Source organism: Ruegeria marisrubri (genome assembly GCF_001507595.1).
Lineage (GTDB): Bacteria > Pseudomonadota > Alphaproteobacteria > Rhodobacterales > Rhodobacteraceae > Ruegeria > Ruegeria marisrubri.
Genome location: NZ_LQBQ01000034.1, coordinates 1 through 55252, shown reverse-complemented (window position 1 = coordinate 55252; position 55252 = coordinate 1). Strand labels below are relative to the sequence as shown.

The window sequence follows — 55252 nt, the reverse complement described above, 5'->3', positions numbered from 1 at the left end:
GGTTTGCGTGGCACGCCGGGCCTGACCGTCATCGAACGGCCTGCGGCCGAGACCTATGTGGGGTCGTCGGTCCAGTTCTTGCTGCTCGACTGGTCAGAAGAACGCGTGGCCGAAGTCATCCGGCGCTGCGCGGAGCGCGGTGTCGAGTTGAAGTGGTTCGGCGGGGCCGAGCCTGTCGGCTTCACCTCGCGCTATGACAGCTGGCGCTACGCCGAAAGCGAGCCGATGCCGGAAAGCGACCGCATATTGGCCGGCATCATCGACATGCGGGTGCCGTTGACCTTTTCGCTGGAGGATTGCCGCCTGATAGCCCGCATCATCCGGGCCGAGGTCGGCGCCGTCCATCAATCCTGATCCGGCCGGCTGGCCGACACGCTTTCAAACTCCTGTCTCGCGCGCTTCTTTCATGAGGCGGCGTGTTTCGCGCCTTGGCGTCGCCGGGGCGCGAAAGCAATCGTTGACCGAAGCGGGATTCGCTGGTATTCGTTTATTGAACAGTTGTTCATTAACGCGAAAGAGGGAGAGCGCAGATGTTCACTGCGACTATGCAATTCGATCTGGGCGACGATGTGAACGCACTGCGTGAAATGGTGCATCGCTGGGCCCAGGAGCGGGTCAAGCCGATGGCGGCCGAGATCGACGCGAGCAACGAGTTTCCGAACCATCTGTGGAAGGAAATGGGCGATCTGGGCCTGCTCGGCATCACCGTCCCCGAAGAATACGGCGGGGCAGGCATGTCCTATCTGGCGCATGTCGTCGCTGTCGAGGAAATCGCGCGGGCCTCGGCCTCGGTTTCGCTGTCCTACGGTGCGCATTCCAACCTGTGTGTGAACCAGATCAAGCTGAACGGCAACGACGAGCAGAAGAAGAAATACCTGCCGCGCCTGATCTCGGGAGACCATGTGGGCGCGCTGGCCATGTCCGAGGCGGGCGCCGGTTCGGACGTGGTGTCGATGAAGCTGCGCGCCGAAAAGCGCAATGACCACTACCGCCTGAACGGCAACAAGTACTGGATCACCAACGGTCCCGACGCCGACACGCTGGTGGTCTATGCCAAGACCGACCCGGAGGCCGGGTCCAAGGGCATCACGGCCTTCCTCATCGAGAAAGAGATGAAAGGGTTCTCGACCTCGCCCCATTTCGACAAGCTGGGTATGCGGGGGTCGAACACGGCCGAACTGATCTTTGAAGACGTCGAAGTTCCCTTCGAAAACGTTCTGGGCGAAGAGGGCAAGGGCGTCGCCGTGTTGATGTCGGGCCTCGACTACGAGCGTGTGGTTCTGGCCGGGATCGGCACCGGCATCATGGCGGCCTGTCTGGACGAGATCATGCCCTACCTGGCCGAGCGCAAGCAGTTCGGCAAGCCGATAGGCACCTTCCAGTTGATGCAGGGCAAGATCGCCGACATGTACACCGCGATGAACTCGGCGCGGGCCTATATCTACGAGGTCGCCAAGGCCTGTGACCGGGGAGACGTGACCCGCCAGGATGCGGCGGCGTGCTGTCTCTACGCGTCCGAGCAGGCGATGGTTCAGGCCCACCAGGCCGTGCAGGCCATGGGTGGGGCCGGGTTCCTGTCGGATGCGGCGGTCAGCCGTATCTTCCGCGATGCCAAGCTGATGGAGATTGGCGCGGGCACCAGCGAAATCCGCCGGATGCTGATCGGGCGCGAGCTGATGAGCGAGATGCTCTGAATGAATAAACGCCCCGCGGCCGAGGGGCCCGCGGGGCGTTGTCGATCAAGGGATCAGAAGCGATGCACGTAGGACGCGGCGAACACCCACGGGTCGATTTCGACTGTGCCGATATCGGTACCGTTCAGCGAGACGTCCGAGTCGATGTCGATCCAGCGCACGTTCAGGCGCACGGCGCCGGCGTCCGAAACCATGTAGTCCAGACCTGCCTGCAGCGCGACACCAAACGAGTCGTCAACCTTGAGGTCACCCAGCGGCGACTCTTCGTCGAAGAAGGTGGTGTAGTTCAGACCGGCACCAACATAGGGTTTCCAAGCGCTGTTGGTCGGGAAGTGATAGTTCAGCGACAGGGTGGGCGGCAGGTGCTTGACGCTGCCCGCGTCGACGCTGCCGCCGAGGGTCACGTCATGTTCAAAGGGCGTCGCGGCCAGCAGCTCGATGCCCAGATTGTCCCGGATGAAGTATTCGACGGTAAAGATCGGGCGCACGTCCGAGTCGACCTCGGCGCTGAATCCGGCCAGCGTGCCGTTGTCGGATTTCGGATCCACATAGCCGACACCGACGCCGACGGTCCAGTCACCTTGCGATTGGGCGAAGGCAGGGGCGGACAGGGCGACCAGCGCGGTGGAGAGTGTCAAAATGGCGAATTTCTTGTTCATTCTCATGCCTTTGGGGTTGTTGACGCGGACAAATTAACTGCCGTGTCATGCCCTGACTCTGATCTGCATCAACTTCATGCGAATGGTCGGCGAGTTTCTGGCCGTGCAAGCCCCTGCAAAGAAAGGGGAAAACGCTTTGCGTCCCGCTGAGGTCATACCCGGTTTGCGCCCGGATGGTGGCTGGGACATCCCAGCACGCTTGAACATGGCGCGCCAGTGCCTGGCGCGCCCGGACGGGCAAACCGCGATCGTGGACCTGACAGGCGGGTCAAAGGGCATTGTGACCTTTGGTGCGCTGTCCGCCATGACCAATGGAATCGCCCGGGCGTTGCAGCGCCGAGTCCGGCCCGGCGACCGGGTGGGTGTTCTGCTCAGCCAGTCGCCCTGGTGCGCTGCCGCGCATCTGGCCATCTGGAAGATCGGCGCGATCTCGGTTCCCCTGTTCAAGCTCTTCGAGCGTGACGCACTGCGAACCCGCATCTCGGATGCCGGGCTGCAGATCGTTCTGACCGACGCCGACGGGGCGGGGCTGTTGGGCGATCTTGCGACCCCGCTGATCGCCGCCGAAATGGGGGAAGAGGGAGACCCGCTGCCCTTCGCCGACACCGGCCCCGAAGATCCGGCGGTGCTGATCTATACCTCCGGCACCACGGGCAGCCCCAAGGGCGCCCTGCATGGCCACCGCGTTCTGACCGGCCATCTGCCGGGAGTGTCCATCAGCCACAATCACTTGCGTAAGGGCGACTGCCTGTGGACGCCCGCCGACTGGGCATGGATCGGCGGGTTGTTCGATGTGCTCATGCCGGGGCTGGCACTGGGCATTCCGGTTGTCGCCGCGCGGCTGGACAAGTTCACCCCCGAAGCCTGCGCCGAGGTGATCTCGCGCGGTTGCGTGCGCAACGTGTTCTTTCCGCCGACCGCGCTGAGGATGCTCAAGGCGGCGGATCAGTCCATTCCGGGCCTGCGCTCGGTCGCCTCGGGCGGCGAACCGCTGGGTGCCGAGATGCTGGCCTGGGGAGAGAAAGCCTTTGGCCTGACGATCAACGAATTCTATGGTCAGACCGAATGCAACATGGTGGTGTCTTCCTGCGCGGAGGACTTCCCGGTTCGCCCGGGCTGCATCGGCAAGCCGGTGCCGGGGCACGAGGTTGCAGTGCTCGACCAGGCTGGCAACCCGACCGATGAAGAGGGCGATGTGGCCATCCGGCGCGGCTCGGCCTCGATGTTGCTGGAATACTGGCGCAACCCGCAGGCCACGGCCGAGAAGTTTCGCGGCGACTGGCTGATCACCGGCGACCGCGGCGTGTGGGAGGGCGACTATCTGCGCTTTGTCGGCCGCGAGGATGACGTGATCACTTCGGCTGGTTACCGTATCGGCCCGGCCGAGATCGAGGATTGCCTGCTGACCCACCCGGCCGTGGCCACGGTGGGCGTGGTCGGCAAGCCCGACCCGCTGCGGACCGAGATCGTCAAGGCCTATGTGGTTCTGAAACCTAGGGCCGAGGTCGGGGAACGCGAGCTTCAGGATTGGGTCAAGGACCGGCTTGCACATTATTCCTACCCAAGGGAAATCGCGTTTCTCGATGCGTTGCCGATGACGGTGACCGGCAAGGTGATACGCAAGGAACTGAAACGTCGCGCCGCGGCGGAACTGGAGGTTGAAAAGTGAAACTCACATCCAAGGCGATGCCCGCGTCCGAGGGCTTCAAGGCAAACCGCGCCGCGCATCTCGAGGCGCTGGCCCAGATCTCCGCCGCCGCCGAAGCCGCCCGCATGGGCGGGGGCGAGAAATCGCGCGCCCGGCACGAGGCGCGGGGCAAGATGTTGCCGCGCCGGCGGGTGGCGAACCTGCTGGATCCGGGTTCGCCCTTCCTCGAAATCGGCGCAACGGCGGCACATGACATGTATGACAATGCTGCCCCCTGTGCCGGCGTCATCGCGGGCATCGGCCGGGTGCAGGGGCAAGAGGTCATGGTGGTCTGCAACGACGCCACCGTGAAGGGCGGCACCTATTACCCGATGACGGTCAAAAAGCACCTGCGCGCGCAGGAGATCGCCGAGGAAAACCATCTGCCCTGCATCTATCTGGTGGACAGCGGCGGCGCGAACCTGCCCAACCAGGACGAGGTCTTTCCCGACCGCGACCACTTTGGCCGCATCTTCTACAACCAGGCGCGGATGTCGGCCCGCGGCATCCCGCAGATCGCCGTGGTCATGGGGTCGTGCACCGCAGGCGGCGCTTATGTGCCGGCCATGTCCGACGTGACCATCATCGTCAAGGAACAGGGCACGATCTTCCTGGCCGGCCCCCCTCTGGTCAAGGCGGCGACGGGCGAGGTCGTCAGCGCCGAAGACCTGGGCGGCGGCGACGTGCACACGCGCCTGTCTGGCGTGGCCGACTATCTGGCCGAGGATGATGCCCACGCGCTGGCGCTGGCGCGCCGGGCGGTGAAATCGCTAAACCGCCGCAAGCCTCAGACGGTGGACTGGGCCAGCCCCGAGGACCCGGCCTATGACCCCGAAGAAATCCTGGGCGTCGTGCCGGCCGATCTGCGCACTCCCTATGACATCCGCGAGGTGATCGCGCGCCTGGTCGATGGCTCGCGCTTCGACGAGTTCAAGCCGCGCTTCGGCGAGACGCTGGTGACCGGGTTTGCCCATGTCAAAGGCTGTCCCGTCGGGATCATCGCCAACAACGGCGTGCTGTTCTCCGAGGCCGCCCAGAAAGGCGCGCATTTCGTCGAGCTGTGCAGCCAGCGCAAGATCCCGCTGGTCTTCCTGCAAAACATCACCGGCTTCATGGTGGGCCGCAAATACGAGAACGAAGGCATCGCGCGGCACGGGGCCAAGATGGTGACGGCGGTCGCCACCACCAGCGTGCCCAAGATCACCATGCTGGTGGGCGGCTCCTTCGGGGCAGGCAATTACGGCATGGCCGGCCGCGCCTATCAGCCCCGCTTCCTGTGGACCTGGCCCAATTCCCGCATCTCGGTCATGGGCGGCGAACAGGCTGCGGGTGTTCTTGCCACCGTCAAACGCGACGGGATCGAACGCGCCGGGGGTACCTGGTCGGCCGAGGAAGAGGCCGAGTTCAAGCGCCCCACGCTCGAGATGTTCGAACGCCAGTCCCACCCGCTCTACGCCTCGGCGCGGCTGTGGGATGACGGCATCATCGACCCGCGCAAGAGCCGCGACGTGCTGGCCTTGTCGCTCAGCGCCGCGCTGAACGCACCCATCAAGGACACGCGCTTTGGCGTGTTCCGGATGTAGGCCCGTGCTTCATCTTTTGAAAAATACTCCGGGGGTCCGGGGGCAGAGCCCCCGGTCCGACGTCTGAAACAAAGGACCAACCCCATGTTCGACAAGATCCTGATTGCAAACCGCGGAGAGATTGCCTGCCGCGTCATGGAAACGGCCCAGTCCATGGGCGTCGCCTGCGTCGCCGTCTATTCCGATGCGGACGCAGCCGCCAAACATGTGAAGATGGCCGACGAGGCGGTGCATATCGGCGGCGCGGCTCCGGCTGACAGTTATCTGAAGGGCGACGTGATCATCCAGGCCGCGCTGGAGACCGGCGCGCAGGCCATCCACCCCGGCTATGGCTTTCTCTCGGAAAACCCCGATTTCGTCGAGGCGGTCGAGGCCGCCGGCCTTGTCTTCATTGGCCCGTCGGCCGACGCGATCCGCAAGATGGGCCTCAAGGACGCGGCCAAGGCGCTGATGGAAAAGGCAGGCGTGCCGGTCGTCCCCGGCTATCACGGCGACAACCAGGATCCCGAACACCTCTCGGGCGCGGCCGATGCCATCGGCTATCCGGTTCTGATCAAGGCCGTCGCCGGTGGCGGCGGCAAGGGGATGCGGCTGGTCGAGAAACCGGCGGATTTCGCCGCGGCACTGGACAGCGCCCGGGGCGAGGCCAGAACCGCCTTCGGCAATGATGCCGTGCTGGTCGAGAAATTCGTGGCCAAGCCCCGCCATATCGAGGTGCAGATCTTTGGCGACGGAACCCACGCCGTGCATCTTTTCGAGCGCGACTGCTCGTTGCAGCGTCGCCACCAGAAGGTGATCGAGGAAGCGCCGGCCCCCGGCATGACCCCCGAGATGCGCGAGGCGATGGGGCAGGCGGGCGTGCGCGCGGCCGAGGCCATCGGCTACAAGGGCGCGGGCACCGTGGAATTCATCGTCGATGCCTCCGAAGGGCTGCGCCCCGACCGCTTCTGGTTCATGGAGATGAACACCCGCCTGCAGGTCGAACATCCCGTGACCGAGGCGATCACCGGCGTCGACCTGGTGGAATGGCAGTTGCGGGTGGCAGCCGGGGAAAGCCTGCCCAAGCGGCAGGACGAGTTGGCGATCAATGGCCACGCCTTCGAAGCGCGACTTTACGCCGAGGACGTGCCAAAAGGATTCCTGCCCGCAACCGGCACCCTGACGCATCTTCAGTTCCCGGCGATCTGCCGCGCCGACAGCGGCGTCCGCGCGGGCGACACGATCAGCCCTTGGTATGACCCGATGATCGCCAAGGTCATCGTGCACGGGCCGACTCGCGAAGTGGCGCTGGCGACGATGAACCGCGCTCTGAACGAAACGCAGGTGGGCGGCACCGTCACCAACCTGGCCTTCCTGGGCGCACTGACCCGGCACAAGGGGTTTGCGGCAGGGGACGTCGATACCGGCCTCATCGGCCGCGATCTCGATGCGCTGGTGCAAGCGCCCATCGCAGAACCTCGCCATGTCGTGGCCGCAGCGATGACCGCGCTGGGGCTTACTGAGCCGAGCGATGACACCGGCTTTACCCTGTGGGTTCCGCTGCACCGCGCCGTGCATGTGGAGTGGCAGGACGAAGCAGTTGACCTCGATGTGCAGGTCGAGGGGCCGGATCGGCAGCTCTGGCAGGTCGGAGAGGCTCAGGTCGTCGCCGAGCGGCGCGACGGGCGATGGATGGTCGGCGGGCGGCCCATGCCCGACGTGGCGGTGTCGGGCTCGACCGTCACGGTGTTCGATGCTTACGGCTTGGCGTTCGAGGTGGTGGACCCGCTGGATCGCGACATCGGCGCGGCCGGGGATACCAATGTGATCGAGGCCCCGATGCCGGGGCTGGTCAAGGCGGTCTTCGCCGAGGCCGGGCAGGCGGTGAAAGAGGGCGACAGGCTGGCGACCCTCGAAGCGATGAAGATGGAGCACTCGCTGCTGGCCGCGCGCGATGGCGTGGTGGCCGAGGTTCTGGCCGCCGCCGGCAGCCAGGTCGAGGCCGGCGCCGCGCTGGTGCGTCTGGAAGAAGAATAGCGCAAGCCCGGATTGGGCTTGCCAAGTGGCCGCCGCCCGGGTTCCGTATCCGAACCGGGCAAATACAGGGAGTGGCAGAATGGACGAACGGGTCGAAATCTTTGAAGTGGGTCCGCGCGACGGCCTGCAGAATGAAAAGCGAGAGATTCCGGTCTCGGAAAAGATCGCCCTGGTCGATTGCCTCAGCCGGGCCGGGTTCAGCAGGATCGAGGTGGCCAGCTTCGTTTCGCCCAAATGGGTGCCGCAGATGGCCGGCAGCGCCGAGGTTCTGGCCGGTATCAGGCGCGCGCCTGGCGTCCGCTACGCCGCCCTGACACCGAACATGCGCGGCTACGAGGACGCGTTGGCCGCCAAGGCGGATGAGATCGCTGTCTTTGCATCGGCCTCGGAAGGGTTCTCCAAGGCCAACATCAACGCCACGATCGAGGAATCGATCGAGCGTTTCGTGCCGATCCTCGAGGCCGCGCGCCATATCGACCTGCCGGTGCGTGGCTATGTCTCGTGCGTCACCGACTGCCCCTATGACGGGCCGACGCCGCCCGAGAAGGTGGCCGAGGTGGCGGATCGGCTGTTCTCGCTGGGCTGTTATGAGATCTCGCTGGGCGACACGATCGGGCAGGGCACGCCCGACACGATCGCGCGCATGTTGCTGGCGGTGCGCGAGCGGGTGCCGGTGACCCGTCTGGCGGGCCACTACCACGACACGGCGGGCCGTGCGATCGACAACATCGACGCCTCTTTGTCTCTGGGCGTGCGGGTGTTCGACGCGGCCGTCGGCGGGCTGGGGGGATGCCCCTATGCACCCGGCGCGGCGGGCAATGTCGCGACCGAGAAGGTGGCGGCGCATCTGGAGCGGCTGGGCTACCAGACCGGGCTGGACGCCTCGGTCTTGCAGGAAGCAGCTGATATGGCCCGCGCCATGCGGGCGGGATGAGGAATGGACATGTTTGAAACGGTTGCCATCGAAACCGACGCCCGTGGCGTCGCGACCCTGACACTCAACCGGCCCGAAAAGCACAATGCGATGTCGGCGCAGATGCTGGCGGACCTGACCGCCGCGGCAATGCAGCTGGGCGAGGATGACGCCGTTCGCGTGGTGATCCTGACAGGCGCCGGCAAGACCTTCTGTGCCGGAGGCGATCTGGGCTGGATGCAGGACCAGATGGCGGCCGACCCGGAAACCCGCTTTGTCGAGGCCCGCAAGCTGGCCGAGATGCTGCAGGCGATCAATACGCTGCCCAAGCCGGTGATCGGCGCGCTGCAGGGCAATGCCTTTGGCGGGGGTGTCGGCATGGCCTCGGTCTGTGACATCGCGATCGGGGTGGACAGCCTGAAGATGGGCCTGACCGAAACGCGCCTTGGGCTGATTCCGGCAACCATCGGACCCTATGTCGTAGCCCGCATGGGCGAGGCGCGGGCGCGGCGGGTGTTCATGTCGGCGCGCCTGTTCGACGCGGCCGAGGCAGTCGAGCTGGGGCTGCTGGCCAAAGCGGTGCCCGCCGATCAACTGGCCGATGCGGTCGAGGCCGAGGTTCTGCCCTATCTCTCCTGCGCGCCCGGCGCCGTGGCCTCGGCCAAGCAGCTGGTGCGCGATCTGGGGCCAAGGGTGGATGACGCGGTGATCGACCACACGATCCGGGCGCTTGTCGACCGCTGGGAGACGGAAGAGGCCCGCGAGGGAATCAGTGCCTTTTTCGACAAGCGAAAACCTGCATGGAACAAACAGGTTTGACGCTTGTTGCCCGGCGGTAGCCGTTTGCGAAAATTTCTGAAAATCCGGGCCACTGGTGCGCTGATTTAACCACCCTCAGGCGCGTGTGCTTGGTTGACCCTCTGGGCCTGCGCGGCTAGAGAATGGCCAGTCAACACGCCAATTGACGGCGCGTCCCGGTCGGGATGCGCAGGAAAGGAGCCACTCGTGGAAGAGCTGTTGCGGGAATATCTCCCGATCCTGGTGTTTCTGGCCGTAGCCGTCGGCCTTGGTATCGTCCTGATTCTCGCGGCTGTCGTTCTCGCCGTCCGCAATCCCGACCCCGAAAAGGTCAGCGCCTATGAATGCGGCTTCAACGCATTCGATGACGCCCGGATGAAATTCGATGTCCGGTTCTATCTGGTCTCGATCCTCTTCATCATCTTCGACCTCGAAATCGCCATGCTGTTTCCCTGGGCCGTGGGCTTCAAGGATCTCAGCGACGTGAGCTTCTGGTCGATGATGGTATTCCTGGCGGTGCTGACCATCGGCTTTGCCTATGAATGGAAGAAAGGGGCCCTGGAATGGGAGTGATGACCGGGGCCAACACGGCCGGAGTGGACAAGGAAGTCGCCACCCAGGCTCTGAATGCCGAGTTGCAGGACAAGGGTTTCCTGCTGACCTCGACCGAGGACATCATCAACTGGGCGCGCACCGGCTCGCTGCACTGGATGACCTTCGGCCTCGCCTGCTGCGCGGTCGAGATGATGCATACCTCGATGCCGCGCTATGACGCCGAGCGGTTTGGTATTGCGCCGCGTGCATCCCCGCGCCAGTCGGACGTGATGATCGTGGCAGGCACCCTGACCAACAAGATGGCCCCCGCTCTGCGCAAGGTCTACGACCAGATGCCCGAGCCGCGCTATGTGGTCTCGATGGGCTCCTGCGCCAATGGTGGCGGGTATTATCACTATTCCTATTCGGTGGTGCGCGGCTGCGACCGCATCGTTCCGGTGGACATCTACGTTCCCGGCTGCCCGCCGACCGCCGAGGCGCTGCTCTATGGTCTGTTGCAACTGCAACGCAAGATCCGCCGCACCGGCACCATCGTGCGCTGAGGAGGGACCCCGATGAGCGAAGCACTCAAGGAACTTGGCGCGCTGATCGAGATCAAGCGGCCCGACTGCGTTCTGTCATGGGACGTGAGCTTTGGTGAACTGAACGTCGATGTGGCCCCGTCAAACCTGGTCGAATTCGTCGAGTATCTGAAGTCTGATCAGAACTGCAAGTTTTCGACCCTCGTGGACATCACTGCAGTGGACTATCCCGAGCGGGCCAAGCGGTTCGACGTCGTCTATCACTTTCTCTCGATGTATCAGAACCATCGCATCCGGCTGCGGGTCTCGATCCGTGAGGACGAGATGGTGCCCTCGATCGTCGATGTGCACCCTTCGGCCAACTGGTTCGAGCGCGAAGTGTTCGACATGTTCGGCATCCTGTTCTCGGGCCACCCTGACCTGCGGCGCATCCTGACCGACTATGGGTTCCGAGGATATCCGCTGCGCAAGGATTTCCCGACCACCGGTTACACCGAGGTGCGCTATGACGAAGCGCAGAAGCGCGTTGTCTATGAGCCGGTCTCGCTGGTTCAGGAATACCGCCAGTTCGACTTCATGAGCCCGTGGGAGGGTGCAAACTACATTCTGCCGGGGGATGAAAAGCAGGAGACCAAGTAAATGGGCGGCATCTGGTGGCTGATCCTTTCGGCGCTGACAATCATCCCGATGGTAAAGCTGTTGCCGTTCTTCGGGATCAACAAATACTGGGCGCTGGCCTGTCTGGTTCCCTTCGGCACGATCGCCCTTTTGTGGTGGATGGGCTTGAAGCTGCAGGAACTGGAGCGCCGCTGAGATGCTGACGTTGCTTGGAGAACTGGTTGTCATTGGGGCTCTGGGCGCGTTGTTGGCCGGGGCGGCGGTGAAAGCGGCAGAAGCCGAAAGGGTCCGTGTCCGGGCCGAGGCAAAAAAGAAAAACCGGGGGCGGCGCTTAGGCCCTCGCTTGCCGGACCGGTCCGGCGCGAATGGAACAGCCGGGGGTGATCCCCGGACAGGAGAGACACGATGATGGATGGCGGCAAGGGCTTCGAAGACGCTCTGACGGGCGAGCAGAAGATCCGCAACTTCAACATCAACTTCGGCCCGCAGCACCCTGCGGCCCACGGCGTGTTGCGTCTGGTGCTGGAACTGGACGGCGAGATCGTCGAACGCTGCGACCCGCATATCGGCCTGCTGCACCGCGGCACCGAGAAGCTGATGGAAAGCCGCACCTACCTGCAGAACCTGCCGTATTTCGACCGTCTCGACTATGTCGCGCCGATGAACCAGGAACACGCCTGGTGTCTGGCCATCGAGAAGCTGACCGGGGTCGAGGTGCCGCGCCGCGCCTCGCTGATCCGGGTTCTGTATTCGGAAATCGGCCGCATTCTGAACCATTTGCTGAACGTGACCACGCAGGCGATGGACGTGGGCGCGCTGACCCCGCCGCTCTGGGGTTTTGAAGAGCGTGAAAAGCTGATGGTGTTCTATGAGCGGGCCTGCGGCGCGCGCCTGCACGCGGCCTATTTCCGCCCCGGTGGTGTGCATCAGGACCTGCCGCCGGAACTGTTGGACGATATCGAGGCCTGGAGCCACGAATTCCCGAACGTTCTGGACGATATCGACGGCCTGCTGTCGGAAAACCGCATTTTCAAGCAGCGCAACTGCGATATCGGTGTGGTGACCGAGGACGATATCCAGAAATACGGGTTTTCGGGTGTGATGGTGCGCGGCTCGGGCCTGGCTTGGGACCTGCGCCGGGCCCAGCCCTATGAATGCTACGATGAGTTCGAGTTCCAGATCCCCGTCGGCAAGAACGGCGACTGCTATGATCGCTATCTCGTCCGCATGGAGGAGATGCGCCAGTCGATCTCGATCATCCGTCAGGCCATCGCCAAGCTGCGCGACTGCCCCGGTGACGTTCTGGCCCGTGGCAAGATCACGCCGCCGAAACGGTCGGACATGAAGACCTCGATGGAAAGCCTGATCCATCACTTCAAGCTGTATACCGAAGGGTTCCACGTGCCCGCGGGCGAGGTCTATGCCGCCGTCGAAGCGCCCAAGGGCGAGTTCGGGGTCTATCTTGTCGCCGACGGCACCAACAAGCCGTATCGCGCCAAGCTGCGCGCGCCCGGATACCTGCACCTGCAAGCCATGGATCACGTCGCCAAGGGCCATCAACTGGCCGACGTCGCGGCCATCATCGGAACCATGGACGTCGTTTTTGGAGAGATTGACCGCTAATGCTCCGCCGCCTGCATCACGAACAACCCGAAAGTTTCGCCTTTACGCCCGCCAATCAGGCCTGGGCCGAGGCGCAGATCACCAAGTATCCCGAAGGCCGCCAGGCCAGCGCGATCATTCCGCTGCTCTGGCGTGCGCAGGAGCAGGAAGGCTGGCTGTCGCGCCCGGCGATCGAATATGTGGCCGACATGCTGGACATGGCCTATATCCGGGCGCTCGAGGTGGCCTCGTTCTACTTCATGTTCCAGCTGCAGCCAGTTGGTTCCATTGCGCATATTCAGGTTTGCGGCACGACCTCGTGCATGATCTGCGGCGCCGAGGACCTGATCGCCGTCTGCAAGGAAAAGATCGCCGAAAAGCCGCATACTGTTTCGGCGGACGGCAAGTTTTCGTGGGAAGAGGTGGAATGCCTCGGTTCGTGCACGAACGCGCCCATGGCCCAGATCGGCAAGGACTACTACGAAGACCTGACCGCTGAAAAGTTCGCGCAGATCATCGATGATCTGGCCGCCGGCAAGGTTCCGGTGCCGGGTCCGCAGAACGGCCGCTACGGGGCAGAGCCGCTCAAGGGGCTGACCAGTCTGACGGAGTATGAAAGCGGCAAGACCCAGTACAACGCCAGCGTCCAGCTTGCGGTGGAACTCGGCGATACCGTCAAGCGGATCGACGGGACCGAGGTGCCGTTGCTGACACCGTGGCTCAAGGACAAGCCCAAGCCTGCGGCCAAGGCGAAACCCAAGGCCGCGCCGAAAAAGGAGCCCGCGCCGGCGGCCAAGGTCGAAGCGCCCAAGGTCAAGCCGTCTGCGCCGCTGCCGGGGCAGGAGGAACTGGCCGCCCGCAAGGGAACCTGGCGCTACGAAGGCACTACGACCACTGAAGCCGAAGAAGGCCAGCCGCCGCTGTTGAAAGCGGCCCGCGAGGGCGGAGCTGACGATCTGAAGCTTTTGAAGGGCGTTGGCCCCAAGCTGGAGGAGAAGCTGAACGATCTGGGAATTTTCCATTTCGACCAGATCGCGGCCTGGACTCCTGATCAAGTAGCCTGGGTGGACGAGCGGCTGAGCTTCAAGGGCCGGATCGAACGGGACAATTGGATAGAACAGGCAGCCAGCCTGGCGGCGGGTGAAGAAACCGAGTTCGCCAAACGGGCCAAGAAGGAAGGGATCTACGACGAGTAGACCTTGGACACTGGAAACTAGGGACGCTTCCTTTCCGGGGGCGTCGGGATGAGCCGGAAGCGATGAGCACGGACAGGGAACACGCCATAGCCCGCAAGGGCCGCCACATCGGACTGGTCATTGCCGTGACCATGGTGGCTTGGCTTGCGCTGACCCTTTTCATCGGCCCCGCGCTGGAATTGCCGGGCCGCTTTGCGCTGCTGTTCGATTTTGCCGCGCTGGCCGGTCTCATCTATGCGGTGATCAACATTTTTCAACTCTGGCGCATGCGTCAGGACAGCCAAAGGTAGGCAAGCATGCTGAAGGATCAGGACAGGATCTTTACCAATATCTACGGGATGCATGAGCGCAGCCTGAAGGGCGCGCAGGCCCGTGGTCATTGGGACGGCACCGCCGACATCATCGCCAAGGGGCGCGACTGGATCATCCAGACGATGAAGGACAGCGGTCTGCGCGGCCGCGGCGGCGCGGGCTTTCCGACGGGTCTGAAATGGTCTTTCATGCCCAAGGAAAGCGATGGCCGGCCGGCTTACCTGGTGGTGAACGCCGACGAGTCGGAGCCCGGCACCTGCAAGGACCGCGAGATCATGCGCCACGATCCGCACACGCTGATCGAGGGCTGCCTGATCGCGTCTTTCGCGATGAATGCGCATACCTGCTACATCTACATCCGTGGCGAGTACATCCGCGAACGCGAAGCCCTGCAGGCCGCGATCGACGAAGCCTATGACGCGGGACTGCTGGGCAAGAACGCAGCTGGTTCGGGCTGGGATTTCGACCTTTATCTGCATCATGGCGCAGGCGCCTATATCTGCGGCGAGGAAACCGCCCTGATCGAAAGCCTTGAAGGCAAGAAGGGCATGCCGCGCATGAAGCCGCCGTTCCCGGCGGGCGCGGGCCTGTATGGCTGTCCGACCACCGTGAACAACGTGGAATCCATCGCCGTCGTGCCCACCATCCTGCGTCGTGGCGCCGAGTGGTTCGCCGGTTTCGGCCGCGCCAACAACTCGGGCACCAAGCTGTTCGCCATCTCGGGTCACGTCAACAACCCCTGCGTCGTCGAAGAGGCGATGTCGATTTCCTTCGAGGAACTGATCGAAAAGCATTGCGGCGGCGTTCGCGGCGGCTGGGACAATCTGCTGGCGGTGATCCCCGGTGGTTCGTCCGTGCCCTGCGTGCGCGGCGAGAACATGCGCGATGCGATCATGGATTTCGACTATCTTCGGAACGAACTGGGCTCGGGCCTCGGCACCGCCGCAGTGATCGTGATGGACAAGCAGACCGACATCATCAAGGCGATCTGGCGTCTGTCCAAATTCTACAAGCACGAAAGCTGTGGTCAATGCACGCCGTGCCGCGAGGGCACCGGCTGGATGATGCGGGTGATGGACCGCCTGGTGCGCGGCGAGGCCGAGTTGGAAGAGATCGACATGCTGTTCGACGTGACCAAACAGGTCGAAGGCCACACGATCTGCGCCCTCGGTGACGCGGCGGCCTGGCCGATCCAGGGCCTGATCCGCAACTTCCGCGAAGAGATCGAGGATCGCATCAAGGCCCAGAAATCGGGCCGCATGGGCGCGATGGCTGCGGAGTAACCCGAATGCAGTTGGTTGCCGAATATACCCACGCGATCGCCTCACTGGTGATCTTTGCCTTGCTGGTTCTGGCCCTGTCGCCGTTTTCGGCACTGGCCAAGCAGGGCAGGGGGCTGGCGCCCGGCGCCACGCCCGAGCAGGATTATTCGGACAAGGCCTATCGCCTGAACCGCGCCTATCTGAACGGCACCGAAACGCTGCCGGCCTTTCTGGCCGTGACGCTGGCGGCGATCCTGTTGGGTGCGAACCCGTTCTGGGTCAATCTGCTGGCCTCACTGGCGTTGGTGGCCCGTGTCGCGATGCTGATCGTGCACCTGCGCGGCATCGGCAAACCGCATAGCGGCCTTCGTTCGGTTTTCTATGTGGCCGGGTGGGCCTGCATGGTCGGTCTGGCAATTCTGGCATTGGTGGCTGCGTTTTGATCGGATGTGAAACATATCGCAGGCTCTGGTCAGCGAGGGCGGTGGGGGCGCTTGCCGTACTCGCGCTTGTCGCGGGATGCGGGCAGAGCAAGGAGGACCGGATCCTGTTCGATGGCCACTACTTCAAGACCAAGGCCAAGGTGGTGGACAAGCGGGTCACTCTTGCGGACTTCACCGTCCGGGTCGATGACGTATCCGCCTCGCTCGACGGTGCGCGCGAAGCCGGCCGCTATGCCGGGACGCGTTACTGCATCGAGAATTACGGCACCTCCCGCATCAAGTGGAAGGTCGGGCCGGACACCGAGCCCCAGCAACTGCGGGTCGTCGATGATACTCTGACCTTCGCGGGAACCTGCCAGAGACCATGATCCGCCGCGCCGCATATCCTTGCCACCGGGCAGCTGCGCTGACTGCAGGCTGTGCCGTCAAGGCTGTGCTGCTGGCCGCGATGCTGCTTGGGCCGGCGGCGGCTCAGGCCAAGCCGCCCTTGCGCGAAGTCAAGGAGATCGATGACGAGCTCTACTACATCGCGGTCGCAAAAGAGATTTCGGACCTGTGCGGCGACATCAGCGGGCGCCGGATGAAGGCGATCGGGGTGATGTGGAACTTGCGGTCCAAGGCGAACAGGCTGGGCTACTCGGACGCTGAAATTCGGGCCTATGTCGAATCCGACGCGGAAAAGGCGCGGATGCGGGCCAAGGGTGAGGCGTTTCTTGCCCGGCACGGCGTCTCTTACGAAAAACCGGAAACATTCTGTGCGCTGGGGCGTGCGGAAATCGAAAGAAACAGCGCGATCGGCGTGTATTTGAGGGCGAATTGAAAGCCATGTCTGACCTTCGCAAGATCAACATCGACGGCATAGAGATCGAAGTGGATGGGGCGATGACCCTGATCCAGGCCTGTGAACAGGCCGGCGTCGAGGTGCCGCGCTTCTGCTATCACGAGCGTCTGTCGATCGCGGGCAACTGCCGCATGTGCCTTGTCGAGGTCGTGGGCGGCCCGCCGAAACCGGCGGCCTCGTGCGCGATGCAGGTGCGCGACCTGCGCCCCGGCCCGGAAGGCCAGCCGCCCGTGGTCAAGACCAACTCTCCCATGGTCAAGAAGGCCCGCGAGGGGGTGATGGAGTTCATGCTCATCAACCACCCGCTGGACTGCCCGATCTGCGACCAGGGCGGCGAATGCGACCTGCAGGATCAGGCGATGGCCTATGGTCTGTCCGGAACCCGCTTCAAGGAAGCCAAGCGCGCGGTTGACGACCTGGATCTCGGGCCTCTGGTTTCGACCGCGATGACCCGCTGCATCTCGTGCACACGCTGTGTGCGCTTCACCACCGAGGTGGCAGGGATCAACCAGATGGGCCAGACCGGCCGTGGCGAGGATGCCGAGATCACGTCCTACCTGAACCAGACGCTGGATTCGAACCTGCAGGGCAACATCATCGACCTGTGCCCGGTGGGGGCGCTGACGTCCAAGCCCTATGCCTTCACCGCGCGTCCGTGGGAACTGACCAAGACCGAGACCATCGACGTGATGGATGCGCTGGGCTCGAACATCCGCGTCGATACCAAGGGCCGCGAGGTCAAGCGCATCCTGCCGCGCAACCATGATGGCGTGAACGAGGAATGGATTTCCGACAAGACCCGTTTCGTCTGGGACGGCCTGCGCCGTCAGCGTCTGGACAGCCCCTACATCCGCGAGAATGGCAAGCTGCGCAAGGCCAGCTGGTCCGAGGCGCTGTCGGCTGCCGCCGCGGCGATGAAGGGCAAGAAGGTCGCCGGCCTGATCGGTGATCTGGCCCCGGTCGAGGCCGCTTTTGCCCTCAAGCAGTTGATCGAGGGGCTGGGCGGCCAGGTGGAATGCCGCACCGACAACGCGCGTCTGCCGATCGGCAACCGCTCGGGCTATGTCGGCAATGTGGCGATCGAAGAGATTGACACCGCCAAGGAAATCATCCTGATCGGCTCGAACCCGCGCGACGAAGCGCCGGTTCTGAACGCCCGCATTCGCAAGGCATGGCTGGCTGGTGCTACCGTCAAGGTGATCGGCCCGGCCGCCGACCTGACCTATGAATACGAGCATCTCGGCGATGACCGCGAGGCGCTGGCCAAGGCGACGGCCTCGGAAGGGGCCATCGTGATCGTCGGGCAGGGTGCAGTGCGCGAAGCTGATGGCCTGGCCGTTCTGGCCGCCGCGCAGGCGCTGTCGGGTCGGATGCTGGTGCTGCACACCGCCGCGTCGCGCGTCGGCGCCATGGACGTTGGCGCTGTCACCGAAGGTGGCATGGAGGCCGCGATCGAGGGTGCCGAGGTGATCTACAGCCTGGGCGCGGACGAGGTCGAAATCGACGCCGGACCCTTCGTCATCTACCAGGGCAGCCACGGCGACCGGGGCGCACACCGCGCAGACGTGATCCTGCCGGGTGCGGCCTATACCGAGGAAAACGGTCTGTTCGTGAACACCGAAGGCCGCCCGCAACTGGCGATGCGTGCCGGGTTCGCTCCGGGCGAAGCCAAGGAGAACTGGGCCATTCTGCGCGCCCTGTCGGCTGAACTGGACGCGACGCTGCCCTATGACACGTTGGCACAGCTGCGCCGCAAACTGGTCGAGGCAGTTCCGCACCTGGCCAATATCGACGAAGTTCCCGCCAACGAGGTCCAGCCGCTTGAAAAAGGACCGCTGGGTCAGGCGACCTTCCGTCATGCGATCAAGGATTTCTACCTGACCAACCCGATTGCGCGGGCCTCGCAGCTGATGGCCGAACTGTCGGCGCTGGCAAAGGCGCGCAACAACCAGAAGATCGCGGCGGAATGACCCTGCAGACCGTCATATCGCCTTCTGCCGGCAACGCGCCGGTGGCGTGCCTGCCGATGGCGGGCCGCGCGCGGGCAGGCGTGCCCGGGACGGCGCGGATTTTGAACAAAGAGGGTGGCGCAAGGGCGGCGGATGCTGTTTACACCGACGCGCCATCCAAGCCGCAAGAATTGCGGGCCGGCGGTCTCGGACCCGGTCGCGAGAGGCGCGGAAAACGGAATACCCACGGTGTGAGGACCAATGGCTGAATTCTTTAACACCCCAGTCGGCATCGCCGCGATCATACTGGCACAAGTGCTTGCAGTTGTTGCCTTCGTGATGATCTCGCTCCTTTTCCTGGTCTATGGCGACCGCAAGATCTGGGCTGCGGTCCAGATGCGCCGCGGCCCGAACGTGGTGGGCGTCTATGGCCTGCTGCAATCGGTAGCCGACGCGCTGAAATACGTGGTCAAGGAGGTGGTCATTCCCGCCGGCGCCGACCGCACCGTGTTCATCCTTGCGCCGCTGACCTCCTTTGTGCTGGCGATGATCGCCTGGGCGGTGATCCCGTTCAACGATGGCTGGGTTCTGTCGGATATCAACGTGGCCATCCTCTATGTCTTCGCCGTCTCGTCGCTTGAGGTTTACGGCGTGATCATGGGGGGATGGGCGTCGAACTCGAAATACCCGTTCCTGGGGAGCCTGCGTTCAGCCGCCCAGATGATCTCTTACGAGGTGTCCATCGGCCTGATCATCATCGGCGTGATCATCTCGACCGGTTCGATGAACTTTGGCGACATCGTGCGCGCTCAGGACACCGGCTGGGGCTTCTTCGGCTGGTACTGGCTGCCGCATTTCCCGATGGTGTTCCTGTTCTTCATCTCGGCCCTGGCCGAAACCAACCGCCCCCCGTTCGACCTGCCCGAGGCTGAATCGGAACTGGTGGCCGGCTATCAGGTCGAATATTCGGCCACGCCCTTCCTGCTGTTCATGGCGGGCGAATACATCGCCATCTTCCTGATGTGCGCGCTGACCTCGCTGCTGTTCTTTGGCGGCTGGCTGTCGCCGATCCCGGGCCTGCCCGATGGCGTGCTGTGGATGGTCGGCAAGATGGCGTTCTTCTTCTTCCTCTTCGCGATGGTCAAGGCGATCACGCCCCGCTACCGCTATGACCAGCTGATGCGGCTGGGCTGGAAGGTCTTCCTGCCGTTCAGCCTGGTGTGGGTGGTCTTCGTCTCCTTCGCGGCGAAATTCGACTGGTTCTGGGGCATCTTCGCCCGCTGGAGCGTTGGAGGCTGACAATGGCAAACATCGACTATACCCGCGCGGCCAAATACTTCCTGCTCCAGGATTTCTGGGTCGGCATGAAGCTGGGGTTGAAGTACTTCTTCGCCCCCAAGGCCACGGTGAACTATCCGCACGAAAAGGGCCCTCTGTCCCCGCGTTTCCGGGGTGAGCACGCGCTGCGCCGCTATCCCAACGGCGAGGAACGCTGCATCGCCTGCAAACTGTGCGAGGCGATCTGCCCGGCGCAGGCCATCACGATTGACGCCGAGCCGCGCGAGGACGGCAGCCGCCGCACCACGCGCTATGACATCGACATGACCAAGTGCATCTATTGCGGTTTCTGTCAGGAAGCCTGCCCGGTAGATGCGATCGTCGAGGGGCCGAATTTCGAATTCGCCACCGAAACCCGCGAAGAGCTGTTCTATGACAAGGAGAAACTCCTCTCGAACGGTGAACGCTGGGAGGCCGAGATCGCCCGCAACCTTGAACTGGATGCGCCCTACCGATGACCGACGCGCCGAAAAACCCGTTCGAGCTGATGATGCAGCAGGCTCATGACATGGCCAAGGCGTTCAACCCGGCCTTGGAAAGCTTCTCACCCAAGGAGTTCGAAGCGCTGTGGCCGACCATGCCCAAAGAGGCGATGGAGATGATGTTCGGCAACACCGTCAACAAGGATGGGCTGGATGCCAAGACCCGGTTGCTGCTGACGCTGGCCGGGCTGACGATGCAGGGCGCGCAGGCCGATACGGCGGTGCGCCAGACCGTGCGCCACGCCCTCGAGGCGGGCGCCAAGAAACAAGAGATCGTGGAAGCGATCGGTCAGATGTCGGTGTTTGCCGGCATCCCGGCCATGACCCGCGCGCTGGAACTGGCGCAGGAGGCCATGGGCGAAAAAGGGGACGATGACCAATGAGCGTATTTGCCTTTTACCTCTTTGCCATCAGTGCCATCACCGGGGGGCTGTTCACCGTGATCAGCCGTCAGCCGGTGCATTCGGTGCTGTGGCTGATCCTGGCCTTCATCTCGTCGGCAGGGCTGTTCGTTCTGCTGGGCGCGGAATTCGTCGCGATGCTGCTGGTCATCGTCTATGTCGGTGCGGTCGCGGTGCTGTTCCTGTTCGTGGTGATGATGCTGGACGTGGACTTTGCCGAGCTCAAGGCCGAGATGGCGCGCTACATGCCGCTGGCCCTGCTGATCGGTCTGGTGATCCTGATGCAGTTCGTCATGGCCTATGGCGCGTGGGAAAGCGCGCATGGCGCGGCCGGGCAGCTGGCGCAGCCGGTTCCGGCGGATCGCCACAACACCGAGGCGCTGGGCCTCATCATTTACGACCAATATTTCCTTCTGTTCCAGTTGGCGGGCCTGATCCTGCTGGTTGCGATGATCGGTGCGATCGTGTTGTCCATGCGTCACCGCAAGGACATCAAGCGTCAGGACGTCGTCGCCCAGATGATGCGCGACCCGGCCAAGGCGATGGAACTCAAGGACGTGAAACCGGGGCAGGGGCTGTGAGACGATGATCGGACTTGAACATTACCTAACCGTCGCGGCGACATTGTTCGTCATCGGCATCTTCGGTCTCTTCCTGAACCGCAAGAACGTCATCATCCTGCTGATGAGCATCGAATTGATGCTGTTGGCGGTCAACATCAACCTCGTGGCCTTCTCGTCCTTCCTGGGCGATCTCGTGGGGCAGGTCTTTACGCTGTTCGTGCTGACCGTCGCCGCCGCCGAGGCCGCCATCGGCCTGGCCATCCTGGTCTGCTTCTTCCGCAACCGCGGTACCATCGCGGTGGAAGACGTCAACATGATGAAGGGGTAAGGGATCATGGAAACGACCATCCTGTTTGCCCCTCTGGTGGGCGCCATCCTCTGCGGGTTCGGCTGGAAGTTCATCGGCGAGAAAGCCGCGCTGTGGACGGCCACCGGCCTGCTGTTCCTGGCCTGTATCCTCAGCTGGATCGTGTTCTTCAGCTTTGACGGGCACACCCAGCAGATCGAGATCATGCGCTGGATCGAAAGCGGCTCGCTCTCGACCTCGTGGGCCATCCGCCTCGACCGGTTGACCGCGATCATGCTGATCGTGGTGACCACGGTGTCAGCGCTCGTGCATCTCTACAGCTTCGGCTACATGGATCACGACCCGCAATGGCGCGAGGGCGAAAGCTACAAGCCGCGTTTCTTCGCCTATCTCAGCTTCTTCACCTTCGCCATGCTGATGCTGGTGACCTCGGACAACCTGGTGCAGATGTTCTTTGGCTGGGAAGGCGTGGGCGTCGCATCCTACCTGCTGATCGGCTTCTATTATCGCAAGCCCTCGGCAAATGCGGCGGCGATGAAAGCGTTCATCGTCAACCGAGTGGGCGACTTCGGCTTTGCGCTGGGGATCTTCGCGCTGTTCTTCCTGACCGACAGCATCAACTTCTCGGACATCTTCGCCGCCGCGCCTGCGCTGGCCGAAAGCAAGCTGACCTTCCTGTGGGGTGAGTGGACCTCGGTCGAGGTGGTCTGCGTTCTGCTGTTCATCGGCGCGATGGGCAAATCGGCACAGCTGATCCTGCACACCTGGTTGCCGGACGCGATGGAAGGCCCGACACCGGTTTCGGCGCTGATCCACGCCGCGACCATGGTGACCGCCGGTGTGTTCCTGGTCTGCCGCATGTCGCCGCTTTACGAATTCGCGCCGGGCGCCGCGGCCTTCGTGACGGTGCTGGGGGCCAGCACGGCCTTCTTCGCTGCGACCGTGGGTCTGGTTCAGACCGACATCAAGCGCGTGATCGCCTATTCGACCTGTTCGCAGCTGGGCTACATGTTCGTGGCTGCGGGTGTGGGCATGTATTCGGCGGCCATGTTCCACCTGTTCACGCACGCCTTCTTCAAGGCGCTGCTGTTCCTTGGTGCAGGTTCGGTAATCCACGCCATGCATCACGAGCAGGACATGATGAACTATGGCAACCTGCGCAAGAAGATCCCCTATACCTTCTGGGCGATGATGATCGGCACGCTGGCCATCACCGGCGTCGGCATCCCGCTGACCCACATCGGTTTCGCCGGTTTCCTCAGCAAGGACGCCATCATCGAGAGCGCCTATGCGGGCGGATCGTCCTACGGCTTCTGGCTGCTGGTGATCGCCGCCGCCATGACCTCGTTCTACAGCTGGCGCCTGATCTTCCTGACCTTCTACGGCGAAGAGCGGGGCGACAAGCATACGCATGAACATGCGCATGAAAGCCCGATGACCATGCTGGTGCCGCTGGGTGCCCTGTCGCTTGGGGCAATCTTTGCTGGCATGATCTGGTACGGCCAGTTCTTCGGTCACGCCGATCAGGTCGGCAAGTTCTACGGCATCCCGATGTCGGGCGCCGAGGTTCACGCCGAGGCAAACGATCACGGCTCCGAGGCCGAAGCCGGCCACGGCGAGGACACCGCGCATGCGGCGACCTCGGATGAGGGCCATGGCGAGGCCGCAGGTGAGCATCATGCCTCCTTTGCCGGCAAGCCGGGTGAAGGCGCGATCTATATCGGCGAGGACAACCATGTGCTCGAGGACGCGCACGCGGCACCGAAATGGGTCAAGGTCTCGCCCTTCATCGCGATGGTGCTCGGGTTCGGCCTGGCCTACCTGTTCTATATCGTGAACCCGTCGCTTCCCGGCCGCCTGGCCGAGAACCAGCGCCCGCTGTACCTGTTCCTCAAGAACAAGTGGTATTTCGACGAGATCTATGACGCGATCTTCGTCAAGCCCACCCTGGCGCTGGGCCGGTTCCTGTGGAAGCGCGGAGACGGCAAGACAATCGACGGCTTCCTGAATGGAGTAGCAATGGGCGTCGTTCCCTATTTCACCCGCCTCGCAGGCAAGGCGCAGACGGGCTACATCTTCACTTACGCCTTCTGGATGGTCCTGGGCATAGCCGCCCTGATCACCTGGATGTCGATCGGCGGAGGCACGCACTGATGGACAACATCCTTTCCATAGTCACCTTCATCCCCGCGATCGCGGCGCTGATCCTGGCGCTGTTCCTGCGAGGAGAGGACGCGGCCGCGCAGCGCAACGCCAAATGGGTGGCGCTGGTGGCGACCACCGTGACCTTCCTGGTCTCGATCGGCATTTACACGGGCTTTGACCCCTCGGACACCGGCTTCCAGATGGTGGAAGAGGGCGAGTGGCTGATGGGCCTGAAATACAAGATGGGCGTGGATGGCATCAGTGTTCTGTTCGTCCTTCTGACCACCTTCATCATGCCGCTGACCATTCTGGCCAGCTGGAATGTGACCGATCGGGTCAAGGAATACATGATCGCCTTCCTTCTGCTGGAAACGCTGATGCTGGGCGTCTTCATGGCGCTGGACCTGGTACTGTTCTACCTGTTCTTCGAGGCGGGCCTGATCCCGATGTTCCTGATCATCGGCGTCTGGGGCGGCAAGGACCGGATCTATGCCAGCTTCAAGTTCTTCCTCTACACCTTCCTCGGCTCGGTGCTGATGCTGGTGGCGATGGTCGCCATGTATGCCGACGCGGGCACCACCGACATCGAGGCGCTGATGAGCCATCAGTTCTCGTCCGAAGGCTTCAGCGTGATGGGCTTCTACATCGTCGGCGGCATGCAGACGCTGATGTTCCTGGCGTTCTTCGCCTCGTTCGCGGTGAAGATGCCGATGTGGCCCGTGCACACCTGGTTGCCTGACGCGCACGTTCAGGCACCCACCGCCGGTTCGGTCGTGCTGGCCGCGATCCTGCTGAAGATGGGCGGCTATGGCTTCCTGCGCTTCAGCCTGCCGATGTTCCCGGTGGGCTCGGCGGTGATGACCGATGTGGTCCTATGGATGTCGGCGATTGCGGTCGTCTATACCTCGCTGGTGGCGCTGGTGCAGGAGGACATGAAAAAGCTGATCGCCTATTCCTCGGTCGCGCATATGGGGTTCGTGACCATGGGCATCTTTGCGGCCAACCAGCAGGGCGTGGACGGGGCGATCTTCCAGATGCTGAGCCACGGTTTCATCTCGGCGGCGCTCTTCCTTGTCGTCGGCGTGATCTACGACCGGATGCATACCCGCGACATCGACGCCTATGGCGGTCTGGTGATCCGGATGCCCGCCTATGCGCTGGTGTTCATGCTGTTCACCATGGCCAACGTGGGCCTGCCGGGCACCTCGGGCTTCATCGGCGAATTCCTGACGCTGATGGGTGCCTTCCAGGTCAATACCTGGGTGACCGCAGTGGCCGCATCGGGCGTGATCTTCTCGGCGGCCTATGCGCTGTGGCTGTATCGCCGCGTGGTCTTTGGCGATCTGATCAAGGAAAGCCTCAAGTCGATCACCGACATGAGCGCGCGCGAGCGTCTGATCTTTGCGCCGCTGGTCATCATGACCATCCTGCTGGGTGTGTATCCGTCGCTGGTCACCGACGTGATCGGCAACTCGACCGCCGCGCTGATTTCGAACTATGACACGGCCCTGGCCGCGGCTGAGGCCGCGACCCAGGTCGCCTCGCACTAAGGGAGCTTTGGAGAGATGATCCAGGCTGATCTGACTGTAATCCTGCCGGAAATCGTTCTGGCGCTCTATGCGATGGCGGCGCTGATCGGGGCGGTCTACACCTCGAAGGACGCGCTTGGGCCGCTTCTGGTCTGGTCCACCGCCGGGTTGATGGCCGTTCTGGCCATCTGGATCGCCTCGAACGGCGAAGGCACCAACATCGCCTTCAACGGCATGTTCGTGGATGATGGCTTTGCCCGTTTTGCCAAGGTGGCGATCCTGCTGGCCGCGGCGGTGGTTCTGTTGATGAGCCAGGACTATATGGCGCGCCGCGACCTGCTGCGTTTCGAGTATCCTCTGCTGGTGGCACTGGCTGCCGTTGGCATGATGATGATGGTCAGCGCGGGCGATCTGATGGCGCTGTACATGGGGCTCGAACTTCAGTCCCTGGCGCTCTATGTCGTCGCCGCGCTGCGTCGTGACAGTGTGAAATCGACCGAAGCCGGCCTGAAATACTTCGTCCTCGGGGCCCTCAGCTCGGGTTTGCTGCTTTACGGGGCCTCGCTGGTCTACGGCTACACAGGCACCACGCTGTTCTCGGGCATCATCACGACTGCACAACATGGAGAAGTCTCGCTGGGGCTGCTGTTCGGCCTGATCTTCCTGATCTCGGGTCTGGCCTTCAAGGTCTCGGCCGTGCCGTTCCACATGTGGACGCCGGACGTTTACGAAGGCTCGCCCACGCCGATCACCGCCTTCTTCGCGACCGCGCCCAAGGTGGCGGCCATGGCGCTGTTCGCACGGGTGCTGCATGACGCCTTCGGCGGGGTCGTAGCAGACTGGCAGCAGGTGATCGTGCTGCTTTCGGTCCTGTCGATGTTCCTTGGTGCGATCGCCGCGATCGGTCAGCGCGACATCAAGCGGCTGATGGCGTACTCGTCGATCGCTCACATGGGCTATGGCCTGATCGGCCTTGCCGCCGGAACCGAGTTGGGCATCAAGGCGATGCTGATGTACCTGGCGATCTATGTCACCATGAACGTCGGCACCTTTGCCTTCATCCTGATGATGGAGCGCGACGGCAAGCCGGTCACGGATATCGACGCGCTGCGCCAGTATTCGCGCCGTGATCCCGGCAAGGCACTGGCGGTTCTGATTCTGATGTTCAGCCTTGCGGGGGTTCCGCCGATGCTGGGCTTCTTCGCCAAGTTCGGTGTCTGGCAGGCGGGTGTCGATGCGGGGCTGACCGGGCTGGTCATCGCTTCGGCCATCGCCTCGGTGATCGGTGCGTTCTATTACCTGCGGATCGTGTTCTACATGTATTTCGGGGAAGAGAATGAGGATCCGATCGAGACCCGTTCCTCGCCCATCCTGTGGGGCGCGTTGATGGGGTCGGCAGCGCTGATGATTGTTGGCGTGTTCTACCAGTTCGGCATCGAAGGCGCGGCAGCGGCCGCAGCGGCGACGCTTGTCAACTGATCTGATCCCGAGAAGACGAAAGGAGGCTCGGTCGCAGGACCGGGCCTTTTTGCAATGAGCGATTGGCCCCAGGGATATGGCCTGCACATTCTGCAGGAAGTGGACAGCACCCTGAACGAAGCGGCGCGGATCGCGCCGGCGGCGCAGGGGCCGGTCTGGATCATGGCGCATCACCAGACGGCGGCGCGGGGACGGCGCGGTCGCGCCTGGGCGAACCCCAAGGGGAACCTTGCCGCAACCCTGCTGCTGCGCCCCGAAGGCCCGCCGGAACAGGCGGCGCTGCGCAGTTTCGTGGCCGCGCTGGCGCTGTTCGACGCCTGTGTCGCGGTGACCGGGCGGGCGGCGGGGCTGGCGCTGAAATGGCCCAATGACGTGCTGCTGAACGGTGGAAAGCTGGCGGGTATTCTGCTGGAAAGCACCGGGCAAGGGCGGGGGGTGTCGCATCTTGCCATCGGAATAGGCGTCAATCTTGTCGAGGCGCCTCGGCCCGAAAGCGTCGAGCCCGGAGCCGTGCGGCCCGTGTCCCTGCTGTCGGAAACCGGCGCGCAGGTCGAGGCCGAGGATTTCCTGACCGAATTGGCCGCTGCTTACGCACGCTATGAGACGCAGTTTGCCACCTATGGCTTCGAACCGATCCGTACCGCCTGGCTGGCGCGCGCGGCGCGGCTGGGCGAGGTGATCACGGCCCGCACGGGGGCGACTGAGACCGTCGGCACCTTCGAAACGGTGGACGCGGAGGGCAACCTTGTCCTAAACACCGCCAAGGGCCGCGTCGCCATTCCCGCGGCGGACGTGTATTTCTGAGGGGAGTTCAGATGCTTCTGGCTATCGACTGCGGCAATACCAATACCGTGTTCTCGATCTGGGACGGCGAGAAATTCCTGTGCACCCTGCGCACCTCGACCCACCATGCCCGCACGGCAGACGCCTATTTCACCTGGTATTCGACGCTGGTGAAACATTACGGGATCGAGGCGGACATCACCGATGTGATCATCTCTTCGACCGTGCCGCGGGTGGTGTTCAACCTGCGTGTCTTTGCGGACCGGTTCTTTGGCTGCCGCCCGCTGGTCGTGGGCAAGCCCGAGACGCTTCTGCCCTTCAAGCCGCGTGTTGACGAGGGCACCCAGGTCGGCCCCGATCGTCTGGTCAATACCGCCGGGGCCTATGACCGCCATGGCGGCGACCTGATCGTGGTGGATTTCGGAACCGCCACCACATTCGATGTGGTCGCCCATGACGGTGCCTATGTCGGCGGTGTCATCGCGCCGGGCGTGAACCTCAGCCTCGAGGCGCTGCACCTCGCCGCAGCGGCCCTGCCGCATGTGGATATCTCGAAGCCGCAGAAAGTGATCGGCACGAATACAGTGGAGTGCATCCAGTCCGGCGTTTTCTGGGGCTATGTCGGGTTGGTCCGCGAAATCTGCGAGAAGATCAAAGAGGAATACGGCGCCCCGATGCGGGTGATTTCGACCGGCGGATTGGCGCCGCTGTTCCATCAGAGCGCCGACCTGTTCGACGCATTCGAAGAAGATCTGACGATGCACGGGCTGACCGTGATTCATCGCTACAACAAGGAAAATGGCTCGGCATGAGCAGTGAAAGATTGATTTACCTGCCTCTCGGTGGGGCGGGCGAGATTGGCATGAACGCCTATGTTTACGGTTACGGCAAGCCCGGTAAGGAGCGGCTGATCCTGGTTGATCTGGGCGTGGCCTTTCCGGATATGGACAGTTCACCGGGCGTGGACCTGATCTTTGCGGATATCAGCTGGCTCCGGGAACGGGCCGACCGGCTGGAGGCGGTCTTCGTCACCCACGCGCATGAGGATCATGTGGGCGCGGTCGCCCTTTGCTACGAGGCGTTGGGCGCTCCGGTCTATGCGCGTGCTTTCACGGCCAACATCGCGCGTGCCAAGATGGAGGAACGTGGCCAGTCGCCCGATGTGGTGAGAACCGTTTCCGCCTGGCCGGAACAGGTGGAGGCGGGGCCGTTCACGGTGGGATTCCTGCCGGTGTCGCATTCGATCCCGGAAAGCGCGGGTCTGGTGATCGACACGCCCGCGGGCCGTGTCGTTCACTCGGGCGATTTCAAGCTGGACCCCGATCCGGTGGTGGGTGAACCTTTCGACCCGGACCTCTGGGCCGAGGTAGGCAAGCCGGGCGTCAAGGCGCTGGTCTGCGACAGCACCAACGTGTTTTCCAGCCATCCGGGGCGTTCGGAATCCGAGGTCGGGCCCGAGATCACCAAGCTGGTGGCCAATGCCACGGGAATGGTGGTCGCCACGACCTTTGCCTCGAACGTGGCGCGGGTGAAAACCCTTGCCGAGGCAGGCCATCGGGCAGGGCGCTCGGTCGTGCTGCTTGGCCGCGCCATGCGGCGGATGATCGAGGCCGCGACGGAAACGGGGATTCTCGACGGCTTCCCTAGGGTGATCAGCGCCGAAGAAGCCGCCGACATGCCGCGCGAACGGCTGATGCTGATCGTGACCGGCAGCCAGGGGGAACGCCGCGCGGCCAGCGCGCAACTTGCCCGAGGAAAATACCGGGGACTCGAGGTGAAGGAGGGCGATCTGTTCCTGTTCTCCTCCAAGACGATCCCGGGCAACGAGCGCGGTGTGATCCGCGTCATCAACCAGTTCAGCGAAAAGGGCGTTGACGTGGTCGATGACAGCTCGGGTCTCTACCATGTGTCGGGGCACGCCAACCGCCCCGATTTGGAGCGGGTTCACGCGCTGATCGACCCGCAGATGGTGATCCCGATGCATGGCGAACACCGCCACCTGCGCGAACATGCCAAGCTGGCCGAAGCAGGCGGGCGGGCTTCGATCGTTGCGGTCAACGGCATGATGCTGGACCTGACCGGCAAAGCGCCAACAGTGGTGGATTACATCGAATCCGGCCGCACCTATCTGGACGGGACGGTAAAAATCGGCGCGCTGGACGGCATCGTGCGCGACCGGATCCGCATGGCTCTCAACGGCCATGTCACGGTTACGGTCATCCTGGACGAAGAGGACGAACCGCTGGGCGAGCCGTGGTGCGACACCATCGGCCTGCCCGAGATCGGCAGTTCACGCGCCGCGCTGGTCGATATTCTGGAAGAGGATCTGAACCAGTTCCTCATGCGCGCCGAGGCCAAGACCTTGCGCGACGACGACAAGATCGAAGAGGCGCTGCGCCGCATCGTGCGCCAGACCTCGCAGAACGAGATTGGCAAGAAGCCCGAAGTCACCGTCGTCGTCAGCCGGATGCGTTGAAATCTTGTCAGGCGGCGGTTTTCGCGAGCCGCCGCCGGGTCAGTCCAACTGCGGCATGGGATAGCCACGCAGGCGCAGGAACAGGCTGGCTTCTTCGTTGTTGAGGAAAAAGGGCACCGTTTCGGGTGGGTTCCGATCCGCCACCCGGCCGGCCACCTCGGCCAGGACGACCTCGGTAATGAACGGCAGGTCGAACTTGCGCGCATCGCTCAGCTTGATCCACTGCAGATGCGACAGCTCGTCCGAGGCGTGGGTGAAGTCGTCAAGATCGCCCTGAATCTCGTCGGCATCCACCAGGAAGAACCGTGCATCAAAACGGCGGGGGCGGCCCGGCGGTGTGAGGGCGCGGAACACGAACTGCAAGGCGTCGGCAGCCGGGACATGACCGGTTGCGGCAAAGCTCTGCCAGTCTTCGGGGATGTCCCCCGTCCAGGTGCCGGGTTTCCCAAGGATCAGGCCGGTTTCTTCCCACAATTCCCGCACCGCCGCGACGGCCAAGGCATTCTGCAACCCTTCCGGTGCCTTTTCGCCCAAACGGTCAAAGCAGACCTTGGGCAGCGGCGTCGCCAACGGCACCTGCGCGTCTGCTGCATCCACGGCGCCACCGGGGAAAACGAACTTGTTGGGCATGAACGCCGCCTTGGAGCCGCGCTGCCCCATCAGGATCGACGGATCGCCCATGCGGTCACGCAGAACGATCACGGTCGCGGCATTGCGGATTGCGGTCTTGTCTGTGCTCATGCTCCTGCCTCGCCGAAGGGTCAGTTGGCCGTGCCGAAACCGTGCATCCGGCGTGCCCATTGATAGGCGATGATTACGCCCTTCAGCCTGGGCAGAAGGTAAAGCGAGAGTGCAAGACAGCCAATAGCAAAGATGGCAAACAGGGTCAGAGGCTCGGGGCGAAACTGCACGAAGGCAACATGCATCGACGGCGCCATCAAGTGACCCACGAGCAGGATGGTCAAATAGGCCGGACCGTCATCGGCACGATGGTGAAACAGCTCCTGCCCGCAATTCGAGCAGGTGTCATTCACCTTGAGATAGCTGTGCAGCAGCTTGCCCTTGCCGCAATTGGGGCATCTGCAGCGAAAGCCCTTGGTCACGGCGGGCCAAGTTGGGCGCTCCTCTTGCCCGGTCGTCTCGATGGTCTGATCGCTCATGATGCCCTCGTACTGGTATGCCAGCCATTCCTGCGCCTTTCGAAACCGGGGCGAAAGGTGCCAAAACGTCCGTGCGTCGGGATGCCGCAAAAATAGGCGTTTTGGAGTCAGATTCAACGAAATCCTCGCAAATGGAAAAAACGGAAAAGTTGCGACGGAAAGTTTGCCGGTGCCCGTTTGAAGCACATGGTCGGCAGCATGGTGTTGCCGGACAACAAGGGAAAACCGATATGAAACACACTGGCTTTATTTCGGCGGTCGTGCTGGCGGCGATTGCGGTGACTGCAACGCCGACCTTTGCGATGGGACCTCGCAGCGGAAATCCCGTAACCTTCGAGGAACTGGATGCGGACGGAAACGGCGAGGTGAGCAAGGCGGAAATGGAAGCCCACCGCACGGCGCGTTTCGACAAGGCCGACACTGACGGTGACGGAAAGCTGAGCGTTGACGAGATTCAGACGGCCGCGCAGGAACGTGCAAAGCAGATGGCCTCGGCGATGTTCGAGCGACGCGATGCCAACCAGGACGGGTTCCTGACGGAAGACGAGTTGCCGAAGCCGCAGCGGCAAGGCAAGATGTTTGATCGCATCGATGCGGATGGAAATGGCTCCATCTCGGCCGAGGAATTCGCCAATGTGCAGGACCGGATGGAAAAGCACCGCAAGAAACGCGGTCATGGCTGGTTCGACAAGAACTGACGCGGGATGGAGGATTTGACCTCCATACCATCCCCGGCCCGCGGCGGTTCTGCCGTCGCGGGCGAGGTCAGCGACGACGCGTTGCTGGTCCTGTTCGCCAATGGTGACCAGGCGGCGGCGCGGGATCTGACCAGCAGGTTGGGGCCGCGCTGCTATTCCGTCGCGATGCGCATGCTGGGCAACCCGGCCGAAGCCGAGGATGTGGCGCAGGAGGCAATGATGCGGTTGTGGCGCATCGCTCCTGACTGGCGCTCCGGGCAGGCCAAGGTCTCAACCTGGCTGTACCGGGTCACGTTGAACCTGTGCATGGACATCAAGCGCAGGAAGCCGCACGCGGCGCTGGACGCCGTCCCGGAACCAAGGGATCAGGCGATGACGGCACCGGAACGTATGCAGGAAGAGGCCAGGGTCGACGCGTTGCAATCGGCTTTGATGCAGTTGCCCGACCGCCAGAGGCAGGCTGTGGTGCTGCGCCATATCGAGGAACTGTCCAACCCCGAAATCGCCGGGATCATGGGCATCAGTGTGGAAGCGGTCGAAAGTCTGACCGCCCGGGGGAAACGGGCGTTGGCCAAGGCTCTGGCGGGCCGGCGCGAAGAACTGGGATATGACGATGGTTGATCACGACACCGAACTGGACGAACTGTTTGCAGTCGCGCGTCGGCAGCGAGACCACCTGCCGGAGGGCCTGGCCGGGCGGATGATGGCTGACGCCGCACAAGTGCACTCCGAGCAGTCCTTGCCGGAGCAGCCGCGTCAGCGTCCTGTCTGGCTTCAGGTGTTCGATTTCCTTGGCGGCTGGCGCGGCGTGGGCGGGCTGGCGACGGCTTGCGCGGCAGGAATATGGATTGGGCTGGCCCCGCCCAGCTTCCTGCCTGATCCGCTGGACCTGCTGTTGCAGCAGGACGAGACCGAGTTGATTTCGGACCTGACCCTGTCCGAACTGTATATGGAGTAAGGGCTTATGAGCGACGAAAAACCCAAAAAGCGCAGATGGGTGCCGATATTGCTGGGGGTTTCTCTGGCCCTGAATCTTGTCGTGGTCGGCGTGATCGTCGGAGCCGCGCTACGGTTTCATGGTGGCGAGCGCGTGAGGCACACGCCGGGGTTCGGGCCCGTTCTGTATCGCGCCCTGCCCGAAGAAGACCGACAGGCACTGCGATCCCGTTTGCACCGGGAACACGGTGAGGGCTCCAAGGAACACGAGGAGGATTTCAGGGCGTTGACCGAGGCCTTGCGGGCGGTTCCATTCGACGCAGGTTCCGTGCAGGCCCTGATCGACCAACAGGCCGACGAGAGGGCTGCCGCGCATCTGGCTTTGAACCGGGCATGGCTGGACCGCGTCAGCCGGATGACCGACGACGAGCGCCGCGAATATGCCGACAGGATTGAAGAGGTGATCGAGCGCGGTAAACACCGCAAACGATACCGGGACCATTGAGGGTCAAGCTGCGCTTGGCAGAAGTTCTACCCGGTTTCGCCCCGCAGCCTTGGCCGAATAAAGTGCCTTGTCGGCTTGCTCGATCAATGTCTGGATCTCAGCCCCCCGCGACCGCCGCGGCGGCGTGCAGTTGTCGCATATTTTCAGACCGATGCTCATCGTGACCGCGACGGTTCGATCCTGCCCAGGCAACGGAAAGCCATGGCTGGAAATCTCGTTGCAAAGGCGATCTGCGACCGACAGGGCTCGGCCACGGTCGGTGCGGGGAAGAGCAATCAGAAACTCTTCGCCCCCGATCCGGGCCAACAGATCCTGCGGCCGAAGCGCGGCCTGCAAACGCCGGGCGGTTTCGATGAGAACGCTGTCGCCGGCGACATGGCCATAGAGGTCATTGACACGCTTGAAGTGATCCAGATCTCCAAGCATCAGGGCGAAGCTGGTTCCGCTGTCCTGAGCTGTCCGGACGATTTGTTGCAGCGCTGGCAGGGCATAGTGGCGGTTGTGAAGCCCCGTCAACGAGTCTGTCACAGCGGCCAACAACCCATTGCGTACGGACGCACGCATACGATCATGCCGGACCTTTCTGGCGATCTGGTTTTCCAGGCGCAAAGCCAGTTCCTTGGGGCAGAAAGCGCCCATCATGACTGCATCGGCCCCCAAATCGAATGCTGCGGTGGCAAGGTGCGTGGTTTCATGGTCCAGCAAGGCGATCAACACGGCGTGCCGGGTGGTGTTTCGGGCGCGAAGGTCTGCGATCAGATCAAGTTCCGTGCCAGAAGGCCTCAGTTCGACGACGACCGCGTCGGGGGCAGGATTGGAAAGCACCGCCTGCATATCGTTGAACCTGCGGTCGATCACCCGGTGCCGTGTCCGCGGCTGTAGTGCTGTGCGCCAGGATGTCCCGGTTTCGATCCCATGCGTGAGCAGCGCAATCATGGCCGGGGGAGCAAGGGCCGGTGCAGGCGTTGAACCTTCGGCGAAACCAAGCGGCTGCGACCCGCCCTGCAGGGGCAATGCCTCTGAACCGGAACGCGTCCGAAGGAAGTTTCGAATGCGTGCCAGCAGCAGGGTGTCGTTGTAGGGCTTCACCAGAACGTCATCCACCCCGGCAGCAAGCGCGCGCAGACGCGCAGCCTTGTCGTTGCGCGGCGCGATGGCCAGGACCGGCACATCGGCAAGCGCCTCGTCTTGCTGCAACAGGTTTTTCACGTCCATTGCCGTGCCGTCGGGCAGTGTCATGGCGGTCAGCACGAGGTCCGGGCGGGTATGCCGAAGCAGAGGTTTCAGCCCCTCTAACCGCTCGCCCTGCGCGACGTGATACCAGGCTGCCGACAATTGCACCTTCAGCATGATGCGGTTTGTCGACACTCCGTCGAGGACAAGTATCGTTCCCTGCACCGGTCCGGCCCTTCGCAGTTGTTTCCAACCATTGACCAAGTGTTTATGACTTGGGTTAACAAACCCTTGCTGAAACCCGATTCAGGAGACGTCATGGCGATTTCCACCGAAGCCGCGGAGACGCTGGCGCTGCAGGCCCTGACGTGGCTGGTTGCGAATGACGAGTTGCTGCCGGTTTTTCTGGGCTCGACCGGCGCATCCGAGGCGGATTTGCGGATCCGGGCCGAGGATGCCGAGTTCCTGGCCTCCGTTCTGGATTTCCTGATGCTTGACGATGACTGGGTGGTGGCGTTTTGTGATGCCTGTGCGGTTCCCTACGACCTCCCTCAACAGGCGCGCGCCATGTTGCCGGGAGGGGACGAGATGCACTGGACCTAGAGTTGCCCGCGGCAAGCCGGAGATATTTCATGAACATAGAGGCCCTTTTGTTCGACAAGGATGGCACGCTGTTTGATTTCGCGGCCACCTGGGGCGCGTTCGGGCGGTCTTTCCTGATCCGAATCGCCGACAACGATGCCGAACGCGCCGCCTATCTGGGTGGGTTGATCGGGTTCGACATCGAGACAGGTCGTTACGCCGCTGACAGCGTGGTGATCGCCGGTACACCGGGAGAGATTGCCGATGCGCTGTCAGAAGAGTTCCCGAATGTGGCGCTCGCGGAAATGGTCGCATTGATCAACGAGGAATCAGCGCGCGCCCCACAGGTGCCGGCGGTTCCCCTGGTTCCGTTCTTTGACGGTTTGAGGGAAAAGGGGCTCAAGCTGGGTGTCGCCACCAATGACGGTGAGGCCCCCGCGCAATCTCATCTGGCCTCGGTCGGCATTCGCGAGCATTTCGATTTCATCGCTGGGTTCGACAGCGGCCACGGGGCCAAGCCGGGGCCGGGGCAACTGTTGGCCTTTGCGGATCACGTCGGCGTCGCGCCGATGCGCGTCGCGATGGTGGGCGACAGCACCCATGACCTCGAGGCGGGGCGGGCTGCGGGAATGACGACGATTGGCGTTCTGACGGGTCTGGCAGACGTGGAAGAGCTCTCGCCTCTGGCCGATGTCGTGCTGCCGAATATCGGCCATATTCCCGGCTGGTTGGCTGCCTGACGCTCAGTTCCCTCGGATTCGGCGGTTTGCTGGCGAAAAGCGACACACGCTGTCGCAGACAGAGCGGCCATTCTCGCCTGCTTTGGGCCTTGCTTGTCGGGAAACAAGCAAAAGAGGACCGTCATGGCCGATAGTGCGACCCGTAGACGCCGTGGTGGCGGCCGCGCAGGTGCCGCTGCTCGTCGAGGCGCTGCCGTCATCGAGCAGATGCCCTGGAATCCCCCGATCAATATCGACAGGCCGACAGAGCCGCTGGACCAGGAGGGGGTCGAGGCCATTCATGACGGCGCCATGCGCATTCTGGAAGAGATTGGCGTCGCCTTCTACAACGAAGAGGCGCTGGGCATCTTGCGCGAGGCGGGCTGCACCATCGAAGGCGAGAACGTGCGCATGGGCCGCGATTTCGTGATGGAGATGGTGGGCAAGGCGCCCAGCCGATTCACGATCACTCCGCGCAACCCGGAGCGGACCATCGAGATCGGCGGCAAGACGATGCTGTTCGGCAACGTGTCGTCGCCGCCGAACTACTGGGATCTCGAAATCGGCAAGAAGGTGCCCGGCAATCGCGAGATGTGCCGGAACCTGCTGAAGCTGACCCAATACTTCAACTGCATCCATTTCGCGGGCGGATACCCGGTAGAGCCGGTCGACATCCATGCCAGCATCCGGCATCTGGACGTGCTCTATGACAAGCTGACTCTGACGGACAAGGCGATGCACGCCTACTCGCTGGGCAAGGAGCGGGTCGAGGATGTGATGGAGATGGTCCGTATCGCCGGAGGGCTGAGCCGCGAGGAATTCGAGGCGTCGCCCCGGATGTATACCAACATCAACTCGACCTCTCCGCTGAAGCACGACCATCCGATGATCGACGGCTGTCTGCGGCTTGCGCGGCGGGGGCAGGCGATTGTTGTTACGCCCTTTACGCTTGCCGGTGCGATGGCACCGGTGACCATGGCCGGGGCGGTGGCGCAATCGCTGGCCGAGGCGCTGTGTGCCATTGCGCTCTTCCAATATGTGAGGCCGGGCATACCCTGCGTCATCGGTACCTTTACCTCGAACGTGGACATGAAATCCGGTGCGCCCGCTTTCGGAACGCCGGAATACATGCGCTCGACGCAGATGACGGGGCAGATGGCCCGGTTCTACGGGCTGCCGATGCGCTCGTCGGGTGTGTGCGCGGCCAACGTGCCGGACGGGCAAGCCATGTGGGAGACGTCGAACTCGCTCTGGGCCGCCGTGCAGTCGGGCACCAACATGGTCTATCATGCGGCGGGCTGGCTTGAGGGCGGACTGATCGCAAGCCCCGAGAAGTTCATCATGGACTGCGAGTTGCTGCAGCAGATCCAACGCTACATGCAACCGGAAATCTCGGCCACCGGCCCGGACGAAATCGCGCTGGACGCGATCAGGGCCGTAGGCAATGACGGGCACTTCTTTGGGATCGAGCACACGCAGAAGCGCTATTCGACAGCGTTCTATCAGCCGTTTCTGAGCGACTGGAAGAACTATGAAGGGTGGGAAGCCGCTGGCGGCATCTGGACTGCCGAGCGCGCGCATCACATGTTCAAGGAAATCATCGGCAGTTTCGAAGCGCCCCCCATGGATGACGCTGTCAGAGAGGAGTTGGCCGAATTTGTCGAACGCCGGAAATCCGAGGGCGGGGCGCCGACCGATTTCTGACGGTTGGTCGCCGGTGTTCCTGCGCAAGGCTTGATCTCGCAAGGCAGCGAGAGGCGGCCAGCACCGGCCGCCTATTTCTCGACGTTTGAAAGCAATAGAATTTGTTGGTCTTTTGTTAAGTTTCGACAGTGAAAATGTGTATGGGTTTGAGGGGAACTCCATGCACGGGCTGATCAACAGGGCTATCCAATCCTTTGTTTGCGCCACCTACGGGCGACCTCTATGGCTCCGGGTGGTGGAGTCGGCCGAATTGGGCTTCACCGAGTTCGAGGCAATGCTGGTCTATGATCGCGAAACCTGTCTGCGGGCGGTTGAGGCGCTTTGTTCCGAACTCGGCCGCAGCCGCAACGAAGTGCTTGAGGACATGGGGACCTATCTGGTGTCACACCCAAACATGGAAGGGCTGCGCCGTCTGCTGCGTTTCGGGGGTTCCAGCTATGTCGAGTTTCTGCATTCGCTCGATGATCTTGCCGACCGGGCCCGGTTGGCGGTTTCCGATCTGAATTTACCCGGGCTGGAGTTGCACGAGCATTCCCCCTCGGAATTTACACTGGTCTGCGAACCGGGCTTGCCCGGGTTTGCCAGCGTCCTGGTAGGCGTGTTGCGAGCGATGGCGGACGATTACGGCGCCTTGGTAATGCTGGCGCATGAAGGCCAAAGGGAGCAGACCGAACTGATCTCAATAAAGCTTGTGGAAAGCGCCTTTTCTCAAGGCCGGCATTTCGATCTCGGGGGGCGGACGTGACGTTGAGGACCAGCGATCTGACGCAACTGTTGGCACGGCTCTGTCCCATGTTCGTCCTGTTGGACGAGGCCGGTCGAATTTGCAGGGTGGGGGACACCCTGCAAAAACTGCGCCCCATGCAGGATATGCAAGGGCTGTTCTTTCAGGATCTGTTCGAGCTGCTTCGTCCGCACGGGCTGACAACGATGTCAGAGCTTCTGGCTTCGGCCGACGCGAAGCTCCGGCTGCGTTTCCGGGACGAGCCGAGAACGGCCCTCAAGGGCGTGGTCGCGCCCTTGCCGCGCGGACAGGGGGCAGTTGTGAACCTTTCTTTCGGCATTTCGATATTGGATGCGGTGCGTGACTATGCCCTGACCAGTGCGGATTTCTCCGGCACGGATCTCGCGATCGAATTGCTCTATCTGGTCGAGGCGAAATCGGCGGCGATGGAGGCGTCCTGCTCGCTCAATCAGCGATTGCAGGGCGCAATGCTTGCTGCTGAGGAACAGGCCTATACCGACATGCTGACGGGCTTGGGAAACCGCAGAGCCATGGATCATTTGTTGGGCCATCTCGTGGCTTCCGGAACGCCATTCGCCTTGATGCATCTGGATCTGGATTTCTTCAAATCGGTCAACGACCGGTTGGGCCATGCTGCCGGTGATGTCGTGTTGCAGCATTCCGCGCACATCATGCGCGAAGCGACACGCGGAGACGACATTGTCGCTCGGATAGGCGGCGACGAATTCGTCTTGCTCGTCAAACATCTACAGGACAGGGCTCAGCTGGGGGGGATGGCCGCGCGGCTGATCGAACGGCTGCAACAGCCGATCCCGTTTGAAAAAGAATTCTGCCAGATTTCGGCAAGCATCGGCATCGCCTTGTCGTCCCAGTTCGCCGATCCTCAACCGAACGAGATCCTTCGCGCGGCCGATGAAGCCCTATATGCGGCCAAACGCGCTGGCCGCGCCAAGCATCGCTTTTTCGACGCAAGTGGCGAACGGGAAACTGACGTCTCACGCACATGTCAGCATGAAACGGGGGCAACAGGGCCTCACGCCCCGCCCCGGATGGAGCCTGACCAACTCTCTTGACCTTGTATCGGCGCAGGTGGCCGGATCCGCCGATATGCGAATGACTGTCGGGTCTTTTCGAACTTTCGTGCTATATTCCTTTCATACGGCCATTCTGGGTCCGGCCGGATTTCGGACCCGGGAAACAGAGAGGTATTCCAAATGGTTGCAAAGAACCTCTGCACGACCTTGGTCGCGGCCAGCCTGTTTCTTGCCCCGGCGGCGAGAACGGCCGCTGACGAAGCCGCTGCATTTATCGGTGGGGCGCTTCTGGGGGGACTGGTGGTCAATGAAGTGCACAAGAACAAGCAGCGCAAGCAACAGACCACGCGGCAGTCGACTTCCAGATCAACGGGCTATTCCAGTGCGCAGCGCCAGCAGAACCGCGAGGTACAGACGGCGCTGAACTACTTCGGCTACAATGTCGGGGTCGTGGATGGCAAGCTGGGCCGAATGAGCCGGGCCGGGATTTCCCGCTATCAGGCCGACATGGGGTATCCCGCTGACGGGTATCTTGACGACCACGAGCGGAGCTTTTTGCTGACCTCATATCAACGCGCTCTGGCGAGCGCCCATGTCCCGCCCTACAACCAGATCGTTGCGACGCAGGGTCAGGCCGGGCTGTTGCGCACCTATCGCAACGAACAGCTGGGGATCGCGACGCCCCAGACGGGGCAACCCCAAGGGCAGTTGGCGGCCTTGCCGCAAAACGATCAGCAAAGCACGACCGCACGCGCCGATACCGGCGGACAGCTCCCGTCCTTCGCCTTCGCCCCGGCGGGAAAGTCCGCCAATGATCTGTGCAATGACACGAATGTCCTGACGGTTTCGAATGGCGGCCCGGTTCTGGCCTCGGCGATGACCAACCCGAGTTTGGCGCTGAACGAGCAGTTCTGTCAGGCTAGGGCTCAGGCGATCGCGGATGCAAACCGCCTTGAGGAAACGGTGCCCGACATGACCGCGCCGCAGATCGAAGAGCAGTGCGAACAGTTGAACACGGCCCTTGCGCCTTACGTCAGCGGCATCGACACGACGGCTGCCCAAGACGTGATTTCGGCGACCTCTGCTTTCCTGACCCAATCGGGTCATTCGATGGACCAGCTGGTCTCGGGGGGGCAGATCTGTCTGGGCGTCGGCTATCGGACAGATAATGGCCCGATGGCGCTGGCCTCGGCGGTTCTTCTGACCGCTGCCGGGCGACAGGGATATGGCGAGATGGTCGGCCACCAGTTGCGGGAAGGCGTGGGCACGGCAAAGGCGACCGGCGGACAAGATGCGGAATGGATGCGCATCGCACTGGAAGCTGCGCAAAGTGGCAAGACGGTACTGAACCAAACACCGGAACGCCTTGCGGTGCTGAACGCCGCGATGACTCAGGGTGGTGCAAAGACCGGCTTGCCGGTGTTTCAGACTTCGACCGGGAACTGAGCCAGGAGCGATTGACCGATAGGTTTCCGGGTATTCGACGGAAACCGACCCTTGTGATCGGTTTCCGCTGAAACGGTCAGAGTGACCGGGTGGACGAAGGTGCTTTTCGGACCCGTTCGGAAAAATGCTCCGAGAGCCGTTTTCCGATGTGGTCGGCAATGCCCGGCAGGTTCCCGAGAACCGGCAGAACGTGCCCGGAAAACCCTGCGGCCGCCAATGCACTTGGGACGTCCTCCAGAGCGTGCCCGCCCTCGCAGGCGAAGAACGGCAGGCAGAGCGATTGCGCTCTGCTGCCCCGGGCGGCGTCGGTGATCGTCGGATCCTCTTCGACAAAACCGATGCGAATGCTTGCGAATTCAAGCAACTTGCCGACGGCGTCGGCAAACGCTCGGGCAGAGGCTGCCGGTATCCGGCTGCGCCCCGAGCCGTGAGCCGCCAGGACGAGATCGGTTTCCGCGACGGCCCATCCCAGGTTGTCTGCATGGGCCTTCAACTCGTCGGCGACCAAGGCCGGAAGGGCGGGATCGATGCCCAAAGGGTCCAGAATCCGAAAGCCGGGAACACGTTTGGGCAGCGCCGATGTCACGAATGGGCTGTTGGCCATGAACAACGGGTAAATCACCGTGTCCGGGGGCAGGCCGTCCAGCACGGTTTCCAGCCGTTTGGGGGCGGCGAGAGTGGCGGAGTGCATGGTTACGCCGCCCGCAGTTGCGCCAACGCGCTGGGCATAGTTTCGCAATGCGGCCTCGGCCGGCTCAGGGTCCGAGGGTTGCCCGTGGGCGACGATCACGGCGTGCGGCATTGCTGGCTCCTTTTCGTGGCTCGCAGGAAACGTGGTTCGCGGAACGGTAAAGTCAAATGCCCGGGGGGTAAATCCGGCGGCTAGCCCAGAATTGCCAGCCAGATCCAGACGGTGAAGATCGAAGCGCCGGTGGCAATAAGCACCGACGACGCGGCGACCCTCTTGGCGCGTCCGTAGATGTTGGCGAATATGTAGGCGTTGAAACCGGGCGCCATGGCCGCATTCAGCACGCCCGAGCGGAACAGGTCCTGCGGCAGCGAAAGGGACTTTCCGAACAGCCAGACCAGCGACGGGTGCAGCAGGAGCGATACCGCGCAGACAAAGGCAATGGTGCGCAGATCGCCTTCGGGGCGATACTGGACCAGCACGCCACCCAGCGCGAAAAGCGCGCCGGGAAGGGCGGCCCGGGTGATCAGGCCAAGCGCGTCATCCACCACCCCGGGCACGACCAGCCCGGACAGGTTGACCACGAATCCCAGGGCGATACCGAGGATCAGGGCATTCTTGAACATGGCGGCCAGCACCGACCGGATCATGCGCCGGCGGCTGCCGCCGCGATTGCGGATGATTTCCATCACGGTGATGCCAACGCCGTAACAGAAGGGCGAGTGGAAGGCGATGATGGCGTAGTTGCCGGTCAAATTGTCGGCTCCATAGGCGCGCTCGGTAATGGGCAGGCCCAGCAGGACCGAGTTGGAGAACAGGCAGCAGAACCCGATGGCCACGCAATCTTCCCAGTCACGTTTGAAGATGTACCGTGCCCCGCCCATGCCGGCGGCAAAACAGAGGGCTGCCCCGGTATAGAAGCTCGCAAGCAATCGCGGGTCGAAGCTGCTTTCCAGGTCAAGATTGGCGATGGCGCGGAAAAGAAGGCAGGGAATAGCGAAGCTCTGGGTGAACCGCATCAGGCCGTCGATGTGGTCGGTGCGGAAATAACCGGCGCGCGTGGCCGTATAGCCCGCTGCGATCACCAGAAATACCGGAAGAATGACGTCGATCAGGCTCTGGAACATGACCGGCGCCGCCTTTGGTCAGGCCGGGATGCCCGGCGCGGGGATATCTTTGGCGGGCCGAACAGGGCGCCGCCTAGATCGGATAGCTGATCACCATGCCATCATAGGCAGGGGTGACGTGATCAGGGGTTTCCGCCTCGACCGTCGCATAATCGAGATCAATATGCATGTTGGTCAGGACCGCACGTTTGGGCTGTACCCGCTCGATCCATTCCAGCGACTTTTCCAGATGCGCGTGGGTGGGATGCGGGCTGCGGCGCAGGGCATCGAGAACCCAAATGTCGAGCCCCTTCAGCTCGGCCCAGGCCTCGTCATACATTTCGACCACGTCGGGCATGTAGACCAGATTGTGGATGCGAAACCCCAGCGAGTCGATCGAGCCGTGGCTGACCCGTATCGGGCGGAACGGGATCGGTCCGCCGGGGCCGTCGATTTCGAACGGACCGTCGATGGTCCGCAGATCAAGGATCGGCGGGTAGGGAGAGCCCTCGGGCTGCACGAAGGCATACCCGAAACGGCTGAGCAGCGCGTTCTGCGTGTCGCCATCGGCCCAGACCGGGACGCGCGTACGCATGTTGAAGACGATCATGCGCAGGTCGTCGATGCCGTGCACATGGTCGGCATGGGAATGGGTATAGACCACCCCGTCAAGTCGGCCGGTGCCAGTGTCCAGCAGCTGGCTGCGCATGTCCGGCGTGGTGTCGATCAGAACGCTGGTCGTGCCGTCCGGCCCGTCCCGTTCCACCAGAAGCGAACAACGCCTCCGGATGTTCCTGGGGTTTTCGGGGTCGCAGTCGCCCCAATGCCCGCCCAGACGGGGAACGCCGCCCGACGAACCGCAGCCGAGTATGGTGAAGCGCATCTGACCCGTCATGCGGCATCCCTGTAGGCAGCGGCCTTGGTAAAGAGCCGGTTGAAATTGGCCTGGGTCTGCGCGGCAAAGTCGGCGTAGTCCATGCCAAAGATCTCGGCGCCCTTCCGGGCTGTGTGGGCGGTGAAGGCGGGTTCGTTCCGCTTTCCCCGATGCGGCGGGGGGGCGAGATAGGGTGCGTCGGTTTCCACCAGAATTCGGTCAACGGGCGCAGCGGCGAAGATATCGCGCAATTCCTGGCTCTTGGGGAAGGCTGCAATACCCGACATCGACAGGTAGAAGCCCAGATCCAAGGCCGCTTTCGCCAGTTCAGCCGAAGACGAGAAGCAGTGCATCACGCAGCTATAGGGCGCGTTGCGGTGCTCCACGGCCAGAATCCTCGCCATGTCGTCATCGGCGGCGCGGGAATGGATGATCAGCGGCAGCCCGGTGCGCTGGGCGGCCTCGACATGGATGCGCAGCGATTGCTTTTGCGCCTCGGCGCTGTCGGCCGTGTAGTAGTAGTCCAGCCCGCTTTCGCCAATGCCTACGAATTTCGGGTGGCGCGACAGGGCGACCAGTTCATCAACGGTTGCCATCGGCTCTTCGGCCGCGCTCATTGGATGGGTGCCGGCGGCATAGAAAACCGGGGTATGCGCTTCGGCGATGGCCCGGACCGCAGGTTCGTTCCGCAGGCGGGTGCAGATCGTGACCATCCGGGTCACGCCGGCCTCGGCCGCGCGCGCCACGATCTGGTCCAGTTGCCCTTCGAAATCCGGAAAGTCGAGGTGGCAATGGCTGTCTGTGATTTCCGGGGTGATCGTGCTGTCGCTCATCTGCTCTGACCGGCGGTTTGCTGCATCTTGAACACCGTATCTAGGACCAGCGCCGCAGGGTCAAGGTTCACCGCCTGCCCGTGGCGGGCGCGGGCCGTGATCGTGGCCGCGGCTTCAGCCCAGAGCCGTCCCTGATGCGGGTTTGCGGACAGGCGCGCAAGCGTTTCCGCCTCGCCGGGTGCGGCTTCGGGTTGCGGAGGCCCACCTTTGGATCCGGTCAGGGCAAGGCGCGACAGGGCGATGTCCATCAGGGTCAGCAACATCTCGAAGCGTTCGGCGGCTCCCTTTTGCGCAGCCGCCTCGGCCAGCCGCAGGGCGCGCTGGCGGTCCAGCCGGGGCAGGGTGCCCAGAATGCCGATCAGTTCCGCATAGATTTCCAGACCGCCGAGGCTAATCAGGCGGATTGCATCGCCAACCGAGCCCGCGGCAAGCGCCGCCAGATGATCGGGATTTTCGGAAACCCCGACGCCACTTTGTTCCAGCGCCGATTGCATGTCTTTTGCGTTCAGAGGCGACAGGCGCAAGGTCCGGCAGCGTGAACGAATGGTGGGCAGAAGCCGCGAGGGCTGGTGCGAGATCAACAGAAGGGTCGTGCGTGCCGGCGGTTCCTCGAGCATCTTCAGCAGCGCATTTGCGGCGCTGACATTCATCTCGTCGGCGCAGTCCACGATGACCACGCGCCGGCCACCATCGGCCGCGGACAGGCCAAAGAAACGGCCCAGCTTGCGAATATCCTCAACAACGATCTCGTTGCGCAACTTGTCCTTGTCGTTCAGCGAGCGGGTGACCACCGCCAGACCGGGATCAGCCCCGGCAAGGATGCGGCGTGAAACCGGATTCTCGGGATCGACGTCCAGTGAGGCAGGGGGCGGGGGAGCCCCGAACAAGCCGTCTTCTTCGGCGGGGGGCGCGGCCAGAAGGAACCTCGCGATGCGCCAGGCCAAGGTCGCCTTGCCCACGCCGCGCGGGCCGGTCAGCAGCCATCCGTGGTGCAACCGGTCGGAGTTGTAGGCCGTCAGAAACGCCTGTTCTGCCGCGTCCTGCCCGAACAGGCGCAGGGTTTCGCGCGGGTGCGGGGCGCCCGGGACCTGATCCGGTGTGGGGTGTTCGTCGCTCATTCGTGCCTATCGCAATGCCTGCATCACGACATCTGTCACATCGGCAGCAACGCTGTCCATGTCCCGATTGCCATTGATGACCCGGAAGCGTTCCGGAAACTCCTTGGCCAACCCAAGGAACCCCTCCCGCATCCGGCGTTGCAGGTCCGGGCCAAAGTCCTCAAACCGCTCTTCGCTGCCCTGACGGCCCTTGGCGCGGGACAGTCCGGTTTCCGGATCCATGTCGATCAGCAAAGTCAGGTCCGGTTCGCGCTTGATCATCAGTTCGTGGAGTTGATCGACCAGCCCGCGAAGGTCTCCGCGCGACAGACCCTGATACATGCGCGTGCTGTCGGCAAATCGGTCGCAGATGACGATCTTTCCCGCGTCCAGCGCCGGTTGGATCGTCCGTTCCAGATGGTCCCGGCGTGCTGCCGTGAACAGCAGGATCTCGGTTTCGGCCGACCAGCGGTCCGGGTCGCCCTCGAGAACCAGTCGGCGTATTTCCTCGGCGCCGGGCGAGCCGCCGGGCTCGCGGGTCAGGACGACTTCACGCCCCTGCGTGCGGAGAAATTCGGCCAGCCGCCGCGCCTGAGTGGACTTGCCCGACCCATCAATTCCCTCGAACGTCAGAAACAGCCCGCCGCCTGTCACATCGCCTCCAGCGAGCCGTCGAGCAGATCGTTCAGCACGATGCCCGCAACCGTCATGATCCGGACGAAGAAACCGCCCTCTCTCACGTCTTCCGCAGCCACTAGTGGGCGTCGAATTTCCGGTAGGCCCTCGGGTTTGATGACAAGTTCGGCAAGCTGCTGGCCTGCCTTGACCGGAGCGTTGATCGGCCCTTGGTAGACGACTTCGGCCGGGGCGGTCTTGCCGCCGAGAACCGGGAACAAAAGCGTCAGGTCTTCGGCAGGCACAAGCCCTACCGATTGTTTCTCTCCCATCCAGATTTCGGCTTCGGCGATCGGGGTTCCGGCCGTGGCGACGGTTCTCTCGACAAAATTGCGAAAGGACCAGTTAACGACGGCCTCGGCCTCCTCTGCCCGCTGCGCGACGCTGTCGAGCCCGCTCAATACGAAGATCACGCGCCGATCACCTTGCTTGGCAGAGCCGACGAGGCCATAGCCGGCGTCCGAGGTGTGCCCGGTCTTGAGGCCATCAGCGCCAATGTCGAGCTTGAGCAACGGGTTGCGGTTGCGTGTGTTGGAGGGCGCGCGGCCGTCAAAGGCGAATTCCTCTTCGGCAAACAGGGGGTAATATTCCGGGAAATCCGTAATCAGCCGGTCTGCAAGGATCGCAAGATCATGCACCGACATCATGTGCCCGGCGGCAGGCCAGCCATTGGAATTCACGAAGTTCGAATTCTCCATGCCCAACTGCTTTGCCCGTTGCGTCATGTAACGGGCAAAGCCGGCTTCGGTTCCGTCGGGGCTGAGCGCCTCGGCGATGACCACACAGGCATCATTGCCGGAAAGCACGATGATGCCGCGCAGCAGGTCTTCGACGGTGACCCTGTCCTGGGTGTTGAGGAACATGGTCGAGCCACCATAGCTCATGGCGTGTTCCGACACCGGCAGTTTCTCGTTCAGATCCAGCCTGCCGTCGCGCAATGCCTCGAAGGCAACGTAGAGTGTCATGAGCTTGGACATCGACGCTGGCGGCAGCGGGGTGTCGGCTTCTTTGGCCAGCAGCACCGTTCCCGTCGTCTGGTCGAGCACGTAGGCCGCCCGGGCCGAGGTTTCGAATGCCTGCGCCGGAAGCGCCATGAGCGCAAGCACCAGTGCAAGAACGGCTGATCGCAGCGAAGCCAACATGGCAGTCTTCTCCTCAGTCCTTGACGATGTAGGCGTCGGTAAAGCCAAGGCTCTCGACCTGCGCCAGAATTTCATTGCGCTCGGCCCGGTTCTCTGCGGGGCCGACGACCACGCGCCAGACAGTCTTGTCGTTCTTCGAAACCGACCTCACCTCGGCGCTCAGACCGCCTCGGCGGACCTTCTCGGCTGCAACCTTGGCATTTTCCTCGACCTTGAAGGTTCCAATCTGAACGAAGGGTTTGGTGATCGAACGCCCCTCAGGCGGCTTGGACGAAGCCGCGGCCGCCTTTGATTTCGAAGGGGTTTCTGCCGCGTCGATGGCCGCAGCGGCCCCAGCGATCGGATCAAGCCTGGTTTCGGTGATCTCGCCGTCTTTCGGTTTTTTCTGCCACCATTTCCTTTTCTTGTTCGTCTGAGCGTTTTCCGAATTGGCCGTTTCGGTTGGCTTGTCCGACTTTTGGTCGGCTGCCGCCGGCTCCGTGGAGGTGGTGGTGGGCTCCTTTGGTTTTTCGGTCGTTTCGTTTTTCTTCTGGTCTGGCTTTTCGACTGGTTCTTCCGACTTTTCCGCGGCAGCCGGCTTGGCCTTCGGCGGCTCTTCGACCGTTTCCCGACGCAATGCGATAACGTGAAGCTGGGTTGGCGCCCCAGCCAGCATACCCAGTTTGGCTGCCGCATCCGACGACACCTGGACCTTGGGACCCGGAAGCGCCCGCTCCCGGCGGAAAAGGGCGCCGACCGTCGATTTGTCGTTGGTGGTGTTTACGATTTTTACCCTTTGAGGCTGCGTAACATCCGGATGCGCGACCCAAATGCCGCCCAAGGAGGGGCGCCCATCCCAAAGCCCTGCCTCCTTCGCCTCGAATACTTCGGGAGCTTCTACGTCCCGCTGCTTTGCCTTGCTGCTGGGCTTTGGTGATTGGGCCGCGCTCTGGTCGCCTGGCTGGGTCAATGAGGAGCCCGCTCCCTCCTCGCAAGCCGCCAATGCACCCATTGCCAATGCCAGAAGCGCAAGCCGAAACAGGCTCGTGCGTTTCTCGGTCACTCGCTTCATCTTTTCGTCCCTTGCCTGACTGCGGACCCGGTCGCCGGACCCGGCCGCTGGTTTGCCCACCTCGCCTGTGCGGGCCTCCAACGATCCTTCGCACGGATCATAACCCGCACGTCTGGCTATGGAAAGCCCACCGCCCCTGGCTCGGCGGGTTTTCCCTCTTTTGGCTTGCCTCTTGTTTCACTTGGCCTTAGACCCGGCCTGCGCCGGGGAGGTGGCAGAGTGGTCGAATGCGGCGGTCTTGAAAACCGTTGAACGTGAGAGCGTTCCCAGGGTTCGAATCCCTGTCTCCCCGCCACCCAGTCCCGTCTCACTCCAGTGATATTTTCTGTCCCGGATTTCTGGCGAGATTTCCGCAGGTTACCATACCCGTTTTCTATCAGAGACGATCTAGCAAGCACAACTAGGGCACGGTTCTGACGCCAGTCTCAGTTCCGTATTTTCGCGGGGTCGCTTTGGACAGATTTTCCCTGAAAACAGGGAGTTTACAGGGAATTTCGGCATTTTTGGCGGAAATTCCTGATTTCGCCTTTGTTATAATGGAGTGATATCAATGATTTACGCCCCAAATTCCCTAAGCTGTGGAACAGGGAATTTTTTCACGGTAACAGGGAAGTTCTGCGCCGGAACAGGGACGTCACACCGGGTATCAGGGAAGCCGGAATTTCGGAGAGTTTCAGAAGCCGACGATGCGCTCCTGCTCCGCCCAATCCAGCGGATGGGTGACGCTGACCAGGCGCTTGAGGGTGAGTTCCGGCGGCTGGCTGCCGTCGAGAATCGCGGCCTGGATCTTCGGCGACAGGAAGGCGAGTTGGGCGCGGGTGCGGATGTAGGAGGCGGGAACCTGTTCGCGGCGCGCGATGTCCCCGATCTGAACACCACTTTTCAGATCACGGACCCAGCCGTGGGCGCGGATCAGCATGGCGCGGAGATGCGGATCCGGGTGAGGCTGCACATCGCCGGCGATGATCTTGGCTTCGACGCCGCGGCGCCGCAGGTCGAAAGGCGCTTCGATTCTCAGCAGGTCCGGGTTCAGATCGTCTGGCGAATGGCCAAGCGCGCTTGCCAGGGCCGTGCCGTCCAGGTCGAGGCAGATCCGCCCGCGCTTGAGCGTGCCGGAGGCAAGCAGGCCGGCGCAGACCCGACCCCCGGTATCACGGAGCTGGGTGGCCAGCTCTGCGACCGCGGACTTGATTGCAGATGCGGACCCGGCCTCGGGGCGCGCGAGGATCCGGTGCGATGCGGATGCCTCCTGCAGATGTGTGATCACGATGTTGATGACCGCCGTCTCCAATGCTGGTCCTGACAATCGCCAACCGGTGGGATCCGTGCCCCCGGAGATCAGCCTGTTGGAGACGTAGTAGCGTAGCCGTCGGCCCTTGCGGGTGGTGTGGGTCGGGGTGAGCCGGTCGCCGGTGTCATCCCGCAGCTTGCCGGTCAGCCAGGCGCCGGGGTCCGTCCCTCTGGATGGCATGTCGGGTGAGGGTTGCGCGCGGGACCGTTGTGAGGCTTGCCGCATCCTCTCCTGCACCCGCTCCCACAGGTCCTCGCCGATGATCGCCGGGTGCTGGCCGGGCCAGACCTTGTCCTTGTGGCGGATCCTGCCGCGATAGACCGGGTTGCGCAGCAGGTAGTAGATCTGGCCGCGCGACAGCGGGCGATTGCCCCTGACGGTGCCGTCAGCACGGACAACCCGCTTCGAGCGCAACCCCTCCGCAGCGGCCCGCTCGACCACCCGGCGCAGGCAGCCAAAGTCTGCATAGAGGTCGAAGAGGCGTTGGACGGTGCTGGCCTCGTCCTCGTTTACCACCAGCGTGCGGGCCTTGGGATCCGGGTGGCGGTCATAGCCCAGGGGCAAGTTGCCGCCCATCCAGAGACCTTTCTTCTTGGAGGCGGCGATCTTGTCGCGGATGCGCTCGGCTGTGACCTCGCGTTCGAACTGGGCAAAGGACAGCAGCACGTTCAGGGTCAGTCGGCCCATGGATGACGAGGTGTTGAAGGCCTGCGTCACCGAGACGAAGGAGCAGTTTGCCCGTTCCAGCCATTCGACCAGCTTGGCGAAGTCGGTGAGTGAGCGGGTCAGCCGGTCGATCTTGTAGACCACCACCATGTCGATGCGCCCGGCATCGATCTCTTCCAGAAGCCGCTGCAGGCCGGGTCGTTCCAGCGTGCCGCCGGAGATGCCGCCATCGTCGTATCGCTGCGGCAGCAGCGACCATCCCTCGTGACGCTGGCTGGCGACATAGGCGGCGCAGGCCTCATGTTGCGCGTCGAGCGAGTTGAAGTCCTGGTCCAGCCCGTCATCGGAGGACTTGCGGGTGTAGATGGCGCAGCGGATCTTGCGACGCGGGCTCATCTGGCGGCCTTTCCGATGAGACCGAAGAAACGGGGCCCGGACCAGTGCGCCCCGGTGATCTCGCGGGCGATGGCCGAAAGCGAGCGGTAGGCGTGACCGTTCCAGGCAAAGCCGTCCTCGATGACATCGACAACGTGGGTCACCCCGTTCCATTCGCGCAGCAGGCGCCCACCGGGTTTGAGGGCCGGGGGCGTAGGCCGCGGCTTTTGGTCCGCCCCCTTGTCCAACTTGGCCGTCACCTTCCGGGACAACCCGCCGTGACGGCGGGACTGCAGTTCGAAGGCGATGAAGCGCCTCAGGAAGGGCTGGCTCAGCATGGCCGGGGCAGGGCAGTCGAACAGCTGCTGCCAGAGCAACAGCAGGTCGCACCTGTCCATTGCCTCCAGATCGGCGATTTCGACTGGCATGGTCACGCCCCGCCGTCCATATCTGCAACGAGGTGGTAGGTGGCCGGCGCGCCCGGTTTGTCCGATGCGCGGCGTTCGATCGTTGCGCCTTTCTTGCGCAACATGCTGAGTGCGGCCCGGGCCGAGTGTTGCTGCCAGCCGGTGGTCTTGCAGATGTCCGCGAGGCTGGCACCTGTGGGGCGGCGAAGCAGGGCTTGCACCCTGTCGGTCTTGGTGTGTTTGGTTTTGGGCATGTCTGGTCTCCTCGTGTTCAAGGGGGGGCGGGATGCCGTGCCCCGGTACCGAGGTGAGCCCGAACATGTCGGGCGTGGGACCAGTGATGCGTGGTTCGCGCCGGTAGTCCAGCCTGAATCCGCTGGCGTTGACGAAGAATCGCAGGTGTCGTAACGCACGGGAAATAAACAAAAAACTTGCTTCTTGCTAGCTGGGTGGCTATCTTCGGGGTGCCTCACGCTGGACCTTCATATCCTGCCAGAAGCACTCACCGGGCCCGAACGCCCAAAGGGAGCATCGAAAGAGGCAATTCGCCGGATCGTTCGGTCCGGGGAGTTGCTGTTCATGCTCTCTCCGACTTCTCCGATGCGATCCATTCTGACACCTGCCGCATCAGCGGCACTAGCGAGTGGAGGCGCGCATGCGTACCCAATCCCAACCCCGCGATGCTGCGGCATCGACCACCCCCGTCTGGATGGCCGAAAAGGTCCTGCAGACGTCGATCGCAGACCTCAAGCCTTACGCCAACAACAACCGCGTTCACACGGCGAAGAACATCGAGAGGCTGAAGGCGTCTGTCGCCCGGTTCGGCTTCGTCACCCCGATCCTGGTCGATGGTGAGGGCGTGATCATTGCCGGTCATGGCCGGTTCGAGGCAGCGAAGGCGCTGGGGCTGAACACGGTGCCGACCGTGGTTGCCGACCATCTCAGCCCGCCCGAGGTGCGCGCGCTGCGCATCGCCGACAACAAGCTGGCCGAGCTGTCGGATTGGAACCAGGCGGCACTGCAGATCGAGTTCGCCGAGTTGATGGACCTGAGCCTGGATGGCGAACTGGACTTCACCCTCGACATCACTGGTTTCGAGGTGCCGGAGATCGACATCCTCATCGAAGGGGCAGGTGATACGGATGCTGGTCAGCCGGAAACCGCTAAAGAGCTGGACCGGGCACAAGCCGCCATCACCCGTCCGGGCGACATCTGGCTGCTCGGGGATCACCGCATCCTCTGCGGCAATGCGCTGGAAGCGGACAGCTATGCCGCCGTGCTGGATGGTGATGTGCCGCGCATGGTCTTCACCGATCCGCCCTACAATGTTCCGGTACAGGGGCATGTGCGCTTGGGCAAGGATGGCAGCCACCGCGAGTTCGCCATGGCCTCGGGCGAGATGACCGACACCGAGTTCCGAGGCTTTCTCCAGACTTTCCTGACCCATGTCGTGGCCAATCTGCCTGCGGGCGGCATCGCCATGGTCTGCATGGACTGGCGCCATATCGAGGACCTGATTGCCATGGGCAAGGCCTGCGGTCTCGACCTGATCAACCTCTGCGTCTGGAACAAGACCAACGGCGGCATGGGCAGCCTCTACCGGTCCAAGCATGAGTTGATCTGCATCTTCAAGAAGCCGGGTGCGCCGCACATCAACAACGTGGAGTTGGGCAAGCACGGCCGCAACCGCACCAATGTCTGGGACTATGCAGGCGTGAACAGCTTCGGCAAGGGGCGCGAGGCCGATTTGGCAGATCACCCCACGGTCAAGCCGACGGCGCTGGTGGCGGACGCGATCATGGATGTCAGTCATCGCGGCGACGTGGTGCTCGATGCCTTCGGCGGGTCCGGCGCCACGCTGCTGGCAGCCGAGAAGACCGGGCGTCGGGCCCGGCTGATCGAGTTGGACCCGACTTATGTCGATGTCGCCATCCGTCGCTGGCAGGAGATGACGGGGGAACAGGTCGTGCACGCGGTCACCGGCGAGACCTTTGACGGCCGGGCTGCAGAGGCAAACGCCGTCGTTAAAAAGGAGGTCCGCCATGTCTGATGACGAAAAGGACTACGAGGTGGGATATGGCAAGCCGCCGAAACACACGCGGTTCAAGAAAGGCCAGTCAGGCAATCCGAAAGGGCGACCGAAAGGTGCCAGGGGGTTGAGTGCCAGCCTCAAGCGTGAGCTTGAATCGAAAATCACGGTCCGCGAGGGCAATCGCGAGGTCCGGATCACCAAGGCGGAAGCCATGGCCAAGCGGCTGGCGGCCAGTGCCTTGAAGGGAGATTCGAAGGCGCTGTTGGCCTTTCTGAAGCTTGATGCGGACCTGTTTGGCGACAGCGAGGCTCACGATACTGAGGCTGGTCTCTCGGGCAGGCCCGAGCCGGTAGACTATGACATCCTCCGGGATTTCTTCTCCTCCCCGCAGGCGGGGCAAGAGGATGTCGAGGACCAGGAGGATGACGATGACGGCACCTGATCCGCGCATGGTTCGGCAGGCCGCCATCAATCTCTGCCGGGACAACTTCTTCCCGTTCGTGTGGAAGGTGTTCGACACCCTCCATCACGGGCCCAATGGCACGTTCGAGCCGGCTTGGCATGTGCGCGCGATGTGTCATGCGCTCGACAACGTGCGAACCGGTGAGTACCACCGGCTGGTCATCAACATTCCGCCCCGCTGCCTGAAATCCGTCACCGTTGCGGTCGCCTACGTGGCCTTTCTGCTGGGACACCATCCGGGCGCCAAGATCATCGTGGCCAGCTACGGGCTCGACCTCGCCCGCAAACACTCGGACGATTGCCGGCGGGTCATGGCGTCGCGCTGGTACCGCGAGATGTTCCCCGGGACTCGGCTGGCGAAGAAGGGCAATACCGTGGAAGAAATCCGCACCACCGCGGGCGGCAGCCGCAAGGCGGTGTCCATCGGCAGTTCGGTGACCGGTCACGGCGCCGACTACATCATCATCGATGATCTCCTGAAGGCCGGCGACGCCAATTCCGAGGCGGAGCTGATCCGGGCGCAGGAGTTCATCGAAGGCACGTTGCTGTCGCGCTTCGACAATCCGGCGGCGGGCAGGGTGGTGATGATCGCCCAGCGGTTGCACGAGATGGACCCGCCGGGATACCTCCTCGACAAGGGCACCTACCGGCACTTGAACCTGCCGGCCATCGCGGAGGAGAACGAGGTCATTCCAATCGGGCACGGGCAAGTGCATCGGCGCAAGCCCGGGGATCTTCTGTTCCCGGCGAAACTCGACCGGGCGACACTCGATCGCATGCGCCGTGAAATGGGGTCCGCGGTCTTCAACTGCCAATACCAGCAGAACCCGATCGCACCGGACGGCTCGGTGCTTCGCTGGGAGTGGTTTGGAACCTATGACGAGGTTCTCCCACGGAACCAGTACCACTTGGTTGTCCAGAGTTGGGATACCGGGACTTCGGCTGACCCGCGGTCGGACTATTCCGTTTGCACGACCTGGGGGTTCCTGCCGCCGCATTGGCATCTGCTCGATCTCTGGCGCGGGCAATTGGACTACCCCGAACTGAAAGCTAAGGTGCTGGCCTTGGTTGAGCAATGGGATCCCGAGAAGGTTCTGATCGAGGATGCCGCGACCGGCCGGCCGTTGTTCCAGGAGTTGTTCCAGGACGACAAGCGCTACGTCCGCTTGCCCCCTGACAAGGACAAGGAAATCCGCTTCAACGCCGCCTGCGCGCCAGTGGAGGAAGGAAAGGTCCTCCTGCCAACCGAGGCGCCTTGGCTGGCAACTTTTAAGCGCGAGCTGCAGTCCTTCTCGCGTGGCCGGAACGACGACCAGGTCGACAGCTTCAGCCAGTTCCTAAACTGGTCAAAGGGTAACGGCTTCTATCGCGCCCTCGGTCGGGAGCACCCGGTCAACGTCGCGCGGCGTGAACTGAACCGAACACGCGTGAGGCGGCGGTAACACCGCCGTCTCGGGCTGTTGGGCTGGTTCGAAGAACAGTGAATGCGGGCAAACCAACCCGTTGCCTGCTGCCTTGCGGCGTAGCGCGCGAAGGGCGGACTCCAGACATTCACTGCGGGTGCGTCCCGATCGATGCAGAATGGCGTGAGTGGACAATCAGATTGCGTCAAATCCTCAGAATCTACTGTACTGCCGCATGGCGGCTCCGAACCCAATCCGGAAGCGCTAATTTTCGCTGCGATGGTGAAGTTCCTCAT

58 protein-coding genes and 1 tRNA gene (1 of these 59 cut by a window edge) are annotated in these 55252 nt (G+C 63.0%); 44 read left to right on the top strand and 15 right to left on the bottom strand.

Going from position 1 to position 55252, the window contains the following annotated elements; all coding sequences use genetic code 11:
* Positions 1-354, top strand: partial view of a DegT/DnrJ/EryC1/StrS family aminotransferase gene (locus AVO45_RS12825; RefSeq protein ID WP_068348049.1) — the final stretch only. It extends 837 nt beyond the left edge of the window; only the last 354 of its 1191 coding nucleotides appear in the window; the start codon falls outside the window, past its left edge; the stop codon is at positions 352-354.
* Between the two features lie 176 nt (positions 355-530).
* A complete protein-coding gene (locus AVO45_RS12820; RefSeq protein WP_068347533.1) occupies positions 531-1694 on the top strand; it encodes an isovaleryl-CoA dehydrogenase in 1164 nt (387 codons plus the stop codon).
* A 53-nt stretch (positions 1695-1747) separates the two neighbouring features.
* Here the strand turns inward: AVO45_RS12820 and AVO45_RS12815 are convergent, their stop codons facing one another.
* Complete coding sequence (locus tag AVO45_RS12815; protein WP_068347531.1) at positions 1748-2353, bottom strand: OmpW/AlkL family protein; 606 nt, start codon at positions 2351-2353, stop codon at positions 1748-1750.
* Between the two features lie 205 nt (positions 2354-2558).
* Between AVO45_RS12815 and AVO45_RS12810 the strand changes: the two genes are divergently transcribed.
* From AVO45_RS12810 to AVO45_RS12675, 28 genes are all read left to right on the top strand, one after another.
* Positions 2559-4022, top strand: a complete 1464-nt coding sequence (locus AVO45_RS12810) for an AMP-binding protein (protein WP_338055972.1) — start codon at positions 2559-2561, stop codon at positions 4020-4022.
* A complete protein-coding gene (locus AVO45_RS12805) occupies positions 4019-5623 on the top strand; it encodes a carboxyl transferase domain-containing protein (RefSeq protein ID WP_068347529.1) in 1605 nt (534 codons plus the stop codon). The genes AVO45_RS12810 and AVO45_RS12805 overlap by 4 nt, the downstream gene beginning before the upstream one ends.
* An 84-nt stretch (positions 5624-5707) precedes the next feature.
* A complete protein-coding gene (locus AVO45_RS12800) occupies positions 5708-7639 on the top strand; it encodes an acetyl/propionyl/methylcrotonyl-CoA carboxylase subunit alpha (protein WP_068347527.1) in 1932 nt (643 codons plus the stop codon).
* Positions 7640-7718: 79 nt separating this feature from the next.
* Positions 7719-8573, top strand: coding sequence for a hydroxymethylglutaryl-CoA lyase (locus tag AVO45_RS12795; RefSeq protein ID WP_068347525.1), 855 nt, complete (start codon positions 7719-7721; stop codon positions 8571-8573).
* A gap of 9 nt (positions 8574-8582) precedes the next feature.
* Entirely contained in the window at positions 8583-9371 is a 789-nt protein-coding gene (locus AVO45_RS12790) for a crotonase/enoyl-CoA hydratase family protein (protein WP_068348045.1), read from the top strand.
* Between the two features lie 186 nt (positions 9372-9557).
* On the top strand, positions 9558-9923 hold the full coding sequence (locus AVO45_RS12785; RefSeq protein WP_068347523.1) for an NADH-quinone oxidoreductase subunit A: 366 nt from the start codon (positions 9558-9560) through the stop codon (positions 9921-9923).
* The gene (locus AVO45_RS12780; RefSeq protein WP_068347522.1) at positions 9914-10447 is read left to right on the top strand and encodes a NuoB/complex I 20 kDa subunit family protein; all 534 of its coding nucleotides are present in this window, start codon (positions 9914-9916) and stop codon (positions 10445-10447) included. Before AVO45_RS12785 ends, AVO45_RS12780 begins: the two co-directional genes overlap by 10 nt.
* Positions 10448-10459: 12 nt before the next feature.
* Positions 10460-11065 (top strand): NADH-quinone oxidoreductase subunit C, encoded by a 606-nt coding sequence (locus AVO45_RS12775; protein WP_068347520.1) that lies wholly within the window; start codon positions 10460-10462, stop codon positions 11063-11065.
* The gene (locus tag AVO45_RS19895) at positions 11066-11239 is read left to right on the top strand and encodes an NADH dehydrogenase (RefSeq protein WP_068347518.1); all 174 of its coding nucleotides are present in this window, start codon (positions 11066-11068) and stop codon (positions 11237-11239) included.
* Positions 11240-11452: 213 nt separating this feature from the next.
* Positions 11453-12667: an NADH-quinone oxidoreductase subunit D gene (locus AVO45_RS12765; protein ID WP_068348043.1), complete on the top strand. Its 1215-nt coding sequence runs from the start codon at positions 11453-11455 to the stop codon at positions 12665-12667.
* Entirely contained in the window at positions 12667-13842 is a 1176-nt protein-coding gene (locus tag AVO45_RS12760) for an NADH-quinone oxidoreductase subunit E (RefSeq protein ID WP_068347517.1), read from the top strand. The genes AVO45_RS12765 and AVO45_RS12760 overlap by 1 nt, the downstream gene beginning before the upstream one ends.
* Before the next feature lie 62 nt (positions 13843-13904).
* The gene (locus AVO45_RS12755) at positions 13905-14132 is read left to right on the top strand and encodes a DUF5337 domain-containing protein (protein WP_068347515.1); all 228 of its coding nucleotides are present in this window, start codon (positions 13905-13907) and stop codon (positions 14130-14132) included.
* Positions 14133-14138: 6 nt separating this feature from the next.
* The gene (gene nuoF, locus AVO45_RS12750; protein WP_068347514.1) at positions 14139-15437 is read left to right on the top strand and encodes an NADH-quinone oxidoreductase subunit NuoF; all 1299 of its coding nucleotides are present in this window, start codon (positions 14139-14141) and stop codon (positions 15435-15437) included.
* A 5-nt stretch (positions 15438-15442) separates the two neighbouring features.
* The gene (locus AVO45_RS12745) at positions 15443-15859 is read left to right on the top strand and encodes an MAPEG family protein (RefSeq protein WP_068347512.1); all 417 of its coding nucleotides are present in this window, start codon (positions 15443-15445) and stop codon (positions 15857-15859) included.
* A gap of 41 nt (positions 15860-15900) precedes the next feature.
* Positions 15901-16227: a hypothetical protein gene (locus AVO45_RS12740; protein ID WP_068347509.1), complete on the top strand. Its 327-nt coding sequence runs from the start codon at positions 15901-15903 to the stop codon at positions 16225-16227.
* Complete coding sequence (locus tag AVO45_RS12735; protein ID WP_205627891.1) at positions 16224-16679, top strand: DUF5333 domain-containing protein; 456 nt, start codon at positions 16224-16226, stop codon at positions 16677-16679. The genes AVO45_RS12740 and AVO45_RS12735 overlap by 4 nt, the downstream gene beginning before the upstream one ends.
* A 5-nt stretch (positions 16680-16684) precedes the next feature.
* Entirely contained in the window at positions 16685-18670 is a 1986-nt protein-coding gene (gene nuoG, locus AVO45_RS12730) for an NADH-quinone oxidoreductase subunit NuoG (protein WP_068347507.1), read from the top strand.
* Positions 18671-18910: 240 nt separating this feature from the next.
* Positions 18911-19948, top strand: a complete 1038-nt coding sequence (gene nuoH / locus AVO45_RS12725; RefSeq protein WP_068347506.1) for an NADH-quinone oxidoreductase subunit NuoH — start codon at positions 18911-18913, stop codon at positions 19946-19948.
* A gap of 2 nt (positions 19949-19950) precedes the next feature.
* Positions 19951-20445 (top strand): NADH-quinone oxidoreductase subunit NuoI, encoded by a 495-nt coding sequence (nuoI, locus tag AVO45_RS12720; RefSeq protein ID WP_068347504.1) that lies wholly within the window; start codon positions 19951-19953, stop codon positions 20443-20445.
* A complete protein-coding gene (locus tag AVO45_RS12715; RefSeq protein WP_068347503.1) occupies positions 20442-20852 on the top strand; it encodes a carboxymuconolactone decarboxylase family protein in 411 nt (136 codons plus the stop codon). The genes nuoI and AVO45_RS12715 overlap by 4 nt, the downstream gene beginning before the upstream one ends.
* Complete coding sequence (locus AVO45_RS12710) at positions 20849-21451, top strand: NADH-quinone oxidoreductase subunit J (RefSeq protein WP_068347502.1); 603 nt, start codon at positions 20849-20851, stop codon at positions 21449-21451. The genes AVO45_RS12715 and AVO45_RS12710 overlap by 4 nt, the downstream gene beginning before the upstream one ends.
* A 4-nt stretch (positions 21452-21455) precedes the next feature.
* Positions 21456-21761: an NADH-quinone oxidoreductase subunit NuoK gene (nuoK, locus tag AVO45_RS12705; RefSeq protein ID WP_005984024.1), complete on the top strand. Its 306-nt coding sequence runs from the start codon at positions 21456-21458 to the stop codon at positions 21759-21761.
* A 6-nt stretch (positions 21762-21767) separates the two neighbouring features.
* Entirely contained in the window at positions 21768-23894 is a 2127-nt protein-coding gene (gene nuoL, locus AVO45_RS12700; RefSeq protein WP_068347501.1) for an NADH-quinone oxidoreductase subunit L, read from the top strand.
* A complete protein-coding gene (locus AVO45_RS12695; RefSeq protein WP_068347500.1) occupies positions 23894-25435 on the top strand; it encodes an NADH-quinone oxidoreductase subunit M in 1542 nt (513 codons plus the stop codon). The genes nuoL and AVO45_RS12695 overlap by 1 nt, the downstream gene beginning before the upstream one ends.
* 15 nt (positions 25436-25450) lie before the next feature.
* Positions 25451-26893, top strand: a complete 1443-nt coding sequence (nuoN, locus tag AVO45_RS12690; protein WP_068347498.1) for an NADH-quinone oxidoreductase subunit NuoN — start codon at positions 25451-25453, stop codon at positions 26891-26893.
* Between the two features lie 54 nt (positions 26894-26947).
* On the top strand, positions 26948-27697 hold the full coding sequence (locus tag AVO45_RS12685; RefSeq protein WP_068347497.1) for a biotin--[acetyl-CoA-carboxylase] ligase: 750 nt from the start codon (positions 26948-26950) through the stop codon (positions 27695-27697).
* Positions 27698-27708: 11 nt separating this feature from the next.
* Complete coding sequence (locus AVO45_RS12680) at positions 27709-28488, top strand: type III pantothenate kinase (protein WP_068347496.1); 780 nt, start codon at positions 27709-27711, stop codon at positions 28486-28488.
* Positions 28485-30152: a ribonuclease J gene (locus AVO45_RS12675; RefSeq protein ID WP_068347495.1), complete on the top strand. Its 1668-nt coding sequence runs from the start codon at positions 28485-28487 to the stop codon at positions 30150-30152. Before AVO45_RS12680 ends, AVO45_RS12675 begins: the two co-directional genes overlap by 4 nt.
* Positions 30153-30191: 39 nt before the next feature.
* On the opposite strand, the gene AVO45_RS12670 is transcribed toward AVO45_RS12675, so the two are convergent.
* Positions 30192-30893, bottom strand: a complete 702-nt coding sequence (locus AVO45_RS12670) for an NUDIX hydrolase (protein WP_068347494.1) — start codon at positions 30891-30893, stop codon at positions 30192-30194.
* Positions 30894-30913: 20 nt separating this feature from the next.
* Positions 30914-31312, bottom strand: coding sequence for a DUF983 domain-containing protein (locus AVO45_RS12665; RefSeq protein WP_068348039.1), 399 nt, complete (start codon positions 31310-31312; stop codon positions 30914-30916).
* Between the two features lie 131 nt (positions 31313-31443).
* On the opposite strand from AVO45_RS12665, the gene AVO45_RS12660 reads away from it, so the two are divergent.
* Genes AVO45_RS12660 through AVO45_RS12645 form a run of 4 tightly spaced genes read left to right on the top strand, consistent with a single transcriptional unit; the run spans position 31444 to position 33451 of the window.
* Positions 31444-32010: an EF-hand domain-containing protein gene (locus AVO45_RS12660; RefSeq protein WP_240482135.1), complete on the top strand. Its 567-nt coding sequence runs from the start codon at positions 31444-31446 to the stop codon at positions 32008-32010.
* Between the two features lie 6 nt (positions 32011-32016).
* Complete coding sequence (locus tag AVO45_RS12655) at positions 32017-32631, top strand: RNA polymerase sigma factor (RefSeq protein WP_068347491.1); 615 nt, start codon at positions 32017-32019, stop codon at positions 32629-32631.
* The gene (locus AVO45_RS12650) at positions 32624-32968 is read left to right on the top strand and encodes a hypothetical protein (RefSeq protein ID WP_157770162.1); all 345 of its coding nucleotides are present in this window, start codon (positions 32624-32626) and stop codon (positions 32966-32968) included. Before AVO45_RS12655 ends, AVO45_RS12650 begins: the two co-directional genes overlap by 8 nt.
* Before the next feature lie 6 nt (positions 32969-32974).
* On the top strand, positions 32975-33451 hold the full coding sequence (locus AVO45_RS12645) for a periplasmic heavy metal sensor (protein WP_068347488.1): 477 nt from the start codon (positions 32975-32977) through the stop codon (positions 33449-33451).
* A 3-nt stretch (positions 33452-33454) separates the two neighbouring features.
* On the opposite strand, the gene AVO45_RS12640 is transcribed toward AVO45_RS12645, so the two are convergent.
* Positions 33455-34849: a diguanylate cyclase gene (locus AVO45_RS12640; RefSeq protein WP_082688789.1), complete on the bottom strand. Its 1395-nt coding sequence runs from the start codon at positions 34847-34849 to the stop codon at positions 33455-33457.
* A gap of 93 nt (positions 34850-34942) precedes the next feature.
* Here AVO45_RS12640 and AVO45_RS12635 point away from each other — a divergent pair, with 93 nt between their 5' ends.
* From AVO45_RS12635 to AVO45_RS12610, 6 genes are all read left to right on the top strand, one after another.
* Positions 34943-35227 (top strand): DUF3572 domain-containing protein, encoded by a 285-nt coding sequence (locus AVO45_RS12635; RefSeq protein WP_068347486.1) that lies wholly within the window; start codon positions 34943-34945, stop codon positions 35225-35227.
* A 29-nt stretch (positions 35228-35256) separates the two neighbouring features.
* Positions 35257-35946 carry an HAD family hydrolase gene (locus AVO45_RS12630; protein WP_068347484.1) on the top strand — a complete coding sequence of 230 codons (690 nt, stop codon included), beginning with the start codon at positions 35257-35259 and terminating at the stop codon, positions 35944-35946.
* Positions 35947-36069: 123 nt separating this feature from the next.
* Entirely contained in the window at positions 36070-37629 is a 1560-nt protein-coding gene (locus AVO45_RS12625) for a trimethylamine methyltransferase family protein (protein WP_068347482.1), read from the top strand.
* 160 nt (positions 37630-37789) lie between these two features.
* A complete protein-coding gene (locus AVO45_RS12620; protein ID WP_068347481.1) occupies positions 37790-38374 on the top strand; it encodes a heme NO-binding domain-containing protein in 585 nt (194 codons plus the stop codon).
* Between the two features lie 47 nt (positions 38375-38421).
* Complete coding sequence (locus AVO45_RS12615; protein WP_068347480.1) at positions 38422-39447, top strand: GGDEF domain-containing protein; 1026 nt, start codon at positions 38422-38424, stop codon at positions 39445-39447.
* A gap of 141 nt (positions 39448-39588) precedes the next feature.
* Positions 39589-40854 carry a peptidoglycan-binding domain-containing protein gene (locus AVO45_RS12610; RefSeq protein WP_068347479.1) on the top strand — a complete coding sequence of 422 codons (1266 nt, stop codon included), beginning with the start codon at positions 39589-39591 and terminating at the stop codon, positions 40852-40854.
* A 76-nt stretch (positions 40855-40930) separates the two neighbouring features.
* Here AVO45_RS12610 and AVO45_RS12605 read toward each other — a convergent pair whose 3' ends face one another.
* The 8 genes from AVO45_RS12605 to AVO45_RS12570 all read right to left on the bottom strand — a co-directional run bounded on the left by AVO45_RS12605 (position 40931) and on the right by AVO45_RS12570 (position 48320).
* The gene (locus AVO45_RS12605; RefSeq protein ID WP_068347478.1) at positions 40931-41656 is read right to left on the bottom strand and encodes a sirohydrochlorin chelatase; all 726 of its coding nucleotides are present in this window, start codon (positions 41654-41656) and stop codon (positions 40931-40933) included.
* Between the two features lie 80 nt (positions 41657-41736).
* Positions 41737-42669 (bottom strand): AEC family transporter, encoded by a 933-nt coding sequence (locus AVO45_RS12600; protein ID WP_068347477.1) that lies wholly within the window; start codon positions 42667-42669, stop codon positions 41737-41739.
* Positions 42670-42742: 73 nt separating this feature from the next.
* Positions 42743-43543 (bottom strand): MBL fold metallo-hydrolase, encoded by an 801-nt coding sequence (locus AVO45_RS12595; protein ID WP_068347476.1) that lies wholly within the window; start codon positions 43541-43543, stop codon positions 42743-42745.
* A complete protein-coding gene (locus AVO45_RS12590; RefSeq protein ID WP_068347474.1) occupies positions 43540-44355 on the bottom strand; it encodes a TatD family hydrolase in 816 nt (271 codons plus the stop codon). The genes AVO45_RS12595 and AVO45_RS12590 overlap by 4 nt, the downstream gene beginning before the upstream one ends.
* Entirely contained in the window at positions 44352-45473 is a 1122-nt protein-coding gene (locus AVO45_RS12585; protein ID WP_068347472.1) for a DNA polymerase III subunit delta', read from the bottom strand. The genes AVO45_RS12590 and AVO45_RS12585 overlap by 4 nt, the downstream gene beginning before the upstream one ends.
* Before the next feature lie 6 nt (positions 45474-45479).
* Entirely contained in the window at positions 45480-46106 is a 627-nt protein-coding gene (gene tmk / locus AVO45_RS12580) for a dTMP kinase (protein WP_068347470.1), read from the bottom strand.
* Positions 46103-47269, bottom strand: a complete 1167-nt coding sequence (locus AVO45_RS12575) for a D-alanyl-D-alanine carboxypeptidase family protein (protein ID WP_068347468.1) — start codon at positions 47267-47269, stop codon at positions 46103-46105. Before AVO45_RS12575 ends, tmk begins: the two co-directional genes overlap by 4 nt.
* A gap of 13 nt (positions 47270-47282) precedes the next feature.
* Complete coding sequence (locus AVO45_RS12570; RefSeq protein ID WP_082688809.1) at positions 47283-48320, bottom strand: SPOR domain-containing protein; 1038 nt, start codon at positions 48318-48320, stop codon at positions 47283-47285.
* A gap of 205 nt (positions 48321-48525) precedes the next feature.
* Here AVO45_RS12570 and AVO45_RS12565 point away from each other — a divergent pair.
* Positions 48526-48615, top strand: a tRNA-Ser gene (locus tag AVO45_RS12565).
* Positions 48616-48993: 378 nt separating this feature from the next.
* Here the strand turns inward: AVO45_RS12565 and AVO45_RS12560 are convergent.
* From AVO45_RS12560 to AVO45_RS12550, 3 genes are read right to left on the bottom strand one after another with little or no spacing between them, the layout of a single operon-like run.
* A complete protein-coding gene (locus AVO45_RS12560; protein ID WP_068347464.1) occupies positions 48994-50673 on the bottom strand; it encodes a recombinase family protein in 1680 nt (559 codons plus the stop codon).
* Positions 50670-51080 carry a DUF2924 domain-containing protein gene (locus AVO45_RS12555; protein ID WP_082688788.1) on the bottom strand — a complete coding sequence of 137 codons (411 nt, stop codon included), beginning with the start codon at positions 51078-51080 and terminating at the stop codon, positions 50670-50672. Before AVO45_RS12555 ends, AVO45_RS12560 begins: the two co-directional genes overlap by 4 nt.
* Before the next feature lie 2 nt (positions 51081-51082).
* Positions 51083-51313 (bottom strand): DUF3489 domain-containing protein, encoded by a 231-nt coding sequence (locus AVO45_RS12550; protein ID WP_068347462.1) that lies wholly within the window; start codon positions 51311-51313, stop codon positions 51083-51085.
* Between the two features lie 401 nt (positions 51314-51714).
* On the opposite strand from AVO45_RS12550, the gene AVO45_RS12545 reads away from it, so the two are divergent.
* Genes AVO45_RS12545 through terL form a run of 3 tightly spaced genes read left to right on the top strand, consistent with a single transcriptional unit; the run spans position 51715 to position 54995 of the window.
* Entirely contained in the window at positions 51715-53109 is a 1395-nt protein-coding gene (locus tag AVO45_RS12545; protein ID WP_240482134.1) for a site-specific DNA-methyltransferase, read from the top strand.
* Positions 53102-53533 carry a DUF5681 domain-containing protein gene (locus AVO45_RS12540; protein ID WP_068347460.1) on the top strand — a complete coding sequence of 144 codons (432 nt, stop codon included), beginning with the start codon at positions 53102-53104 and terminating at the stop codon, positions 53531-53533. Before AVO45_RS12545 ends, AVO45_RS12540 begins: the two co-directional genes overlap by 8 nt.
* A complete protein-coding gene (gene terL, locus AVO45_RS12535) occupies positions 53520-54995 on the top strand; it encodes a phage terminase large subunit (protein WP_068347459.1) in 1476 nt (491 codons plus the stop codon). Before AVO45_RS12540 ends, terL begins: the two co-directional genes overlap by 14 nt.
* The last annotated feature ends 257 nt before the right edge of the window (positions 54996-55252 follow it).

What these genes read in the sequence shown, in the direction of transcription:
- AVO45_RS12820 (WP_068347533.1), top strand. Translation starts at nt 531, where the DNA reads ATGTTCACTGCGACTATGCAATTCGATCTGGGCGACGATGTGAACGCA.
- AVO45_RS12815 (WP_068347531.1), bottom strand. Translation starts at nt 2,353, where the DNA reads ATGAACAAGAAATTCGCCATTTTGACACTCTCCACCGCGCTGGTCGCC.
- AVO45_RS12810 (WP_338055972.1), top strand. Translation starts at nt 2,559, where the DNA reads ATGGCGCGCCAGTGCCTGGCGCGCCCGGACGGGCAAACCGCGATCGTG.
- AVO45_RS12800 (WP_068347527.1), top strand. Translation starts at nt 5,708, where the DNA reads ATGTTCGACAAGATCCTGATTGCAAACCGCGGAGAGATTGCCTGCCGC.
- AVO45_RS12795 (WP_068347525.1), top strand. Translation starts at nt 7,719, where the DNA reads ATGGACGAACGGGTCGAAATCTTTGAAGTGGGTCCGCGCGACGGCCTG.
- AVO45_RS12790 (WP_068348045.1), top strand. Translation starts at nt 8,583, where the DNA reads ATGTTTGAAACGGTTGCCATCGAAACCGACGCCCGTGGCGTCGCGACC.
- AVO45_RS12780 (WP_068347522.1), top strand. Translation starts at nt 9,914, where the DNA reads ATGGGAGTGATGACCGGGGCCAACACGGCCGGAGTGGACAAGGAAGTC.
- AVO45_RS12775 (WP_068347520.1), top strand. Translation starts at nt 10,460, where the DNA reads ATGAGCGAAGCACTCAAGGAACTTGGCGCGCTGATCGAGATCAAGCGG.
- AVO45_RS19895 (WP_068347518.1), top strand. Translation starts at nt 11,066, where the DNA reads ATGGGCGGCATCTGGTGGCTGATCCTTTCGGCGCTGACAATCATCCCG.
- AVO45_RS12765 (WP_068348043.1), top strand. Translation starts at nt 11,453, where the DNA reads ATGGATGGCGGCAAGGGCTTCGAAGACGCTCTGACGGGCGAGCAGAAG.
- AVO45_RS12760 (WP_068347517.1), top strand. Translation starts at nt 12,667, where the DNA reads ATGCTCCGCCGCCTGCATCACGAACAACCCGAAAGTTTCGCCTTTACG.
- AVO45_RS12755 (WP_068347515.1), top strand. Translation starts at nt 13,905, where the DNA reads ATGAGCACGGACAGGGAACACGCCATAGCCCGCAAGGGCCGCCACATC.
- nuoF (WP_068347514.1), top strand. Translation starts at nt 14,139, where the DNA reads ATGCTGAAGGATCAGGACAGGATCTTTACCAATATCTACGGGATGCAT.
- AVO45_RS12745 (WP_068347512.1), top strand. Translation starts at nt 15,443, where the DNA reads ATGCAGTTGGTTGCCGAATATACCCACGCGATCGCCTCACTGGTGATC.
- AVO45_RS12735 (WP_205627891.1), top strand. Translation starts at nt 16,224, where the DNA reads ATGATCCGCCGCGCCGCATATCCTTGCCACCGGGCAGCTGCGCTGACT.
- nuoG (WP_068347507.1), top strand. Translation starts at nt 16,685, where the DNA reads ATGTCTGACCTTCGCAAGATCAACATCGACGGCATAGAGATCGAAGTG.
- nuoH (WP_068347506.1), top strand. Translation starts at nt 18,911, where the DNA reads ATGGCTGAATTCTTTAACACCCCAGTCGGCATCGCCGCGATCATACTG.
- nuoI (WP_068347504.1), top strand. Translation starts at nt 19,951, where the DNA reads ATGGCAAACATCGACTATACCCGCGCGGCCAAATACTTCCTGCTCCAG.
- AVO45_RS12715 (WP_068347503.1), top strand. Translation starts at nt 20,442, where the DNA reads ATGACCGACGCGCCGAAAAACCCGTTCGAGCTGATGATGCAGCAGGCT.
- AVO45_RS12710 (WP_068347502.1), top strand. Translation starts at nt 20,849, where the DNA reads ATGAGCGTATTTGCCTTTTACCTCTTTGCCATCAGTGCCATCACCGGG.
- nuoK (WP_005984024.1), top strand. Translation starts at nt 21,456, where the DNA reads ATGATCGGACTTGAACATTACCTAACCGTCGCGGCGACATTGTTCGTC.
- nuoL (WP_068347501.1), top strand. Translation starts at nt 21,768, where the DNA reads ATGGAAACGACCATCCTGTTTGCCCCTCTGGTGGGCGCCATCCTCTGC.
- AVO45_RS12695 (WP_068347500.1), top strand. Translation starts at nt 23,894, where the DNA reads ATGGACAACATCCTTTCCATAGTCACCTTCATCCCCGCGATCGCGGCG.
- nuoN (WP_068347498.1), top strand. Translation starts at nt 25,451, where the DNA reads ATGATCCAGGCTGATCTGACTGTAATCCTGCCGGAAATCGTTCTGGCG.
- AVO45_RS12685 (WP_068347497.1), top strand. Translation starts at nt 26,948, where the DNA reads ATGAGCGATTGGCCCCAGGGATATGGCCTGCACATTCTGCAGGAAGTG.
- AVO45_RS12680 (WP_068347496.1), top strand. Translation starts at nt 27,709, where the DNA reads ATGCTTCTGGCTATCGACTGCGGCAATACCAATACCGTGTTCTCGATC.
- AVO45_RS12675 (WP_068347495.1), top strand. Translation starts at nt 28,485, where the DNA reads ATGAGCAGTGAAAGATTGATTTACCTGCCTCTCGGTGGGGCGGGCGAG.
- AVO45_RS12670 (WP_068347494.1), bottom strand. Translation starts at nt 30,893, where the DNA reads ATGAGCACAGACAAGACCGCAATCCGCAATGCCGCGACCGTGATCGTT.
- AVO45_RS12665 (WP_068348039.1), bottom strand. Translation starts at nt 31,312, where the DNA reads ATGAGCGATCAGACCATCGAGACGACCGGGCAAGAGGAGCGCCCAACT.
- AVO45_RS12660 (WP_240482135.1), top strand. Translation starts at nt 31,444, where the DNA reads ATGGAAAAAACGGAAAAGTTGCGACGGAAAGTTTGCCGGTGCCCGTTT.
- AVO45_RS12655 (WP_068347491.1), top strand. Translation starts at nt 32,017, where the DNA reads ATGGAGGATTTGACCTCCATACCATCCCCGGCCCGCGGCGGTTCTGCC.
- AVO45_RS12650 (WP_157770162.1), top strand. Translation starts at nt 32,624, where the DNA reads ATGGTTGATCACGACACCGAACTGGACGAACTGTTTGCAGTCGCGCGT.
- AVO45_RS12645 (WP_068347488.1), top strand. Translation starts at nt 32,975, where the DNA reads ATGAGCGACGAAAAACCCAAAAAGCGCAGATGGGTGCCGATATTGCTG.
- AVO45_RS12635 (WP_068347486.1), top strand. Translation starts at nt 34,943, where the DNA reads ATGGCGATTTCCACCGAAGCCGCGGAGACGCTGGCGCTGCAGGCCCTG.
- AVO45_RS12630 (WP_068347484.1), top strand. Translation starts at nt 35,257, where the DNA reads ATGAACATAGAGGCCCTTTTGTTCGACAAGGATGGCACGCTGTTTGAT.
- AVO45_RS12625 (WP_068347482.1), top strand. Translation starts at nt 36,070, where the DNA reads ATGGCCGATAGTGCGACCCGTAGACGCCGTGGTGGCGGCCGCGCAGGT.
- AVO45_RS12620 (WP_068347481.1), top strand. Translation starts at nt 37,790, where the DNA reads ATGCACGGGCTGATCAACAGGGCTATCCAATCCTTTGTTTGCGCCACC.
- AVO45_RS12615 (WP_068347480.1), top strand. Translation starts at nt 38,422, where the DNA reads ATGTTCGTCCTGTTGGACGAGGCCGGTCGAATTTGCAGGGTGGGGGAC.
- AVO45_RS12610 (WP_068347479.1), top strand. Translation starts at nt 39,589, where the DNA reads ATGGTTGCAAAGAACCTCTGCACGACCTTGGTCGCGGCCAGCCTGTTT.
- AVO45_RS12605 (WP_068347478.1), bottom strand. Translation starts at nt 41,656, where the DNA reads ATGCCGCACGCCGTGATCGTCGCCCACGGGCAACCCTCGGACCCTGAG.
- AVO45_RS12600 (WP_068347477.1), bottom strand. Translation starts at nt 42,669, where the DNA reads ATGTTCCAGAGCCTGATCGACGTCATTCTTCCGGTATTTCTGGTGATC.
- AVO45_RS12595 (WP_068347476.1), bottom strand. Translation starts at nt 43,543, where the DNA reads ATGACGGGTCAGATGCGCTTCACCATACTCGGCTGCGGTTCGTCGGGC.
- AVO45_RS12590 (WP_068347474.1), bottom strand. Translation starts at nt 44,355, where the DNA reads ATGAGCGACAGCACGATCACCCCGGAAATCACAGACAGCCATTGCCAC.
- AVO45_RS12585 (WP_068347472.1), bottom strand. Translation starts at nt 45,473, where the DNA reads ATGAGCGACGAACACCCCACACCGGATCAGGTCCCGGGCGCCCCGCAC.
- AVO45_RS12575 (WP_068347468.1), bottom strand. Translation starts at nt 47,269, where the DNA reads ATGTTGGCTTCGCTGCGATCAGCCGTTCTTGCACTGGTGCTTGCGCTC.
- AVO45_RS12570 (WP_082688809.1), bottom strand. Translation starts at nt 48,320, where the DNA reads ATGAAGCGAGTGACCGAGAAACGCACGAGCCTGTTTCGGCTTGCGCTT.
- AVO45_RS12560 (WP_068347464.1), bottom strand. Translation starts at nt 50,673, where the DNA reads ATGAGCCCGCGTCGCAAGATCCGCTGCGCCATCTACACCCGCAAGTCC.
- AVO45_RS12555 (WP_082688788.1), bottom strand. Translation starts at nt 51,080, where the DNA reads ATGCCAGTCGAAATCGCCGATCTGGAGGCAATGGACAGGTGCGACCTG.
- AVO45_RS12550 (WP_068347462.1), bottom strand. Translation starts at nt 51,313, where the DNA reads ATGCCCAAAACCAAACACACCAAGACCGACAGGGTGCAAGCCCTGCTT.
- AVO45_RS12545 (WP_240482134.1), top strand. Translation starts at nt 51,715, where the DNA reads ATGCGTACCCAATCCCAACCCCGCGATGCTGCGGCATCGACCACCCCC.
- AVO45_RS12540 (WP_068347460.1), top strand. Translation starts at nt 53,102, where the DNA reads ATGTCTGATGACGAAAAGGACTACGAGGTGGGATATGGCAAGCCGCCG.
- terL (WP_068347459.1), top strand. Translation starts at nt 53,520, where the DNA reads ATGACGGCACCTGATCCGCGCATGGTTCGGCAGGCCGCCATCAATCTC.